The organism is Ruegeria sp. D7, from assembly GCF_056534355.1.
Map to the genome: position 1 here is coordinate 449817 of NZ_JBQFPG010000001.1, position 55976 is coordinate 505792.

A 55976-nucleotide genomic window follows, 5' to 3' on the forward strand; every position below is an offset into this window, starting at 1 on the left:
TCGAGATCGTTCGCGACACTGCAAATGTGCCGCATATACTGGGCCAGTCCGACCCGGACGTGTTCTTTGGTCTGGGCTATGCCCATGCACAAGACAGGCTGTGGCAGATGACCATCCTGCGTCGGACCGCACAGGGCCGCTTGTCCGAAGTGTTCGGCCAGCGCACGGTAGCCATCGACAAATTACTTCGCCGTTTCGATCTTTACGGACTCGCCCATCGGTCAGTCGAGTTTCAGGACGACTATACCAAGGCCGCGCTTCGCGCTTATTCCGCAGGGATCAACGCCCGGCTTACCGAGATCAACGAACAGGCGCTTGGACGTGGCGCCCCCGAGATGTTCCTGTTCAACGCCCCCGTTCCCCCATGGCAGCCGGGCGACAGCGTAGCGATTATCAAGCTGATGAGCCTGCAGCTTTCCGGCCATCTTGCTGATGAAGTGTTGCGCGCACGCACATCGCTGATGCTGGATAATCCCGCACGGCTGGCCGACATTCTGCCCGACGTCCCCGGTCCCGGTATTGCCGCGCTGCCCGAGTATGCTGATCTGTTTCCAGACCTTCCGCGCTATGCCCAAGGCACCCCGATGCCCGACACGCCGCTGTCGCCTTTCCCGCAGCGCGGGCTGGCAGGTGCGTCAAACGCGTGGACCGCCGCGCCGTCCCGCTCGGCCAGCGGTGGCACGTTGCTGGCAAACGATCCGCATCTGGGCCTCACCGCCCCGGGTATCTGGTATCTGGCGCGGCTGGAACTGGCCAAAGGCGGCGTTATCGGTGCAACCGTTCCAGGCGTACCGGCAATCTCAGCCGGACGGAGTGAGCGCTTGGGCTGGGGCCTTACCTCCTCCTATCTGGACGATCAGGACGTTCACATCGAACAACTGAACCCCGAAAATCGCGAAGAATACCTTACCCCAGACGGCTACAAACGCTTTCAGACCCGCCCTTCGATTATCGAGATCAAAGACGCCGCCCCAATTACCCTGACCCTGCGCTGGACCGAGAATGGCCCGGTTCTGCCGGGCACGCATTATGATCTGGAAACCATCACACCACCGGGCCATGTCGCGTCTCTGTCGTGGAGCGCGCTAAGCCCCCGCGATACATCCATGAGCGCCTCTTTGGCGCTGATGAATGCCGATTCAGTTCGAGACGCCATCGACGCGGCCGAGGACTATATTGCCCCTTCGCAAAACTTGTCGCTTGTCGATAAAGACACGATCGGCATGAAACTGGTCGGCGCTATGCCCCGGCGCGATCTGAACAATCAAAGCCGAGGCCGTATTCCCACCCCCGGCTGGCTGGAACGGAACCGTTGGCAGGGCCGCCTGCCCTATTCAGACAATCCTGAATTCGTGGCCCCGGTCGGCGGAGTTCTGGGTAACACCAACAACAAGATTATCGACCGGCCCTTCCCGCGCCATGTGTCGTACGAGTGGGGCGACACCCAGCGGGTCAATCGCTGGGAACGCCTGATGCAATCGCGCGAGGTACATACGCGTGACAGTTTTATCGAAGCGCAGTTGGACACGGTTAGCTTTACAGCGCGATCACTGCTTCCTCTGATCGGCGCCGACCTCTGGTTTACCGGTGAGTCGGCACCCGATGGCACGCCCGAACGGCAGCGTCAGATCGCGCTGGATCTGCTGGCCAACTGGAACGGTGAGATGAACGAGCATCTGCCGGAACCCCTGATCTACGCCGCATGGTTGCGCGCGCTGCAAATCCGCCTGATCTCGGACGAACTTGGTCCGCTGGCTGCCGAATACAAGCATGTCGAGCCGCTGTTTATCGAACGGGTGTATCGCGATATCGACGGTGCCTCGGTCTGGTGCGACGTGGTTCAGAGCGCTCCCGTCGAAAACTGCACCGACATGGCACGACTGGCCCTGGATGACGCGATCATTTGGATTTCCGAACGCTATGGCCCCGCACTCGAATCTTTACGCTGGGGCGATGCGCATCAGGCCACCCAGGACCACCCTGCGCTGGGCCAGGTTCCGGTGCTGCGGTTTTTCGTCAACATTCGCCAATCCACCAGCGGTGGCGATAACACACTGCTGCGCGGGCGCACGTCAGGCGAAGGACCGGACCCGTTCCAGAATGTGCATGGCGCAGGTTATCGTGGCGTCTACGATTTTGCGGACCCCGATAGTTCGGTTTTCATCACCGCAACTGGCCAGTCAGGCCATTTCCTATCTCGCTATTATGACGATCAGGCCCAACTATGGCGGCGCGGAGAATACATCCCCATGTCGCTGGATATCGGGCTTGCCCGTGCAGCGGCGGTTGGTGTGACTGTCCTGAACCCGCGCTGATCTGATCGGCAAATCCCCGCCCCTTTTTGAACCTCGCGTGGCGCACCCCTTCGTTATCGCCTAAACTCGTCTGGCCGTCGCATTGCACGAAGGGGGAAAATGCATGGGCAGCTTTCGAGACACCTTAAACAATCTCGCACGCGATTATGCCATCGCCTGGAGCTCGGGCGATCCCGACTTGGTCGCCAGTTTTTTCGCCCCCGAAGGTCAGATCAGCATTAATCGCGGTGAGCCCCTGCGTGGCCATGCCGAAATCGCCGAAATGGCCCGCGGGTTCTATGCAGAATTCCCCGATCTTGAGGTGCGTTGCGATATGATGCGTTGGGCCGGAGGGCATGTCATTTTTGTCTGGACCCTCGAAGGCCATCACGCCGAGACCGGCAACCGTGTCGTTACACGCGGCTGGGAAGAGTGGGAGCTTTCAAAGGACAACAAGGTGCTATCATCGCTTGGGTGGTTCGATGCAGAGGATTACCAGCGCCAGATAGACGGTACCTAGAACGCCGCGAAGCGGGACGCCTGCTTGTCAGTCCAGAGCACCGTGATCTCGAACCCCTCTTCGGTCTGATCTTCAGACCTGACCACATCCTGACGATAGAGCCACGCGCGTTTGTCACCATCGGCAAAGCCCAGTTTCAGGATAGTCTCATGCCGCGCGCCCTGCAGGATCGTGGCGATTTCAGACAGCAGCGGATCAACACCTTCGCCCGTTACGGCCGATATGGCAAAGATCGCCGGATCACGCTCGGCCCGGGCAAGCGCGGCTTCGCGGTCTTCCGGGCTCAGCAGATCGATCTTGTTCCAAACCTCCAACCGGGGGCGACTGTCCTCAACACCCAAAGAGTTCAGGATCGCCTCAACATCCCGTGCCTGTGCCTCGGTTTCTTCGTGGCTGATATCGCGGACATGCACGACCAGATCAGCCCCCAGAACCTCTTCCAGCGTGGCGCGGAAGGCCGCAACCAGTTCCGTGGGCAGGTTCGAGATGAAACCCACGGTATCGGACAGGATCACCTCGGGGCCATCCGGCAGCTCAACCCGTCGCATAGTTGGGTCCAACGTGGCGAACAGCATGTCTTTTGCCATCACCTCGGCCCCGGTTAGGCTGTTGAACAGCGTGGATTTCCCGGCGTTTGTATAGCCAACAAGTGCAACAATCGGGTATGGAACCTTCGCGCGCGCTGCGCGGTGTAGGGTGCGGGTCTTCACCACTTTTTGCAATTGTCGGCGCAGGCGGACCAGTTGTTCATCAATAGCACGCCGGTCGGCCTCGATCTGAGTTTCACCGGGACCACCCACAAACCCAAGGCCACCGCGCTGACGTTCCAGGTGAGTCCAGGCCCGAACCAGTCGCGTACGCTGATAGCTAAGCGCGGCCATCTCAACTTGCAGCACACCTTCACGGGTACGCGCACGGTCGCTGAATATTTCCAGAATCAAACCGGTCCGGTCGAGGATTTTGACCTTCCACGCCTTTTCCAGATTGCGCTGCTGAACCGGAGTTACTGGCCCGTCGATCAGAACCAGCTCGATCTCATTGTCGTGGACGCGTTCGGCCAGTTCCTCGATCTTGCCGCTGCCGAACAGAAAACCAGCCTGCGCGCGCGGTAGGCGCACTATTTCGGAACCGACCACATCCAGATCGGGCAAAGCGGCAGCTAGTGCCACCGCCTCTTCCAGCGCTGGTTCGGGGACACGGCGCTGTTCATCTGATTTGATTTCGGGATGCAGCACCCAAGCCCGGGTGCGCGCCCTCTCATGTTCCATCAAGAGGCGTCTTCGCCCTCATAAAGGTTGATCGGCTGTGACGGCATGATGGTCGAAATCGCATGCTTGTACACCAACTGCGACTGTCCGTCGCGGCGCAGCAGCACGCAGAAGTTGTCGAACCAGGTGATTACACCCTGCAATTTCACACCGTTGATCAGGAATATTGTGACCGGGACCTTTGCTTTCCGTACATTGTTCAGGAACGCGTCCTGCAGATTCTGTCTGTCCGAAGCCATATTTTGTTATCTCGCCATTGTTCTTGCTACGCGCTGCGGACCAACGCGCTCCCTCCGGCAGAGTATGGAGTGCCGCGCACAGATATTCCAGATGAAAAATCAGGCAGTAACACCAGGTGCCTGACGCAGGGTCAATCGCGCCACAGCGTTGGCGTAATCAGTGCCACGATCGCCAGAGTTTCCAACCGCCCGATCACCATCGCCGCGCAGACCGTCAACTTGGCCCCGCTGGAAAGATCAATCAGACGTATGGGCACATCCGTTGCCAATTCTATCAACGGCCCCGTGGTGCTGAGAGCGGCAACGCTGAGCAACATGGCCTGTTCAAAACCTACGCCCATGACGGCCAGCAACAAATCGAACAAGGCCAACGTCAGGGCGAACATCATCAGGAAGATCCAGGCGATGAAGGCACCGTCGCTTTGAATGCGGCGGTTGCCGCCACCCTCTCCGCTGACCGAAGAAGGATAGATCAGTCGGTCAATCTCGCGCTTGCCATTCAGATAGAGCGCAAAAACCCGCAACAGCTTTACCCCACCCGCAGTCGTCGCCACGCCTCCTCCGACAAGGGCTAGCCCCATCAGGATCAGGCCCGGTGTGCTCAAGCCCGACAATTGCTGCGCGTCGTTCCAGTTGGCGCTTTCAAATCCGGCCGTGGTCAGAAACGACATCGCCGTAAACATGAACCCCCAAAAAACGCCAAGTGCTTGCCGCACTTCGACGGCAATGTTCAGTTCGGCCGTTCCAGCCAAAAACCGGATGAACAGCAGCACAGCGACCGCCAGCACGATGAAGATGCCAATCCGAAATTCTGGGTCTTTGTCCAGCCGCGAATACCCTGAGGTCGCCGTATCGGTCGAAAAGGTCAGCCGCGACAGGGCAAAGAACAGGAACAAGAACAGGATCGCCTCGCCAGTGATTCCTGCGGTCGATCCTTCCAATCCGCCGACAGGTGATATGCCGGACGTCGCAATCACTGACATCGCGTGGCTCACGGCAGTAAGCCCTTGCTCACCTGCGATCAACAGCAGGATCCAGATCACAGCTGTCAAACCCGCATAGACGGGTGCCAATGTGCGCGACACGCGGATCAGATGGCCGCGTGGATCGGACTTCTCGCTCTGTGCCACGCCCGAGACGGGACGCCCCGGTTGCCCCCGGGCTGTGACTTCGAAACCGCCCAACGACAAGGGCGCCAGAATCGCGGCCGCCGAGATCCACATCAGCAATCCGCCCATCCAACCGACCAACGCGCGCCATAAGTGCAACGGCGCCGAAAGGCGTGCGGGATCGGGGAACAGATCAGCGCCGGTTGTGGTCAGCGCGCTGACCATATCGAAATAGGCGTTCAGGAAGCTGGTTGTCCCCAGCGCATCATGAAACGGAATAGCAAGAAATATCGGCAGTACGGTAAAGGCGGCCAGCAGAACCGCCAATTGACCAAGCGTTCCCCGCCGTGGTCGTCGGTTCGACATGGCCAGAGCTATGATCGACACCGCAAAAACACCCAGCAATCCGGAATAGAAGAATGACCGTGAGGTGGCGTGATCATCCAGCGCCAGCGCATAAACTGCGGGTATCCACATTGCCAGCGACACGATACCCCAGATCATCAGCAGCAGCGGCAATCGCCGCAATACTCCGATCCGTTGCTGTCCGCGTGCTTGCAACATCAGAAGAAATCGATTGAAACCTGCATCAGACGCTCAACCTCGGGCACGTCTTTGGCCATTGCAAAGATCGCCACCACGTCTTTCTCGTCGATGCGCAGGCTGCCGGTCGGGCGCAGAACCTCGTCACCTTTGCGTACTGCGCCGACCAGAACGCCTTCTGGGAAATCGATGTCGCGCAGTTTTTGTCCAGCCATGGGCGAGGTTGATAGCACTTCGGCCTCGATTACCTCGGCCTCGGCATCACCAATGGAATACACCTGACGCACGCGCCCGTGCCGAATGTGACGCAGGATCGAACTGACAGTGGTGGCGCGCGGGTTGATATATGCGTCAATCCCCAGCGGCCCCATCAAAGCGACCATGCTGGGGTCGTTGATCAGGGCGATGGCCAGTGGACAACCCTCTCCCTTGGCGCGTACCGCGGCCAGCATGTTGGTGCGATCGTCATCCGTGACCGCCAACATCGCGTCGGCGCGCTCAATCCCTGCTTCGCTCAGCAAAGATGAATCTAGGCCGTCGCCGTTCAGAACAATGGTCCGCTCCAATGCTTCGGCGGCGATTTCGGCGCATTTGCGGTCACGCTCGATAATCTTGGCACGCACCCGGCTTTCGCGCTCTTCTAGTGTGCGGGCCACTTCCAACCCGACATTACCGCCGCCGACGATCACCACACGATCTTGCTTACGCTGGGCCTTGCCGAACACCTCCATCGTACGTTCAACGTCCTTGACGCTGGTAAAGACGTAGCATTCGTCGCCTACAAACAGCTGGTCCTCGGATTCCGGTGCAAACAGCGTCCCTTCGCGGCGCACACCAACCACAATCGAGCTGAGCGTGGAAAACAGGTCGGTCAATTGTCGCAGCGGTGTGTTGACGATTGGGCAGTCTTCCTCGACTCGAATGCCCAGCAGCTGAGCCTTTCCATCCATGAATATCTCAGTATCGAAAGCAGAAGGCGCCGAAAGACGGCGCATCGCTGCGGCGGCAACTTCGCGTTCCGGGCTGATCACTACATCAATGGGCAGATGATCGCGGCGGTAGAGATCGGAATGGATTGCTTCAAGATAGGATTTCGACCGCAAACGCGCGATCTTGCGCTGGATCGAAAAAACCGAATGCGCCATCTGGCAGGTGACCATATTCACCTCATCCGAATGGGTCGCGGCGATGATCATGTCGGCGTCGCGGGCACCTGCACGATCCAGCACATCCGGATAACTGGCGAACCCCGCGATCCCCTGCACGTCCAGCGTCTCGGTCGCGCGACGTACCAGATCGGGATTGTTGTCGACCACCGTCACATCGTTCAGTTCGCCCGAAAGGTGACGCGCAATCTGCCAGCCGACTTGACCGGCACCGCATATGATGACCTTCATGCTCTTGGCCTTTCTGCCTGAAATCTTTGAATGACAGATGCCCCCAAAGCGGTCAATTGAATTGTCATGCCTCCTAAGCTGCGCCAAAGTAAGCATATGAAAACCATTCTGCCTGCTCTGATTTGCCTGCTGACGCTGTCCGCCTGTGGTCCGCTTTCTTTGTATTATCGCGAAGGTGAGAGCGTCTCGCGGATGCAGACCGAGACCACGAACTGCCAGGTGCAGGCGCTAAAGGACGCCCCTGTCGCCAATCAGGTCCGGCAGAGCCCGCCAGTCTATTGGCCCGGGCGCACCTATTGCGATGGCCGAGGACGCTGCTATCGCAACCCCGGATGGTGGGAGCCTGGGCGGGTCTATACCGTCGACGTGAATCAGGGGCTGAGAAACAAGGTCGAGGCGCAGTGCATGGCCCAAAAGGGCTATCGCCCGGTCAGCCTTCCGCCTTGCAAACAAGGTGTCAAATCGCGGGTCACGCCCACGCGCACCACGACGCTCCCACCGCTGAACAGCGCGTCCTGTTTCGTGAAATTCGACGACGGGTCATTTCAGATCATCACTCCGGGACAAGCCGGTTGATTTGCGACGCCGCGCCAGCAGCAGATGCGCTATGATCGCGATGCTATAGAACGCGGCGACGGCTACAAACATGCCAGCCTCATCGACGCCCAGCAATATCGCCAGCAATACCGGGGTTCCAAGCAGGTTTCCGGCATTGCCCATCTGCGCCATCGCACCATAACTCAGAGCTTGGGCTTCGGTGGTACCGTTTAACTCTGGCACTGCGGCGAAGCTGCCGCCCTGTACAAGCCCGAGCACGGCAAACAAGGCGATACATCCGAACGTAAGGGGCGCCCCCAGAAACAATGCGATGATCGTCGCGATCCCCAGCATAAAGCCCAGATTGACGACGCTGACGCAGGACAGGACGGTCAACAGCAAGGGCACCAGCAGCCATGACAGTACAATCCCTGCCAGGGGCATAAGTGCCGCAATCGATGCGCCCTGCCCTTCGGGTAAACGCCCCGGCAGGATCGCTAACAGCGAAACAAATGTCAGCGTGTAAAAGAACCAGCCAATTGCCGGGGCCGAAATAAAGGGTGAGCGGTAGGTCCTGATATGCACATCAAGGAAGGCGAAGAGTCCCCACCCGGTACTCTCCGTCTGGCCCATGTCGGTTTTCAGATTGCTAAGCGCGATCAGCGCGGCGATCAGCAGCATCAGACCCCCGTGCATGGCAAAGTATGTGGGCAGTCCCAAACGATCGACGATGGGCAGCCCAACCCAAGCGTTTAATGCGAATGCAACGCCAAAGAATGTACTCCACAGCACCATGGAATTATACCTCGCCCGACCGGATGTGATCTGAGCAATCAGCGTCGGTGCCGCCACCACAATCGCAAGATGGGACAGCCCCTCGATCACCCGGCTGAGCAGCATCAGTTGAAAAACCGGCAAGCTTGCTTGCAGCAAAGATAACGCGCCGCCGAGCACAAGCCCTAATAGCAATAGACGATTTGGCCCAATACGCGCTGTGATCGCTCCGGATATCGCGCCCAAGGCAGCCCCCATTAGACTGATAATGGACAGCAACCAGCCGATCACGGCAGCATTGTCCGGGTACAACAGCCCCACATCAGAAAATGGTACGGCAATCTTTGCAAATTGGGTTGCCGCACCGAGGCCAGCAAACCAGATCAGCATGACCTGCAAAAATGTGCGAAAAGAGTCACTCATGCAGCCGGTCTATCGCGCCTAACCTGTCAGCGGAACACATAAATTATGCGGTGACTTCGCGCCGCCCGCTGACCAGACGGACCGGAGTACCATCACCCAGATACAACCGCTCCCACACGATTTGCCCGGCGCTGATCCTGATTTGATCGTGCACAGCCTCGGAAGTCAGAAACGCTTTGGGTGAAGGCGAATGCAAATCCCACCAGCCATCTTTCTGCAGTTCTGCTTCGGCTTGCCTGATCTCATCCGTTGCAAATTGCCAAAGCGAAACGCCCAGCAAGGCGCGCTGTGAGGTCTTCCAATCCCGCGCCCGGCTGCCCGAATAAGCAAGGCAGGTATGGCTGGCCTCTTCGACAAGGTGCAAGCACTCTGCCGAATGAACGACCAGACGTTTCAGCGCAGAATCCTGCACCCGAACCGGCCCCAACGCCGCAAAAACGGACTGTTGAATATGCGGCGATGGCGTTTGACCCCCGTTTTCCCACCGGGAAATCGTGGTTTGGTCGACTTCAATCAGATCTGCGAGGGCGGATTGCTTAAGTCCAACCGACCGCCGCAACCGCTTCAACCGTTTACCAAAGGCGGGAAAACCGATGGAAACGGCTGCGGTCTTTTTATTCGGCGCAGCAATCACTCGGCTGGTTCGGGCTCGTCAATTTGAGCCACCCGCGCACCGGATTTGTTCGAGGTCACGACGCCCAGCGACTTGAGCTTGCGGTGCAAGGCGCTGCGCTCCATGCCGACAAAACTGGCCGTGCGGCTTATGTTGCCACCAAACCGATTGATCTGGGTCAGCAAATATTCACGCTCGAACGCTTCGCGCGCCTCACGCAGCGGCAGCGTCGCCAGTGCGCCAGACAGTACCACGCGCCCGGACTCGTCGGATTTCTCTTCTTCGTTGGGCAACTCGCGGGCCTCGATCGGGCCAGTGCTGTCGCCTAGGATCAGCACCCGCTCGATCAGGTTCTTCAGCTGACGCACATTGCCCGGCCATGTCATCGTTTGTAGCAAAGCAATAGCCTCATCCGACAGCTCGCGCATCGGCAGACCCTGTGTATCGTTGCACATCTCGATGAAGTGTTGCGCCAGAACCGGGATGTCCTCTCGCCGTTCCTCCAGCGAGGGAACCGCAATCGGCACCACATTCAGCCGGTGATACAGTTCTTCGCGGAACCGTTCGGCGGCGATCTCTTCTTCCAGATCGCGGTTGGTCGAGGAGATGACCCGCAGATCAACCCGCACCTTGTCAGAGCCACCAACACGCTGGAATTGCTGATCAACCAACACGCGAAGAATCTTGGACTGCGTCCCCAGCGGCATGTCAGCGACTTCGTCGAAGTAGACAACGCCGCCATGCGCCTCTTCCAGCAGGCCTGACTCGATTCCGCGCTCAGACGATTCTCGTCCGAAAAGAACCTCTTCAACCCTCTCAGGTTCAATCCCCGCACAATTGACCGTCACAAATGGGGCATTCGCCCGGTTGGAATGGGCATGGATATAGCGCGCGGCAATTTCCTTGCCCGACCCAGCCGGCCCGCTGAGCATAACCCGGCCATTCGACTTTGTTACCTTGTCCAACTGCCCCTGCATCGCTCGGAACGACGCAGAATTGCCAATCATGTCTGAACAGCTGACTTCCTGCCGTTTCAGCGAGGCATTCTCGCGACGCAGGCGCGAGGTTTCCATCGCGCGACGGATCACAACCATCAACTGGTCAATATTAAAGGGCTTTTCGATAAAGTCGTATGCCCCCTGTTTGATCGCGGCCACCGCAATTTCGATATTACCGTGGCCCGAAATGATCACCACCGGCACATCCGGGTTGTCCCGTTTTACAGCTTTCAGGATATCGATCCCGTCCATACGGCTGTCTTTCAGCCAGATATCCAGGATTAACAATCCCGGAGGTTCAGCATTGATCGACGACATGCACTCGTCCGAGTTTGCCGCCAACCGGGTGGAATAGCCTTCGTCCTCCAGAATGTCGGACACCAATTCGCGAATATCGCGTTCGTCATCTACGATCAGAATGTCGCTCATCTTTGGCCTGCTTTCAGTTTGTTTGTTTTAATCGCCTGTTTTTCCGGCGCATTTGTCGGGCCGCCTGAGGCCCCGGGTAGACGAATGACAGCCATTGCGCCGAAATGGTCCTGTCCGTCGAATGTGGGCGCGTCTTCCAATGTCAGCGCTCCGCCATGTTCTTCGATGATCTTCTTTACGATGGGCAGGCCAAGGCCTGTGCCTTCGTCACGCGTAGTCACATAAGGTTCGAACAGCCGTGCCCTGTCCTCGGGCAGACCGATGCCATTGTCCGCAATGGTGATCTGCGTTCCTGCATCGTCAGTGGAGACTACGACTTTGATCTGAGGTTTCAGATTGTCCGGTGCGCCTTTTTCTTTCAGCGTTTCAATAGCCTCGCCCGCGTTCTTGATCAGGTTCGTCAACGCTTGGCTCAACATGGTCGAATCCACATCCGCCAAAATGGGCTGTTCAGGTAAATCCGCATCGATCTGAACATCAGGCTGACCCGCCTGCTGCAACAGAACCGCCTCACGCACTAGCGTCACGATATTCTCTTCGCGCCGTTCCGGTTCGGGCATGCGTGCGAATTTCGAGAACTCATCAACAATCCGCCGCAGATCATTGGTCTGCCTCACGATCACGTCGGTCATCGATTCCAGGCTATCGCAATCGTCCTCGTCCAGCTTGCGCGAGAATTTGCGCTTGATCCGCTCGGCGCTCAGTTGGATCGGTGTCAGCGGATTCTTGATCTCATGCGCAATGCGACGGGCCACATCGCCCCAGGCCGCCATGCGCTGCGCGCTTACCAGATCGGTCACGTCATCAAAGGCCACAACGTAGCCTTCCAGCCTTCCATCCTCGCCACGCCGCGTCGCCATGCGTACCAGTAAGTTCTCCAACCGGCCTTTGCGGGTTACCTTGATCTCCCCCTGGACCGCCTCTTGCCCGCTGTCCTTAAGGGCTTCGAACAAAGGCAAAAATTCGGGAACAGCGATACCGATAGCCAGGTTCTGCTCTCCACCAGACCAGCCCAGAAGACGTTCCGCGGATCGGTTCACGAAGGTCACACAGCCCTCTGAATCAACGCCAACGACACCGGATGTCACCGAGCTTAGAACTGAATCAAATAGCCGCCTTCGACGTTCGATATGGCGAGTGTTTTCCAACAGCGTGTCGCGCTGCCCCTTCAACTGACGAGTCATCTGGTTGAAGTAGCGGCCCAGCATCGCGATTTCGTCATCGCTGGCCTCTTCGATGACCTGAACACTCAGATCACCAGCACCAACGCGCTGCGCCGCCGTTGTCAGCCGTCCAACAGGGCGAGAAAGACGTTCGGCGAACCACATGCCCAGCGACATCGCGGCCAGAATCAGGATCACAGCAAAGCCGAGATAAAGAAGGCCGAATTCGAACAGGACCCTGCCCCGCTCACTTTCCAATTGGCTGTAGAACTGTGCTGTCTCTTTGGTTTCATCAAGCAGGGTCAGAAGCTGCCCATCAACCTCGCGACTGACATAAAGATACCGGTCAAGATAGGCATGCAAAGGAACAAGCGCGCGGAATTCGCTGTTCTCCCAATCGGCAATGATGGCCACGCCCTGATCATTGGCCTCGATCATCTCTTCGGGAGTTGGTGCCTCGTAGTCGAACAGGTAGGACCGATCACCGCGCGATCGGATTTCGGCGCTGCCATCGATCACATAGGCCTCGCGCAAACCGCGTTGTATCTGGGCCTGCCCCTGGGCCAGAACCTCTCGCAATTCGGCGTCTGAGACAAAATAATCCAACGATCGCGCGTTATCGAGGAAACGCGCCAGAACAACCGCATCCTGCGTCAGGCCCTCGCGGTGTTCCTGTTCGTAAGCTTCGGCCGCAGTCAGTGACGACCCAACCACCTGCCGCACACGGTCCGAGAACCAACCTTCAAGGCCGATATTCACCGTCAGCCCGGCGAAAATCGCCACCGTGACCGTCGGTACCAGAGCCAACAGCGTGAAAGCGCCGATCAGGCGCAGGTGAAGACGGGAGCCCGCAGATTTTGCGCGACGCGCGGCGATCAGACTGAACAATTGGCCCAACACCAGCGCAGCTACGACCAGCACGTAGACCAGATCAGCCAACAAAATCAGCCGCAGTGTCGGTGCCGCCGCGCCAAGATCAAAAGGGCCAATGACGAGATAGGTTGCAAGCGCCAGAACCGGGCCCAGCATAACCAATCCCAATGTACTGAAATTGCGCATCCTCCGGGACTTGCGCCACCGGTTGATCGATAGGATCGGCCCGTTCTGTGCCCGGGTTGCCACCGTCTGCCCTCATTCTGATGTGCCGCTTGCGCGGCTTACCGCCATATATCGTGGTCGTTCTCGGGGTCGAACCCGAATGCCACTGTTTGTGTGGCGATATTACATCAGTTTGCGACGGCGTGTCACCTGAATATCGAGGTCAGTAATCTTTTTCCGCAGCGTATTCCGGTTAATCCCCAGGAGATCAGCACATTTTGCCTGATTTCCACCAGTCGCATCCAGCGCGATTTCGATTAACGGTGCCTCGACCTCGCGTAGAATACGTTGATAGAGGCCGGGAGGCGGCAGGATGTTTCCGTGCAGATCAAAATACCGGCGCAGGTGACGACCAACCGAAGATGACAGCTTCTCACGCTCGCCATCACCCAGAACTGGTTCGGCCTCGGGCTGGCTACCCAGCACCATCTCTACTTCGGTGCGCGAGATTTCATCAGAACGGCTGGTTAGACCAAGACGCCGGATCGCATTTTCAAGCTGTCGGACATTGCCGGGCCAGGAATACCGGCGCACCAACTCGACCGCTTCGGGGCTGAGGCGACGCTGCGCGCCGCTTTCCCGCTCCTCCCGCGCCAGAAAGTGATCGGTCAGCAAGGTGATATCATCAACCCGCTCGCGCAACGCAGGCACGTGGATCGTCGCACCGCAGAGACGGTAATAGAGATCTTGTCGTACGCGACCACTTTCCATCGCGTCGGTCAGATCTGATTGACTTGTGGCCATGAAACGCGGCACGTGATCGCCCGGCGTGTCCATCATGCGCACGATACGGGCCTGAATCTCATCATCAATATCGGCAATTTCATCGATCAGCAGCGTACCACCACGTACGCGCGCCATAACCCGTGCCGGGCCTTCCAAATCGCTCAGATCGGCAGCAGTCACGGTGACAAAGGGCAGTGTCCTTCGGTCAGAGAAATCGTGAATAGCGCGTGCTATCAGAGATTTACCCGTCCCACTTTCACCAGAAATCATCACAGACAGATCCGTGTTCATCACCCGAGCGACCAGACGATAAAGCGCCTGCATCACCGGGGTGCGCCCGACAAGCGGCAGTTCATCAGGTCGGTCTTCGCTGGCCATCACCGGCTCAGCCTGTACCCGCTGCTTTTGATCCAGCGCCCTCGCGGTGCGCTTCATCAGATCGGGCAAATCGAAAGGCTTTGGCAGATAATCGTAAGCTTCCGCCTCAGCCGCCTGAATGGCTGTCATGATGGTGTTCTGGGCCGAGATCACGATGACCGGCAAACCGGGACGGTCCTGCGCGATCTTTGGCAGCATCTCCAACCCGTTTCCATCCGGCATTACCACATCCGAGATCACAACGTCGCCCTTGCCTTCGGCCACCCAGCGCATCAGCGTGGTCAGCGAAGATGTCGCGTGAACCTTGCACCCCGCCCGCGTCAGGGCCTGTGTCAGAACCGTGCGGATCGTGCGGTCGTCATCGGCAACCAGAACTGTGCCATCCATCAGATGCTCTCCTTTTCATACGCGTCGTTCGGTGCACGCCGCAGGGACAGTCGAAAACTAGTGCGTCCGGGCACAGATTCAGCCGAAATCCAGCCGTCGTGGTCGGAAACGATCTTGCTGACCAGCGCCAGCCCAAGCCCGGTGCCGTTCTCCTTGCCTGACACGAAGGGGTCGAAAATATCACTGCGAATATTTTCCGGCAGGCCCGGCCCATCATCAATAATCTCGATCTGCAGAGGCAGCGAATGACCCGAACCGTCACTGCGCCGCAGTCGGAATGAATGCTCAAAATAGGTACGCAGCCGGATTGTACCGTTGCCATCAGCAGCTTCAGAAGCGTTTTTGAGCAAGTTCAGAACCACCTGCAGGAACTGATCCGGGTCCCCATAGGCCAAGGGCAGCGAGGGGTCGTAATCCTCGATAATCGTCATATGCGCGCCAAAACCCAACAGCGCTGACCGGCGCGCACGATCCAGTACATCGTGGATATTGACCGGTTTGAAATCGGGTTGAGACAGGTTGCCGAACTGTTCTACTTGCTCCAACAACTTCACAATGCGGCGGCTTTCCTCAACGATAAGGTCAGTGAGCTCAAGATCTTGCTGCGAAATATTCATGCTGAGCAATTGCGCCGCACCGGTGATCCCTGCCAAAGGGTTCTTGATCTCATGCGCCAGCATCTCGGCCATGCCAATCGCAGACTGCGCTGCCGATTTCACAGTGTTGCCACGGGTCATCCGACCGGCCAGTTCGCGCGGCGAGATGATCATGATCATTGAACCGGGATGCCCCATCAGCGGCGCGATTTGCAGCGCACATTGCAGCGGCGCGCGATTGCCCGACCCAACGTCCACATCGTTCACGAACAGCGGTGTACCTTGTTGACGCGCGCGCAGAAACGCCGCTTCCAACGGCGCGTCAACCGCGAGTTGATCCCAGACCGGGTGTCCAATCACTGCCTTGCGGGAGGCGTTCAGAAACCCCTCACCCGAGGAGTTGACGTCCGATATCCGATCTTCGGCATCGATAATGAACGCCGGAACCGGAAGCGAGGTCCAGATGCTCTGGTCCGAGGTCATGCTGCTGCCTCCGCCGTGCCACTCAGCGCATCTGTTATAAGACGTAACACCTCATCGGTGTCGCGGGATGTCAGGACAGCCCGCCGCAAGGTGGCGGGTGTTCCGGCCTCATCCATGTACCAACCGAGATGTTTGCGTGCGACGCGCAGGCCCAGATCGGTACCGTAAAACTCCAGCATCGCCAGATAGTGGCCACGCACCATCTCGATCAGTTCAGTGCCCGTGGGAATGGTTGGAGAAGCAGCGCCATAGAGATCATGGCAAATCTGCGCCAGCAGCCAGGGCTTGCCCTGCGCCCCCCGACCTACCATGACGCCATCGGCCCCGGACTGATTCAGCGCGATTTGCGCGGCCTCGGTATCGACGATGTCACCGTTTGCGATGACTGGGATCGAGACGGCTTCTTTCACCGCCCGGATCGCCCGCCAATCTGCCCGGCCTTTATAGAATTGACAGCGCGTACGCCCATGGATGGTCACCATCCGGATGCCTGCGTCCTGCGCACGCCGCGCCACATCCGGCGCGTTCAGCAGATTGTCATCCCAGCCTAGCCGCGTTTTCAGCGTAACAGGCAAATCAACTGCACCCACAACGGCCTCGATCAGCGTCAGTGCATGGTCCGGAGTTTTCAACAAAGCCGAACCGGAATAGCCGTTGGTTACCTTCTTGGCTGGGCAACCCATATTGATATCGATCACGCGCGCGCCCCGGTCAGCGACTTGCCGGGCGGCCTCGGCCATCCAATGCGCCTCGCGTCCGGCCAGTTGCACAGCGGTGTTTTCCAGATCCGCCGACAGCTCGGCCCGTTCACGTACGCCTGGTTTGGCCTGCACCATCTCTTGGCTGGCAACCATTTCGCTGACAACCATGCCCGCGCCGAAGCGCATCACAAGGTCCCTAAAAGGCCGGTCGGTGATTCCGGCCATTGGCGCCAACAGCACCGGAGGGGTCAGATCCTTTTCAGCAAGACGCAGGGCCAATGTGCTTAATCCTTGAGCAGTTGCGCATTTGATATCGAAATTGCGGCATATGAACAATAAAACGGGAGCATTCAAGCCCGTAAAATCATCATATGCTTATTTTTTAAGCAAATTGACGCGGGTGATTGCCTCTGCATTCACCGACCCCTAAACAATGCCCCAATCAGGAGGCCTTTCAGATGACCACAGCCGCCATCATCGTCGCCGCCGGGCGCGGCCTGCGCGCCGGAGGCGGAGTGCGCAAACAGTGGCGTGCGTTGAGCGGGAGGCGCGTGGCCGATTGGGCGATTGACCGCTTCGAAGGGTTGGTTGATCACGTCGTTTTGGTGCTGGCCGAAGAGGACACAGCCGTTTGGGAAGAATTCAGCGCGACAAACCTGATCCTTGCACCCGGCGGTGCAGACCGCGCCGGATCAGTGCGCAACGGGTTGCAGGCTTTGGAAGCGTACAGCGTTGAAAAGGTTTTGATTCACGATGTTGCCCGCCCCTGCGTCAGCGCTCGGATAATCGGCGATGTTCTGAAAGCACTCGACACGCATGCGGCAGCTGCTCCAGGCTTGGCCGTCACGGATGCGCTCTGGACAGGCGACGGTTCAGTGGTCACAGGAACGCAGGATCGATCCGGCCTTTACGCTGCGCAGACACCGCAGGGATTTCATTATGGCACAATCACCGCCGCCCATTCAGCCCATCCCGGAGGTGCAGCGGATGATGTAGAAGTCGCGCGCGCTGCGGGAATCGAAGTCGCGATTATTCCGGGCGATGCGGATAACCTGAAAATCACACGGCCCGAGGATTTCGCACGGGCCGAACGTACAATGGGTATGAATATGGATGTAAGGCTGGGCAACGGCTACGACGTGCACCGCTTTGGTGACGGAGATCACGTGATCCTCTGCGGTGTGAAGGTGCCGCACAATCGTGGGCTCCAAGGTCACTCCGATGCAGATGTGGGGATGCACGCGGTCACCGACGCGATCTATGGCGCCCTGGCGCGGGGTGATATCGGACAGCATTTTCCGCCCTCCGATCCGCAGTGGAAAGGTGCAGCGAGTGAAATTTTCCTGCGCCACGCAGTCGAATTGGCTGGGCAGTTGGGCTATGAGATCTCGAATGTCGACTGCACACTGGTCTGCGAATTTCCCAAGATCGGCCCTCATGCCGATACCATGCGTGCCGAAATGGCACGGATCATGGGCTTGCGCACCGATCAGGTCTCGGTCAAGGCCACCACATCCGAACGGCTGGGCTTTACCGGTCGCAGCGAAGGCATTGCCTCGCTCGCAACTGCCTGTCTGGTGAAGTCATGACAGCGGCTCGTCTAATCGGAACCGTCTGCGGCGTCGGTTACCTCCGCCCTGCCCCCGGCACCTGGGGATCGCTGGCTGCTTTGCCGCTGGCATGGGTTCTGCATACGCTGGGTGGCTTCCCCTTGCTGGTCATCTCAACACTCGCGGTTTTCTTCGGGGGCCTGTGGGCTACGCAAGTGATGACAGCTGGACAAGATGACCACGACCCGTCCGAAATTGTCATTGATGAAGTCGCGGGCCAGTTCATCGCGATATGGGCGATTTCCTACCCGTCTTGGGCGCATGGGATCGACATCACAGCGCTCTGGCCCGGCTGGATCGCGGGTTTTCTCTTGTTCCGCCTCTTCGACATTACCAAACCCGGTCCCATTGGCTGGGCCGACCGGCGTGGAGATCCGATGGGTGTCATGCTGGATGATGTGATCGCTGGCGTCTTTGCGGCCATCGGTGTGGTCGTCCTCGCCGGTATCTCACATGGAGTCATGGGTCAATGATCGTTGTCGACCTGCTGGATCGCGCCAAGGCGCAGGGCATGATGATCACCACTGCTGAAAGCTGTACCGGCGGTATGGTCGCCGCTGCACTGACTGACATCCCTGGCAGCTCTGCCGTGGTTGAGCGCGGCTTTGTCACCTACACCAACACCGCAAAGCAAGAGATGCTGGGCGTGCGCGCCGATACGCTTGAGACATATGGAGCAGTTTCAGAAGAAGTCGCCCGGGAAATGGCCAATGGCGCCCTGCAGAATTCGCGGGCACAGTTGGCGGTCTCGATCACCGGCATCGCGGGCCCCGGCGGGTCCGAACACAAACCCGAAGGCCGCGTATGCTTTGGCCTCGCGGCACAGGGTCAACCGACCCGAACCGAGACCGTGGAATTCGGAGCGCAGGGACGGGATAACGTACGTCGCGTTGCGCGGGACCACGCTTTGACCCTTTTGAGCGACGCTCTTGCTGATCTGGCTCGGACCTAAGAAAACCTGCACCCTTCATCGCATCAATTCGAATACTGGGCGTTGAATACAGTTACTGCGCGGCAGCCTACACATTTGTGACGGCAATGGTGGTTGCGCTTCTTACCTCGCCTCGCATACACGTCGAAACCGAGATTGAAGGCACAGTCTTGCCGATTGCGGAAAGCGAGCCTGAGAAATGAGCAGTCAAGCCCACCTTGGCTGCTCTGCCCGCAAGGGCATCAAGCGGACCTCTTGGGGGTCCGCTTTTCTTTTAGCGTGCCCTCTCGACTCTGGGCCGGGGGTCAGGCTATCAGCCTGCGACACCCTTTCAGCCCAGAGGTTTGCGCCATGATCCCCAGTTCCTTCCCCGACAGCACCGAAATCGCCCGCCTGACCGCGCGGATGCTGCTGGAGATCAAGGCCGTACACTTTAATTCCCGCGAACCTTTCACGCTGGCCAGCGGTCTACCAAGCCCGACCTATATCGATTGCCGCAAGCTGATCTCGTACCCACGCATCCGCTCGACCCTGATGGACTTCCTGACGGTAACCGTGATGCGCGACGCGGGGTTCGAAGCGTTTGACAATATCGCCGGTGGCGAGACAGCAGGTATTCCCTTCGCTGCAATGGTCGCCGAGCGCATGGCACTGCCAATGACCTACGTGCGGAAGAAACCCAAAGGCTACGGCCGGAACGCCCGCATCGAAGGCGCGATGAGCGAGGGTGAGCGGGTGCTGCTGGTCGAAGACCTGACAACCGATGGAGGCTCAAAACTGTCCTTTGTCGACGCGATCCGCGAAACCGGTGCGACCTGTGGGCATACGGCTGTGATCTTCTATTATGGTATTTTCCCCGAAACCGAGAAAACGCTGGGCGATCACGGCGTAAAATTGCACTCGCTTTGTACTTGGTGGGATGTTTTGGCGGAAGCCAAAGCGCAAAAGGCCTTTGACGAAGAGACGCTTGATGGCGTCGAGGCCTTCCTGAACGACCCGCGCGGTTGGCAGGACGCACATAAAAGCTGACGTTGCGCAAACTGTTTTCAGAATGGAAACACTGACCGCTGCGTCGATCGCTTCATCCACAAGATGTTGACGCAACCCTGCCTCATCCTTCAATATGATGGGGCAGAGAGATATGCACAGCATATCCCCAGAAAACATACAATTTGCGCCGACTCACAGGGCCGCGCTATGGCCTCTGTCCAGGGGACAAAGAGAACAGCAATGAACGAGATCAGCAGTATCGAGCAGGCCGCCGCACAGATTCAGAACCCAGAAACAATGCCGCACTCCATCGAGGCCGAGCAGCAGCTTCTGGGTGCTATTCTGACGAATAACGATCTGTATGATCGGGTCGCATCGATTATTGGGGCCGAGCATTTCTATGATCCGGTTCATGCGCGCATCTACGAAGTCGCGTCGACCCGTATCGCTAAAAATGCGCTGGCTTCACCCGTCACGCTGAAGTCTTTCATGGCCGAGGATGAGGGCCTGAAGGAACTGGGTGGTCCGGCCTATCTGGTCAAGCTTGCCGGTGCATCGATCAGTGCCTTTGCGGTGCATGACTACGCCCAAATGATCTATGACCTCGCCATTCGGCGCGAGCTGATCCGGCTGGGCCGGGACATTTCAGACAAGGCTGCGAGGGTCGATGTCAGCAGCGAGCCCAAAGAACAAATCGTCGAGGCCGAGCAACAGCTTTATCAGTTATCCGAGCAGGGCCAGACCGAACAGGGTTTTCAATCCTTCCTCAAGGCGGTCACAGAAGCCGTCAACGTCACCAACGAGGCGTACCAACGCGGTGGCGGCATGGCGGGGATTTCCACCGGTCTGGCCGATCTCGACAAGCAATTGGGTGGCCTGCACCCGTCCGACCTGATCATTTTGGCCGGGCGTCCGTCGATGGGTAAGACATCGCTGGCAACAAACGTCGCATTTAACGTGGCCAGGGCCTACAAGCGCGGCACCAAGCCGGACGGCTCTGAAGGTGCGATCGACGGCGGTGTGGTTGGGTTCTTTTCACTCGAAATGAGCGCCGAACAGCTTGCGGGTCGGGTTCTGGCCGAGGCTTCCGAGATCTCCAGTCACAAAATCCGCCAGGGCGACATGACCGAGTCCGAGTTCCGCCGCTTCGTTGACGCCGCGAAAGAACTGGAAGCCTGCCCGCTATTCATCGATGACACCCCCGCCCTGCCGATCTCGCAACTCGCTGCCCGTGCACGGCGGCTGAAGCGGACGCACGGGCTGGATTTGCTGGTGATCGACTACCTTCAGCTCTGCCGCGGAATGGCCGACAACCGCGTCAACGAAATCGCCGAGATTTCGATGGGCATGAAAGCCATCGCCAAGGAACTCAACATCCCGGTCATCGCATTGTCACAGCTCAGCCGACAGGTAGAAAGCCGTGACGACAAACGCCCGCAGCTGTCTGACCTGCGGGAATCGGGCTCGATCGAACAGGATGCCGACGTTGTGATGTTCGTGTTCCGCGAGGAATACTACAAGGAACGCGAAAAACCCGGCGATCACGAGTTGGAAAAGATGGAAGAGTGGAAACAGGCCATGGAGCGCCTGCATGGCAAAGCCGAGGTCATCGTCGGCAAGCAGCGCCACGGCCCCATCGGCACGGTCGAGCTGTCGTTCGAAGCTCAGTTCACCCGATTTGGCAATCTGGTCAAACCTTGGCAACAGGACAGCCAGATCGAGGGCTACTGATCCCTTGACCTACCCGAGCCGATGTGTACGGATCGGGCCATGCAAGCTTGTCTCAATCCCCTACCCCGGCGCGTGATTCTGGCGCGTCATTTCGGGCATCGCCGCAAACGCTTTGCGGGATAGACCGGGGGCATTTTTGCCCCTGCAATCTTCCCAATATAAGCGAGAGAGACATGACTGAATTCACAGAGATCCCCGTTATTCGTCTGGGTGCACGCCCTGATGAGGAAATCGCGGCCGAGTTTCGTTCGGCCTACGGCACGACCGGTTTTGGCTATATCGAAGATCACGGGATCGACCCGCAGCTGATGCGCGATGTGTTCGAAGCCTCAAAACGGTTTCACGCACTGCCGCTGGATCAAAAGCTGGCAATCGCAGTCGACCACACGCATCGCGGATACATCGCCATCAACACATCGACAGATGTGAACTCAACACTGGCCGATGTAAAAAAACCCAACCAATCCGCCAGCTTCATGATGATGCGCGAGGATGCTGGTGTTGATCCCGATATCTACCTCTCGGGTCCAAACCGATGGCCTGATCTACCGGTTTTTCGCGACACCCTGGAAACCTACGTTAAGGCTATGTCGGCCCTCGGACGCAGATTGATGCATATCGCGCTGATCGCTTGCGAGGCGCAGGATTTCTCGGTCCTTTCCGCGTTTGATGAGCCTACATTCTGGCTGCGTCTGCTTCACTATCCTCCGCAAGCAAAGACCAGCCCCGATGATCTGTTCGGCTCGGCCCCGCACACTGATTTCGGATGCCTAACGCTGCTCGCTCAAGATCAGGTGGGCGGCTTGCAGGTCAAAACACCGTCAGGGCATTGGGTTGACGTTCCGTCCCGTCCCGACGCCTTTGTCGTCAATGTCGGGGATATGCTGCACCGGATGTCAAACGGTCGCTTGCTATCGACGCCGCATCGGGTCATCAACCGTTCTGGCCGTGAACGATATAGCGTTCCGTTCTTCTTTGATCCTCATGTCAGCACAATCATCGAACCCCTACCCGGGACCGGCCAACCTCAGTTTAGCCCCTTATTATTTGCGGATTTCCTGCGTTCCGAGCTGGAAGCGGCCTATGAGGCGCATAAACCCGCCAAGAATTAAGGTACTCCCCCTTGACCTGGGCCAATCCTATGTGATGAACGGCGTTTATGAGTACCGCACATCTGACGATAAATCTGCACGCGCTCGCCCAGAACTGGCAGGCGCTTGACGCAAAGACCCAGGTTGAGACCGGCGCAGTGGTTAAAGCTGACGCTTACGGGTTAGGTGCCGGTCCAGTAGCCTCTGCGCTGGCTGAGGAAGGCGTTGCAAAATTCTTCGTCGCCGTTGCCGAGGAAGGCGTGGCCGTGCGTGAGGCTGTGGGCCCCGGCCCGCTGGTTGCGGTGTTTTCCGGACATATGGAGGGTGACACGGATCTGCTGCGCCAGCATGATCTGACGCCGTTGATCAACTCGCCCGAACAATTCAAGCGTCATCGTCAGGCCCTGCCCGATCATGGCTTTGGTATCCAGCTCGACAGCGGTATGAATCGCCTTGGGCTTGAGCCTGCGGACTGGGCCGAACTGCGGCACGAAGCCCTTGCCCTGAACCCGTTGGTGATAATGTCGCATTTGGCCTGCGGGGATGAGCCTGAACACCCAATGAACCGCCAACAGTTGAACACGTTCAAACAGATGACCGATGGCGTCGACGCGCCGCGCTCGCTTGCGGCGACGGGTGGTACTCTGATGGGGCCGGAATTCCACTTTGACTTTTGCCGCCCAGGGATTGGCCTGTACGGCGGGATGCCCTTTGCCGGGGCCAAGCCGGTCGTCACCGTCGATATGCCGGTGATTCAAGTGCGCGACGTCGCCGTGGGCGAGACCGTCGGCTACGGCAACAGCTGGAGCGCGCGCCGCCCGTCGAAGATTGCGACCGTTGCGGCCGGTTATGCCGATGGGCTGCATCGCGCCATTGGGGGCGGCATCGATACATTCGCTGGTGATCAGCCCTGCCCAGTGGTAGGACGTATCTCGATGGACCTGATCACCGTGGATGTGACTGACTTGCCGTATAAACCTGATCGCCTGCGTATCCTGAACGGGCACCAAACCGTCGATGATCTGGCCGAAGCCGCTGGCACCATCGGCTATGAAATTCTGACCTCGCTCGGCAGTCGCTTTTCGCGGGGCTACGTGGAATGAATCCCGTTTCATTGCTGGGTGAGCTGGGGCGTTCTATCCTGACCATGCTCGCCGCGTTTGGCCGCGTCGCGCTGTTCGCGCTCGACGCGGTTTCGCACATTTTTCGACCACCGTTTTATCCGCGCGAGTTCGGCATCGCCCTGCTGAATATCGGCTGGTTGTCCCTGCCCGTGGTCGGCCTGACCGCCATCTTCACCGGCGGCGCGTTGGCGCTGCAGATCTACGCAGGCGGCGCGCGTTTCAACGCCGAAGCCGTTGTGCCCCAGATCGTCGCCATAGGCATGGTGCGAGAGCTTGGCCCGGTGCTGGTTGGCCTGATGATCGCCGCCCGCGTGACGTCTTCGATCGCCGCCGAGATTGCGACGATGAAAGTGACCGAGCAGATCGACGCTCTGGTCACATTGTCCACCCATCCGATGAAATACCTCACCGCCCCACGCGTGCTGGCCGCCCTGATCACGGTTCCAGCGCTGGTCGGGGTCGGAGATATCATCGGCATTGCAGGCGGCTACACCGTCGCGACGCAAAATCTGGGCTTCAACCCGGCAGCCTATCTGAAAAACACCGTCGATTTCCTTGAAGCGCGGGATATCGTTTCGTCACTCGTCAAAGGTGCCGCCTTCGGTGTGATCGCCGCCATCATGGGCTGCTATTACGGCATGTCATCGGGCCGCGGCGCGCAGGGCGTGGGCCGCGCCACCAAGGGCTCGGTCGAGGCTGCTGCTGTGCTGATCCTCGCCGCCAATTTCGTTCTTACAGGGGTGTTCTTCTCGCTATGATCCGGATGGAGAACGTACATAAGGCCTTTGACGACAACCACGTCCTGCAAGGCATGAACCTTGAGATCCCCAAGGGCACCTCGATGGTCATCATCGGCGGTTCTGGAACTGGCAAATCCGTGGCGTTGAAATGTATCCTCGGCCTGATCAAACCCGACGGCGGCATGATCTACGTCGACGGCAAAGACGCCGCGAAAGGCGACCGCGATGCGTTTCTGGCCCGCTTTGGAATGCTGTTTCAGGGCGCGGCGCTGTTCGACTCGCTGCCCGTCTGGCAAAACGTCGCCTTCCGCCTGCTGCGCGGCTCGTTGAAACGCCCCGCTGATGAAGCCCGCGAAATCGCCATCGAGAAACTGCGCCGCGTGGGCCTGAAATCCAACGTTGCTGACCGGTTCCCGGCCGAGCTGTCGGGCGGCATGCAAAAACGCGTCGGCCTCGCCCGCGCCATCGCCGCCGAGCCCGAGATCATCTTTTTCGATGAGCCTACCACCGGCCTCGACCCCATCATGTCCGGCGTCATCAACGACCTGATCCGCGAAATCGTGACCGAGATGGGCGCCACCGCGATGACCATCACCCACGACATGAGCTCGGTCCGCGCGATTGCCGACAACGTCGCCATGCTGCACGGAGGCGTGATCCAGTGGACCGGCCCGGTCAGCCAGATGGACGCCTCAGGTGATCCCTATGTGGAGCAGTTCATCAGCGGGAGTGCCGAGGGGCCGATTGAGGCGGTGCGTTAAGCTCTCTCCGCCTCACGTTCCTGCTTTAACTGATCATACGCGCGCTTAGCGTAGTCATAGCGCAATAGATATTGCCCTGCGCTTATCACAAAGTCGGGGGTTTGAATGCGTATTGCATCAAACACTTGGCGAAGATGTGTTCCGGAAACCGGGATGTAGCTGGGATCTTCACCAGAAAACCTGTTGAATAGACGGCCACCAAACCATACCGCTCTTCTTCGTGCGCGATCCGTTTCGTAAAGTCGGAAATGCAAAACACCAAAGAGCTGCTCTCGGTCAAACGGCAACCTGTCTGCTGCCGCACTCGCAGCTGAAAAGACAGCATTTAAGCCGTCAGTTCCCGCAGCAACGGTTCCTTTACTAAATGCGGATGGGCCGTTTACGATCTTTATTATTGGGTCAGGCACTGCAATCTAAAGCTGATTAATTTAGGACTTACTTAAACTTACACTCAACTCAAGCGACCGCAACTCAGAACTTGCCGCAGATACCTCCACTCATTAAGTATTCAACTGCCTTATCAAAATTCTTGTTCATGACCCTCCGCCTCGCCACCCTATCCCTCCTGATCCTCTACCCCATCGCGTGGTTCGCCCCGCTGATGCGCGCCGGTCTCCTCCCGATCTTCGGCCTCAGTGAAATCAGCGTCATCACCGGGATCCAGTCCTTGTGGAAGTCCGACATCTTCCTCGCGTTGATCGTTACCGTCTTCGCCCTCTTCGCGCCCTACGTCAAAACCATCGGCACCGCGCTGATCCAATGGAACCTGCTGGACCCGCGCGTCCAGCCCGCGCTCAACATCCTCGGCAAGCTGGCGATGGCCGATATCTTCCTCATCGCGCTCTACATCACGCTGGCCAAAGGCATCTCATACGCCACCATCGAAACCGCATGGGGTCTCTACCTGTTCACCGGCTGCATTCTGGCCTCACTTGCACTGGGCCATATTACAGAGATGACATTTGGATCACGAAAACCTCAGACCTAATTGATTGAAAACAGATTTCTGAGTATCATCTTTATATTTCGAGCAGTAAATTTTGTAGTTTTCGGGTCCGTAGCGGATCACTTCGCGTCTGTCTAACCTTCCGCTTCGGCCCGGTTTTTGTACCGGTTGAAGAAGGAGAACGACGATCATGGCCGCCCTCCACACAATAACATTGCAATTTCAGAATACCTTATTAAGGCTCACTTTTTTCCTGATCTGCGCCGCAGCATTGTTCGCGGTGACGACCACCATTTTATCCGCGATTGGAATCCTGCCCTGGCTCTCGTTGCAGGCCGGTCTCAGCAACGGTGCAACAATTGACGCAGGCATCTATATCCAGATCGGATTAACCGCCCTGATCCTGATGCTGGTCTTCTATCTGCCATCGAACGCCCGCATGATGGCGCTTGAAAACACCCATCGTAAGTTCACAATGAATATGCAGGACGTGGCCGGGGCCTATCAGGTCGCCCATGCCGCCGACCGCAGCGGCGCCTTTGCGCTGGCCTCCGAATTCGACGCGGTGAAAGAGCGCATGGCCTTCCTGCGCGATCACCCCGATTTGCAGGGGCTCGAACCGCAGGTGCTGGAACTGGCTGCTCAGATGAGCCAGATCAGCCAGGAACTGGCCGAGACCTATGGGGACACAAAGGTCGAACGCGCCCGCGCCTTCCTGCGGCAACGTCAGGAAGAGGTCGAACAATTCCAGCAGCGCATCGAGGAAGCCCAAATCATCCAGCACGAGCTGCGCCAATGGACCCGAGACATCGAGATCGAGGAATCCATCGCCAAATCGCAACTCGCGCGCCTCAGGGATGAGCTGTTCGATCTGCTTCCGGAACTGTCGGCGCAATTGCAATCCCCCACGGACGATCAAACACCAGGCAGCGTGGTTGCGATGACCCCGCCGCGTGCTGCGGAATAGGCGCGTCTAGCGCCCGCAGCGGACGATGGCCCGAAGGGCCTGAGGACGTGGCGCGCCACCGGCGGTGAGGAAAGCCCGCAAGGGCTTGAAGAACCGCCCTTCCTCGGGCACCAAGGGCGACATGGCAAAGACACAATCCTTCACCTGCTCCGCCTGCGGTGCCTCACATACACGATGGTCAGGCCGCTGCGACGGCTGCGGCGAGTGGAACACCATCGTTCAGGAAGCCCCGCTCTCGGCTGGACCAGCCAAGAAATCCCTCGGCGGCAAACGCGGCCAGTCAATCGCGCTCACCGACCTCTCGACCGAAGAAACACCCCCGCCCCGCACCCTCTGCGGTGTTGAAGAATTGGACCGTGTCCTCGGCGGCGGCCTTGTCCCTGCATCGGCGCTGCTGGTGGGCGGTGACCCCGGCATTGGCAAATCGACCCTCTTACTGCAAGCTGCAGCACGTTTTGCCCGCAAAGGTGTCAAAACCATCTACGTCTCGGGCGAGGAGGCCAGCGCACAGGTTAGGATGCGCGCGCGCCGGTTAGGTCTGGAAGAGTCGCCGGTGCAATTGGCCGCTGAAACCAACCTTCGGGACATCCTCACGACGCTAGAGGCAGAAAAACCCGGCCTCGCCATCATCGACTCGATCCAGACGATGTGGGCCGACAATGTCGACAGCGCGCCGGGCTCGGTGTCGCAGGTGCGCGCCGCAGCGCACGAGCTGACGACATTTGCAAAACGCCACGGCGTATCGATCATCATGGTTGGCCACGTCACCAAAGAAGGCCAGATCGCTGGCCCCCGTGTAGTCGAACATATGGTCGACACCGTGCTTTACTTCGAAGGCGAACGCGGGCACCAGTTCCGCATCCTGCGCGCCGTTAAGAACCGCTTTGGCCCAGCGGATGAGATCGGCGTCTTCGAAATGACCGGCAAAGGGCTGGCGCAAGTCACCAACCCTTCGGCCCTGTTCCTATCGGAACGCGGTAAGCCCAGCCCAGGTTCCGCCGTATTCGCAGGTATCGAAGGCACCCGCCCCGTGCTGGTCGAATTGCAAGCACTGGTGGCGCCGTCCCCCCATTCCCAGCCCCGCCGCACGGTTGTGGGATGGGATAGCGGGCGGCTCGCCATGATCCTTGCAGTACTCGAAGCCCGCTGCGGCATCCCCTTTGCCGGGCTCGATGTCTACCTGAACGTCGCCGGAGGGCTGAAAGTCAGCGAACCTGCTGCCGACCTCGCCGTTGCTGCTGCACTGCTCAGCGCTCGTGAAGACACCGCCCTGCCTGCCGATACGGTCGTTTTCGGAGAAATCTCGCTATCCGGGGCACTTAGACCAGCCCCGCAGACCGAAAACAGGTTGAAAGAAGCGCAAAAACTTGGTTTCACAGCGGCAATTGCTCCGGCAGGTGGCAAAACTGGCACTGTGGCAGGTCTGACACTCACCCGACCCTCTGATTTGGTGGGGTTTGTTGGCGAAACCTTCGGAGCAGGGTAAAGTCGCGCCTTGAGGGGCAGAAAACGAACAGGCGAGGGCCATGGAAGGTTTTACAATAATTGACGGGGTTGTGGCCCTGATCATCGTGCTGTCGGGCTTGCTGGCCTATTCGCGCGGTTTCATGCGCGAGGTTTTGGCCATCGCAGGCTGGGTCGCCGCGGCAGTTCTAGCATTCATCTTCGCACCGCAGGCCGTACCACTGGTCAAAGAGGTCCCGGTGGTTGGAGAATTCCTGCGTGATAGCTGCGAGCTTTCGGTCATTACCGGCTTTGCCGCCGTCTTCGCCATTGCGCTGATCGTGGTCAGCATCTTCACACCGCTCTTTTCGTCTTTGGTGCAGCGTTCCGCGCTTGGCGGGCTGGATCAGGCGCTTGGCTTCTTCTTCGGCATCGCCCGCGGCATCCTGTTGGTTGCCATCGCGTTCTTTGTCTACGACACGGTGATGACCGGCCAGTCTTATACCATGGTTGATGAAAGCCGCTCTGCCAAAGTGTTCGAACAGTTCAGCGGACAGATCGAAGAACAAAACCCCGAGGCGGCGCTGGGTTGGGTTACCGCCCAGTACGAAGAGCTGGTCGCAAGCTGCACCGCCGACAACGCCTCTGAGGGCTAATCAAACCAAATTCCAACGAGAAGCCCGGTTTCAGCCGGGCTTTTTTGCGTTTGGTTCGGAAAAATCAGATAAACCCTTCGCCACCACAAATATTGCAACGGATGGTCTTCAGGCCAAAGCATCCGTCACATCGGCTTGAGATCGGCTTGCCATACTGGTCTCGGCTCTTGATCACTTCACCGGTTCCCTTGCAGATCTCGCAGGGTGCGCGCCCTGCCCCACGACATCGGTGGCAACGCCGCTTGACAGGTTTGTCCTTCGGTGTGTTTTGCTTGTGTTGCCACATTGCGTCTGCTCCACCAGGTATTGCCGGACTGCATGCAAAAAACCTTCGTAATGATATGACAGCATAGGTCTGTACATTTGTCATCCTAAACCCGCGGCGTGTACAATTCGCACCTGCGTCAAATCGCGAATGTGATCCTTTGATGACACACGCATCGTTTGGCATTATGTGGAGGCCATACCGACATGGAATCGGAGCTGCCGACCTTGCTGTATCTGTTTTCTTATGCGCTAGCCGCTTTCGTGCTTGTGCCTGAGTCCCGTGCAAACGGACCAAAACACACCATTCAGATACCCGTCCGCACCCGATCCGACCTGAACGCCATCCTAAGCAAGTCATAGAAATTGGAGCCCGTGTATGTGTGGGATTTTGGGGATCGCAAGCCGGACACATGATGTCTTTGCGGAAATCTATGACGGCTTGCTGATGCTTCAGCACCGAGGTCAGGACGCCTCGGGGATCGTCACCTACAACGGCGAGTTCTTCCGTGAGAAGAAAGCAAATGGTCTCGTCAAAGACGTGTTCAATGCCAGTGACGCCGAAACCCTGTTGGGAAAGGTCGGCATGGGCCATGTCCGCTATCCAACCGCTGGCTCGCTCAGCGCGGCCGAGGCGCAACCATTTTTCGTGAACGCGCCTTATGGCATCTATCTGGTTCACAACGGCAACATCACCAATACCGAAGAACAGCGCGAAAAGGTAACTGCCAAATACAGCCGTCACCTGCGCACAACTTCGGATTCAGAGGTCCTTCTGAACGTACTGGCCGACAAGGTCGCTGATGCGATCAAGGTCAATGGTAATGCTGATCCGATCCGCAACCTGTTTGCCGGTGTCAAAATGACGATGGAGCGGGTTCAGGGGGCGTATTCCGTGATCTGTCTGGTCGCGGGTGTCGGTATGCTCGCCTTCCGTGACCCCTATGGAATCCGCCCGCTTTCAGTCGCCAAGCGCGATGCGCCAGCTGCTGGCGATGACTATGCCTTTGCGTCCGAAGATGTGGCATTCGGCATCAACGGTTTTGACAAGCTGCGCGACCTAGGTCCCGGCGAGGCGATCCTTATCGACCTCGACGGCAATATGCACGAGTTCCAGGCCGTTGAAGGTAAACTGACACCCTGCATCTTCGAGTATGTCTATCTGGCCCGACCAGATTCGCTGCTGGATGGGGTGTCGGTTTACAAAACCCAGATGCGCATGGGGCAGACGCTGGCCAAGCAAATTCAGGACTCGGGACTTAAGATCGACCGGATCATCCCTGTGCCAGATAGCGCCCGCCCTGTCGCGCTTGAGGCCGCAAAGATCACAGGCATTCCCTATCGCGAGGGGCTCGTGAAGAACCGGTATGTCGGTCGCACCTTCATCATGCCGGGCCAGGAAGAACGGCAGAAATCCGTGCGTCGCAAACTGAACGCGGTGCCTTTGGAGTTTGACGGTCATAACGTACTGCTGATCGACGATTCGATCGTGCGCGGCAATACAATCAAAAAGATCGTCCAGATGTGCCGTGAGGCCGGGGCAAAAAAGGTCTATATCGCCAGCGCCTCGCCCCCGGTGAAATACCCCAATGTCTATGGCATCGATATGCCCACCCGACACGAGCTTGTCGCGAATGGCAAAGAGATCGAGGAGATTCGCGAAGAACTGGGTGCGGATGCGCTGTTCTACCAACATCTCGACGATCTGATCTGGGCTGCCAAGGAAGGCAACCCCGAGATCGAAGCCTTTGACTGTTCCTGCTTTGACGGCAACTACGTCACCGGCGTCGATGAGGAATATCTGGGCAGCCTAGAAAACAGCAGTCGGGTCAGCAAAAAGCGTGAAGATATGCAGGTGGTCGGCAGTTCGTGGAACGCGGCGAAACTGGCCTCGGGGTGATCGGGCGAATCGCTTTGTCCTGAGGCGTCGGCCAAGAGACTTGCGCTAGCGGCCATAGGTCAGAATCCGCCGACAACCTATTGCTGAACAGGCTGCATTTGCAAAGGGTTCGGTATGCGGCATTCGAACCGCTCCGAACCGAGTGCTGTCGGCCTTTTGGTCCGGCAAAGCCCGTGTTACCCGGATGCCGAAAACCACTCACAAAACGGGGTCCGGGCGCGCAGCTCGGCCACAGATCATGGCAAACGCAACGGTGAAAAGCGCCGCCACACAGGCGGGGGCGCTCAAGAAAAACGCGGTCTCGGTATTGGGTATTTTTGGACCCAAGGCGGACCTGCAAGCCCTGGTCCGCATGTCGTCGGGGCGCATTAAGAAAGTGAAACCCGGCAGTCGTGTCGGCCCGGGTAAGGTCGTCGCCATTGATGAAAATGGTGTTGTGCTGCGACAAAGCGGCCAGAACCGCCGGATCGACATCCCCGGCAGCTGATCCTGACTTGACGCCCTGCGCGTGCAGGTTCAAACCCCCCTCATGACCGATCAGACCAAAATCGCCCTTATCACCGGGGCTTCTCGCGGGTTGGGCGCGGCGCTGGCCGAAGCGCTGGCCCCCGACTATCACATCGTCGCTGTCGCTCGCACTCAGGGCGGGCTGGAAGAGCTGGATGACCGCATCCAGGCAAAGGGTGGCTCGACGACTCTGGCCCCCATGGACATCACCGATCCCAATGCGATGGCGACCCTGTGCCGGGGCATTCACGATCGCTGGGGCAAGATCGATTTGTGGTTGCATACTGCAATCCACACCTCAGCCCTGACGCCAGTGCATTTCGTTGATCCGAAGGAATGGAACAAGGCAGTCAGCATCAATGCAAACGCCACCTCGGTTCTGATCCCGTATGTCTCGCCTTTGTTGGGCGAAACTGGCCATGCCGTGTTCTTCGATGACCCGAAGGCAGGCGAGAAGTTCTATGGCATCTACGGCGCCACCAAAGCGGCACAGATGGCGCTGGCTCGCAGTTGGGCGACCGAGACCGCGCGGACAGGACCGCGCGTGTCGATTGTTGAGCCTGCACCGATGCCGACCGCCGTACGTGCGCGTTTCCATCCCGGTGAGGATCGGGATGCATTAACCAGCACTGCGGATGAGGCGGCGCGGATTATAGCACTGTTGTGAGAATGGCCCTGACGGGCCATGCCTCCGGCGGAGGTATTTCTGGCCAGATGAAGCGCGCGGACTAACCGATATGGACGCCGTTTCGCCCGGCGAGGTCGACGAAGAATTGCCAGGCGACGCGGCCCGAGCGTGCCCCCCGGGTGGCTTGCCACTCGATGGCTTCGGCGCGCAGAGTTTCGGGATCAACCTTGACGCCATGAGCGGCGCAGTAGCGATCGATCATCGCTAGATATTCGTCCTGATCGCAGGGGTGGAACCCCAGCCACAGGCCGAAACGGTCAGAGAGTGAGACCTTCTCCTCGACCGCCTCGGACGGATTAATGGCGCTGGAGCGTTCGTTTTCGATCATGTCGCGCGGCATCAGGTGGCGGCGGTTTGATGTGGCGTAGAACACAACGTTTTCCGGGCGACCTTCGATACCGCCATCCAGCACGGCCTTGAGCGATTTGTAATGCTGGTCATCGTGGCTGAACGACAAATCATCGCAAAACAGGATGAACCTGTGCGGCGCGGCACGCAGGTGGTTCAGCAAACGCGCGACCGAGCCCATATCCTCGCGCTGCAATTCGACCAGTTTCAGGTCAGGATGCTCATCCTGCAACGTACCGTGCACCGCTTTGACGAGGCTGGATTTCCCCATTCCGCGCGCGCCCCACAAGAGCGCGTTATTAGCCTTGTAACCCGCAGCAAAGCGGCGCGTGTTGTCCAGCAACGTATCGCGGGAGCGGTTGATCCCCACCAATAGATCAAGGTCGACCCGATTGACCTGTGTGACGGGTTCCAGCCGGTCAGGCTCGACATGCCAGACGAAAGCCGGGGCCGCGTTGAAATCAGGTGCCGCCAGCGGCGCGGGCGCCATGCGTTCCAACGCGTCCGCAATGCGATTCAGGGCTTGGTCGTCCATCGGCTCCTCCGGGATGTTCTGGCGGAGTTCAACCATGTTCCGATCAACACAACAAGAGTAACAATTGAAAAAGGCGCGCCTACCTTGGGCGCGCCTTTAGAGCTATTGGAACAGGTTACTTGTTCTCTTCGTAATCCTGCATCACGTCTGCGTCGGCTTCGGCCTCTTCATCGTCGTAGTATCCATCGGCGCGCAACTGTTCTTCGCGCTTCTTCTCGACACGGGCGACCAGGAATATTGAAATTTCATAGAGCCCGTAAACTACGACAAAGAGGATGATCTGGGTGATCACGTCCGGCGGTGTGACAATCGCAGCCAACACTAGAATGCCTACCACCGCATATTTACGCACTGCCCCCAGACCTTCGGCACTGACAAGTCCGGCCTTACCCATCAGTGTCAGCAATACGGGCAATTGAAAGCACAGGCCAAAGGCCACGATGAACTTGATGGTCAGGTTGAGATATTCCTGCGCCGAACCCTGAAACACCACGCTCAAAGGTGCGGTTGCGCCTTCTGCTACAGCTTCCCCTTCCGCTCCAAATTGCTGGAAACCGAGGAAGAAGTCATAGGCCAATGGCGTGACCACATAAAAAGCGAAGCTTGCGCCCAGCAGGAACATGAAGGGAGAGGCCAGCATGAAGGGCAGAAACGCGTTCTTTTCCGATTTATACAGGCCCGGCGCCACGAACCTCCACATCTGCATCCCGATATAGGGAAAGGCCAGAATGAACCCGCCCAGCAGCGAAACTTTGATCGCTACAAAGAACCCTTCCTGCGGCGAGATGAAGATCAGCCCGCAATCCTGTCCACGCTCGGTCAGCACCTCACATAGCGGTTGCGTGAGGAAGTTGAACAGTGGCGTGGCCACGGTGAAACAGATGATCATGCCGATCAGAAACGCGACAACGCAGTGGATCAGCCGCGTACGTAGCTCGGCCAGGTGCTCGATCAGGGGTGCCGAGCTGTCCTCGATCTCGTCGGTCTTGGTCATGTCTTGCTTTCGGTTTTCAGCGCTGCTTCGGCCTCCTCCGCCTTGGCCAGCGCATCCGCGGCTTCCTTGGCCTTGCGCTCAGCGGCAGCGCGGGCCGTTGTGGCTTGGATCTTCTTGGCTTGCTCTGCTCGCTCGGTGGCCAGCTTGCCGGTCTCGCTGTCAGGGTCGAACTTGGTTGGGTCGATGGATTTGGCCACGTCGCGCGCGGCTTCGTTGATCCCGTCCATCGCTGTACTAACCGGGTTGGTCGCCGCGTTCAGGCCCTTCTTGATCTCATTGACGCCTGCTTCGTCCGCAGCCTCGTTCATTGCAGTGCTGAATTCGCGCGCCATGCCGCGCGCCTTGCCGACGAACCGTCCGACATTGCGGAACAGCACAGGCAGGTCCTTTGGCCCCACCACGATCAACGCGACGATGCCGATGACCAGAAGCTCGGTCCAGCCCAGATCAAACATCTAGGCTCAGACCTTGTCTTTGTCAGTCTCAGGCGTGACGTCTTTGGCCAGCTCAGACGCGTCTTGTTCCAGCTCTTCCGAACCTTCCTTGATGCCTTTTTTGAACGAGGTAATGCCTTTACCCACTTCACCCATCAGCGAACTGATCTTGCCGCGTCCAAACAGGACGAGAACCACAACAGCAATCAGCAGGATACCCGGAAGGCCAATATTGTTGAGCATGACTTGTCTCCTTCTACGTCGGCGCAGCGCGCCGTGAATATGTCTGGCCCCGTGTCTACGCCCGTACGGGCATCAGCAAAAGTGCGACAGATCAAATCCGCGCGCAAAATTGAACGGATCATGCGTTTTTTGCGGACTCGCATTTCTCAACTGACAGGTTTATGTCAGTTGATATCACCTAGAAGGACGATATCGAAACCTGGTCTACGGAGAACCACATGACCCATGTCGCAGAAATCGTCACCTTTACCCTTGCCGACGGCACAAAGCCCGAACAGTTCGTCAGGCTAAGCCAAGCCTCCGAAGCCTTCGTCCGCGCGGCTCCCGGCTTTACCCACCGCCAGCTAAGCCATGGCGAAGATGGCCGCTGGACCGACTATGTCGTCTGGACCGATATGAAATCCGCAAAGGACGCCGCTGCTGCATTCATGCAACAGGATTTTGCACCCGCTCTGATGGCGGCAATCAACCCCGACAGCGCCCAGATGCGTCACGAGACCGTGCTATGGAACATGACCGCCTAAGGGCGGCTCAGACGGCGTGTCATGCGCCGCACTGACCGCCTGTTCGACATCATACAGATCCTGCGCGATGGTAACTTGCACCGCGCGCAGGACATCGCGGACCGACTTGAGGTGTCGGTCCGTACGATCTATCGCGATATGGACACGTTGGTGGCCTCGGGCGTACCTGTAGAAGGCGAACGCGGCGTAGGTTACATGGTACGCGAGCAGATCACTTTGCCCCCGCTGAACCTGACACCCGCCGAGCTTGAGGCTCTGAACCTCGGCATGGCGATCGTTGCCGAGGCCGCCGATCCCGATCTTAAATCCGCCGCAGAATCTCTAGCCGAGAAAATCGACGCCGTCCTGCCCACGCAGGTCATTGCCGAGGCCGACAGCTGGAAATTCGCGGTCTATCCCTTCGCTGATGTCGTACGCGGAATGGCACATATGGCCCCGATCCGCGCCGCGATCAAATCGCGCCAGAAATTGCAGCTCAGCTACCGTCGCATTGACGGCGCGCTGACCGAACGCACCATCCGACCGCTACATATGGAATACTGGGGCCGTGTCTGGACACTGACTGCCTGGTGCGAGCTGCGCAACGACTTCCGCGTCTTCCGCATCGACCTGATAGAAAACGTCACGCCTCTACCTGAACTCTTTACCGACGAACCGGGTAAAAGGCTCAGCGACTACGATCCCAATGCGTGATCCGTCCTTCATCTGGCCCCAAATACCTCCGCCGGAGGCATGGCCCGGAACGGGCCATTTCGGTCACTTAAGGTAAGGCTCGGGATCAACCGACTCGAACCCTTTGCGCACTTCGAAGTGCACATATGCATTGTCGCCCCCGCGAAGCGAGGCGATCTTCTGTCCCCGTCGCACCCGATCACCTTTCTTGATGGTGATATTGTCGACATTGGCATAAACAGTCAGCAAGTCATTGTTGTGTTTCACAACGATGATCGGAACCTGATCCGCATCCGCGGTGATCGCGGCGACCGTGCCTGCCTCGGCCGCACTGACCGACGCGCCTGGCGCTGCGGCGATATCTATCCCCTCATTCTTACCCTTCTTATAGGTCCGAATGATGGTGCCGCTCACCGGGCTTGCCAGCGCCGAGCTTCCCGAATTGGTCGGGGCCTCGGCTGTAATATCCGGCGCAGGCGTTGCCGCGGCAACTTTCTCATCCGGCAATGGCTGCGTCGCGCTCGGCGGCGTAGGAGTTGGTGAGCCTTCGCCCGGTTGGGTTACCGCAGTTGCCGTGGCGGCCGGCGCCGCTGCCCGAGGTGCCGGTTGATTCTTGACCGGGATCAACAGGTACTGGTCTTCGCGCACCATAAAGTCTGGTCCCAAACCGTTCCATTCTGCCAGAGACTCCACAGGCACCTGATAGAGCCGCGAAATTGTATAGGCTGTCTCACCCCGCTTGACCTTGTGCCGGATCGGCTCAGGCCCCGTAGCAACCGGTGCCGGAGCCGCAGCAGGTTGCGCGGGCTCCAATGTCGATGTCTGTACAGATCCTGTGTCCGGTGCCTCGTCAATCGCGGTTCCGGCAATGGTCGCAATATCAACATTGCTCGTCCCACCGACCGAGCGCGGCAAGGCCAGAACTTCACCGTCACGCAGGCTGTCATTTGGCTGCAATCCGTTAAACCGCGCCAATTCGGCCACCGGCATGCCGATCCGGGTGGCGACATCGCCAACTGTATCCCCACGGCGGGCTACCGCGACCTGATAGTTCGGATAGGTGATCACGCCACGCGCATCCGGCGTCGGGCGGTTGGCGGTCGCTGCAAGGGCGGCATCTGCAGTGGAGAACCCGCCGACATTGCCGCGCAGGTCATAGTCATATGGCCCTTCACACCCGGCCAAAATTGCCAGCGCGGCAACACCTGTCGCATAGCGGCGCATTGCTGATTTGGAAACTGCTCTCATTTTACTGTCCTCAACACCTGCCCCTGTTCTCCGGGGTTCTGGCGCCTCTAATATACCTTTACGCTCCGTCTTTTCCCAGCCCCTCAAGCAAGGGCACAAAACGGACCGGCAACAATTCGTCATAGTCCAGACCGGTTTCAGTGCGCGTGACCCGGATTAGGGTCTGCACCGCGTCCGACTGGCCCACGGGTAACACCATGATACCGCCGATTTTCAACTGCGCCAAGAGCGGCCCCGGAGGATCTTCGGCGGCCGCGGTCACAATGATACGGTCGAACGGGGCCTGCTCGGACAGTCCAAATGATCCATCCGACAGCATCGCGGTCACATTCGTCAGCCCCAGCTCACGGAACAGTTCTCCCGTTTCGCGCACCAGCCTCTTGTGCCGCTCAACCGTGTAGACCCGGCGCGCCAGCTTGGACAGGATCGCCGCCTGATAGCCCGAGCCGGTGCCGACCTCTAGAACCGTATCACGCGGACGCACCTGCAGCGCCTGCGTCATCAGCCCCACAACCGAAGGCTGGCTGATGGTCTGTCCACAGGCAATAGGCAGCGGAGTGTCCTCATAGGCCCGGTCCGCGAACAGGCCTTTGACAAACCGCCCCCGGTCAACCTGCTCCATCGCTGCCAGTACACGTGCATCCGTCACCCCGCGCGAGCGCAGGGCAAACAGGAACTGCATTATGGTTTCTGCGCTTGGTCCAGTCATTCGATGACCTTTAGCGCCTCGAGCGTGTCATATGCTGTCAGATCAGCGCGCATCGGAGTGACCGAGATATATCCTTCCAGATTGACCGCCGCATCCGTGCCCGGAGCAGTCGGGTTATGTTGATACCCGCCCTTAATCCAAAGGAACCGGCGACCCGAGGGCGAGCTGTGCGGCTCGACAGAGAAATGTGTATCGCGTCGGTACCCCTGCGGGGCCACGCGCGTACCCAGCACCTCATCTGCGGGAACCGGAGGGAAATTCACATTATAGAACAGACGATAGTCGCCCTGCTGCTCGGGTGTCGCATCAAGAATGCGGCGCACCAGATCGGCCCCAAATTTGGCAGCCGCCTCAAACGGATCGTCCAGCCCCAGATTGCGCGGCCCGAAATACTGAGACAAGGCAATCGCGGGCACACCTTGCAACGCCGCCTCCATCGCGCCGCCGATTGTACCCGAATACAGCGTGTTTTCAGCCGAGTTGTTGCCCCGGTTCACCCCTGACAACACCAGATCGGGCGGGGCGTCCTTCATAACGTCGTGCAAACCGGCCAACACGCAATCCGCCGGAGACCCTTCGGCGGCATAGCGACGCTCACCCAGTTTGGCGACCATCATTGGGTGGGTATAGCTAATGCAATGGCCCACGCCTGACTGCTCAAAGGCAGGCGCGACGACCCAGACCTCGCCATCGGGACCGGCCAGTTCAGCCGCGATCGCTTCAAGCACAATCAGTCCCGGCGCATTGATGCCGTCATCATTGGTCAGAAGAATTCGCATGCCCGGTCCACCCCTCGTTTTGCCCTTGATAGACCCGCCTCAGCGCTGCGACAAGCAATGCACAAGCGCAATCTGAGGCTTTCACGCACCACTTGGATGAAAATGCAGGATTTGAGCGTCAGGCCGGGAATACAAAACACCGGTCGCGGCGAATGGTCAGCCACATGACACGGCCCTCTTTGGGCACAAAGACGTTCGGAACCGTCGCCTTCAGGATCGAGCCATCATAGTCCATGCGAAACTCGACAAGGCTTTCATTTCCCAAAAACCGAGCACGCTCAACCACGCCTCGGGCGGCAATGCCGTCTGTCGGCGTCGGCGCAGGCCCTTTGCCATTGCGGTCGAAGTCCAGCTTGACGTGCTGGGGTCGAAACACGATTTCAACATCGGTCGCGTCCGGCACACCGGGCGCAAGAAAACGGCCAAACGGAGTATGCGCCAACGCACCATTAACTTGGGCCTTCAACACATTGATATCACTAAAAAACGAAACTGCTGCCTTGTCTGCAGGCCGGGTATAGACATTGTATGGCGCCCCCTGCTGCACAATCTTGCCGCGCCGCATCAGCGCGATTTCATCAGCCATTCGCATCGCCTCGTCTGGCTCATGCGTGACCAATAGAACAGCAGCGTCCTCTTCTTTGAGGACTGCGAGCGTTTCGTCCCGAATGCCGTCGCGCAGACGGTTATCGAGGCCCGAGAACGGCTCATCCATCAGCATGATCCGCGGACGTGGGGCCAACGCACGCGCCAGAGCAACCCGCTGCTGCTCACCCCCAGATAACTGATGCGGAAATCCATCGATGAACCGCATCAGATCGACCTTGGTCAGCAGTTCCTCGACCCGCGCGCGTTTCTGCTCCTTGTTGCCTTTCAGGCCGAACGCGACGTTATCCGCCACGCTGAGATGCGGAAACAGCGCAAAATCCTGAAACATCAGCCCAATCTCGCGCCGTTCGGGCGGTACTCGGAACACCGTGTCACAGATGAGCTTGCCATCTACATAAATCTCGCCTGAGGTCTGCATTTCGACCCCCGCGATCATCCGCAAGGTGGTCGACTTTCCGCAGCCCGAAGGCCCCAGCAGGCAAGTCACCTGCCCCGCGTGCACGGTCAACGATACATCATCCACGACCGTCCGCCCGCCAAAGCGCGCAATCAGATTGCGGATTTCCAATCGAGGAGGAGTTGTCGTCACTGTCACCGATGGACCCCATTGCCTTTCCCGATCAATTCCATCGGGCTTAGGCGGGGATAACAACCCCGCCCATCAGGCGCAAGGGATCAGCAGCACCCGGTCGAGGCAGCTTCGCCCTGTACAACAAACGGGCTATCCCCGCCGCAGCCTTCGAAAATCCCGTAATGGGTCGAGAAATCGCCGATAAACTCGAAATGTCGTGCAAAACGGGTGTCTTGCAGCATCATCCACGTGTTGCCACAGACCGGGAATACTTTGCCGGCCTCGATCGTATGGTGGTCATCCAGCACAAATTCATGCGGCGCATGCGGCACTGTGCCCTTGTAGATCACAGCCTGACCGTAATCCTCGCATGCAGGTTCCAACTCCGGCAGCTTGAACAGACGGTAGGTGGCCGAAATAAAGCTCAGCGGTGCGACCCGTTCTTCCAGAATTGGGTTCTCGATGGTCAAAGGCCGATGCGTCAACCGACGGGGATCGCTGAACCCGACCGCACGCGACATCGACAGAAAATCGTTCCAATAGAGCGCACCCGACAGGCATTCGCCATACAGGATCTCATCCTCGGCCATCGCCTTGGGCACCCGGCGATCGGCGTAGACGTCCGAGAAATACATCTCTCCGCCCTCTTTTAGCAGCCGATGCGTACCACGCAGCACAGCAGCCTTGTCGGTCGCCAGATTGATCACGCAGTTTGAGACGATGATATCGAACGATCCCGGTTCGAGGTCCAGCTCATCCAGCTTTTCGATATAGCCGTGGTGAAACTCGACATTGCTGGCCGAATGTCCGAATGCCTTCGCGTGATGGTCCTGATGCGCGCGCGCCACGTCGAGCTGCTCAGGCGTCATGTCAACGCCGACAACACGGCCCTTTTCACCGACCATCGCGGATAAAGCATACACATCGCGCCCCGCACCACAGCCCAGATCCAGGATACGCATTCCCTCCAGATCCAACGGAGCAATCAGCCCGCATCCATAGTAACGTGTCAGCACATCATCATGAATTTGCGACAGAATTTTCTTGAAGTGATCCGGCATATCATCCGGAGTACAGCAGGCATTTGTTTGCAAATCCGCGCTGCCTTGCAACACCTCACCATAGTAGTTCTGCACAGCCTCGTGCTTCATCGGGGCAATCCTTTTGTCACTGGTCTTTTGCAGCTAGTGCAGCAATCCACACCACGCAATCCACCAGCGCCCGATCTGACGAAACCGTGACAGGGCTCAGGCGAGCAGGTCGAAATCCACGCCTGCGTGCACGCGGCCGTTCACTTGAATCTCTAACCGATGCGGCCCAGGAACCAACTTGAATGTTGTTGCATTGCCCTTCAGCTTGTGCCGCTTTCTAAGTGTCAACTGACCACCTGTAAGCTCGGCCTGTTTCAACTTGTGAACCTTGGGTGAGATCTTTCCGCCAGGTCGTTGGAAATGAACGATATAGTCGACCAAGACTGGCTGATCTTCTGCGCCGCTTAGGCGGATTTCAAACTCCAGCGCTTCACCAATCCGGGCCGGACCGTTTACCTGAATCTCAACCGCAATATCTGCATCGGGATCGTATCCAAGCACCTTCATCGCCTTGGGATGCCCAGATTTCACAAGGCCTCGTAGTGCATGAGATGTCATCCAGTTCAGTTCGTCCTTGTCCTGCCGCCCTGTCTCGCCCCAGCTACGCAGACGTTCCAGCACCAGATCGGGGTCTTTCTTGGTGATATCATTCAGATGATTGGCGACCGAGCGCGTCACATAGCGCGTCCGATCCCCGTGCAACCGGTCCAATAACGGCAATGGGTCTGACATTGCCAAGCCAACGGCCTGCCCCCACGGTAAACGCGGCCGCGTGCCCTCGCTGACCAGACGACGCACGTGATAGCTGGGATGCGTGCACCAAGCCTGCATCCGCGCCATGACCAGTTCGGAGTGGTGATTGAGGAACGGGCGGATCGCCCATTCCATCGAAAATCTCTGGGTCAGCTCTTCGAATACATCCAGCGCCAAAGCGGGATGATCCAGGCCGATCGTACAAACCCAATCACCCAAGGGCGCAAAGATAAAGTCTCCGAAGTCATCATCACTTTTGGCGGGGTCCAGCGGAGGTGGCAGCGCCCGCAGAATGACCGGTGCCACTGCCGGCAAATCGCCGGGCACCGATTCTTGCAGACACTCTGCAATCCACGCCATACGCTCTTTCAATTCAAGCTCGGGCAAACGCGACATCACTTTCGCCGCGAATGCTTCTTCCTTGAAATCGGAATCAACCTTGGCGAACAAGCCCGCAAGAAAGCTTACCTTTTCCGCGTTGAACAACTGATCTTTCAGAGAAAAGTTCTGTGCCATACCTACATCGTCAGATTGGTGCCACCACCGTCCAGCAAAATGTTCTGCCCGACAATGAACCCGGCGTGTTGCGAGCATAGAAACGCGCAGGTCGCCCCAAACTCTTCCCTCGTGCCATAGCGTCTCGCTGGGATGGTTGCAGCGCGTTCAGCCCGTGCCTCGGCCATCGAAATACCTTTCTGCTCTGACACCCCGCCATCCAGCGCGTTCGCGCGGTCTGTGGCGTGGATACCTGGCAGCAGATTATTGATCGTCACGCCATGTGGTGCCACCTGGCGCGATGTGCCCGCAACATAGCCGGTTAATCCAGTTCGCGCCGCATTCGACAGGCCCAGCACCGCAATCGGTGCGCGTACCGACTGCGAGGTGATATTCACCACGCGACCCCAGCCCTTATCCATCATGCCCGGCAGCAGAGCCTTCATGAAAGCAATGGGTGTCAGCATATTGGCATCCAGCGCTTTGATGAAATCATCACGCTCCCAGTCCGACCACATGCCGGGCGGAGGGCCACCCGCGTTTGTGACAAGGATATCAGCACCCTGCGCAGCGCTTATCACCTCGGCCTGACCCTCTGGTGTGGTAACATCACAAGCCACTGTCTGCACGGCAACGCCATATAATGATCGCAAACGCGTGGCTTCGGCCTCCAACGTTTCGGCTCCGCGCGCGTTCATCACAAGATCGACGCCGGCTTCGGCCAACGCCTCAGCACAGCCCAATCCCAAGCCTTTGCTGCTGGCACAAACCAGCGCGCGTTTTCCGCGAATTCCCATGTCCATTCTGGCCCTCCCTATCTTCGGCACACATCTAACATCGGCCCGGCAAAGAAGGCCAGAATGGGATCTTGCGGATTAATAAAAGAACTCTTCACGCACGATCTTGCCATCGGCGACGTGATAAACACCGACCTCACGCATATCAAAGCTCTCACCGGTTTCTTTCACCTTGCCCTGCACTTCAAAGATCACGGCAAAGCGGTCGTCACCATGCGGGTACGGGCCACTGACGGACGCGCCCGATACTTCATGAGCGCCTTCCCACCATTCGTGCTTGCCACGAATGGCTTCCAATCCGTGCGTCTCGCGCCCCATGCCCGCAAAATCCTGTCCCTCAACAGAAACAGCATCCGAGGCATAAAGCTTCTCGAGGTTTTCCTTGGCCCGGTTCTCGCGGCATCCAGCAACCAGTTCGTCTGCGATTTCTTTCAAATTCATTGGTCCACTCCATATTTTGTTCACTATATGTTCTTATTGCCATAGCCACATGATTCGAACCAGCCCCTTTGTCTTGCCTCGGCAGGATTCCCCGCCTATACGCGCGAATATGCTTGATACCTCGAACCAACCCACCCTGCCGCCCGAGATCGCTCGTCGCCGGACCTTCGCTATCATCTCGCACCCGGATGCGGGCAAGACAACGCTGACGGAAAAGTTTCTGCTGTACGGCGGCGCGATCCAGATGGCTGGACAGGTACGGGCCAAGGGTGAGGCACGGCGGACGCGGTCGGACTTTATGCAGATGGAGAAAGATCGCGGTATCTCGGTCTCAGCCTCGGCCATGTCATTCGACTACGGGAACTTCCGGTTCAATCTTGTGGACACACCCGGCCACTCGGATTTCTCCGAAGACACCTATCGCACCCTGACAGCCGTAGACGCCGCCGTCATGGTCATTGACGGTGCGAAAGGTGTGGAAAGCCAGACGCAGAAACTGTTCGAGGTCTGCCGCCTGCGCGATCTGCCGATCCTGACCTTCTGTAACAAGATGGACCGCGAAAGCCGGGATACGTTCGAGATCATCGACGAAATTCAGGAAATGCTGGCGATCGACGTCACGCCAGCCGCGTGGCCTATCGGTGTGGGTCGCGATTTCATCGGCTGCTACGACATGCTGCGCGACCGGCTTGAGCTGATGGACCGCGCCGACCGCAACAAGGTGGCCGAAAGCATCCAAATCAATGGTCTGGATGACCCTAAGCTGGCCGAGCATGTGCCCGCTGAATTGCTCGACAAGCTGCTGGAAGAGGTTGAGATGGCACGCGAATTGCTGCCCAAGCTCGACCCTCAGGCGGTGCTTGAGGGGCACATGACCCCGATCTGGTTTGGTTCGGCCATCAACTCGTTTGGCGTCAAGGAACTGATGGAGGGTATCGGCGCCTATGGTCCGCAGCCGCAGGTTCAGTCGGCTGAGCCCCGTCAGATCGCGCCCGATGAAAAGAAGGTCGCCGGTTTCGTGTTCAAGGTGCAGGCCAATATGGACCCCAAACACCGCGACCGGGTGGCATTTGTCCGCATGGCCTCGGGCCATTTCAAACGCGGCATGAAGCTAACGCATGTGCGATCGAAGAAACCGATGGCAATATCGAACCCCGTGCTGTTCCTCGCCTCTGATCGTGAACTGGCCGAGGAAGCCTGGGCCGGTGATATCATCGGCATTCCCAACCACGGTCAGTTGCGCATCGGTGACACGCTGACCGAAGGCGAGGCGATCCGGGTGACCGGCATCCCCTCCTTCGCACCGGAATTGCTGCAAACGGTGCGCGCGGGTGACCCATTGAAGGCCAAGCATCTGGAAAAGGCCCTGATGCAGTTTGCCGAGGAAGGTGCCGCGAAGGTTTTCAAACCCTCAATCGGGTCAGGATTCATCGTAGGCGTCGTCGGTGCGCTGCAATTCGAGGTGCTCGCCAGCCGGATTGAGATGGAATACGGCCTGCCTGTGCGGTTTGAGGCGTCTCAGTTCACCTCGGCCCGTTGGGTCAGTGGCAACAAGGTTGAGATCGACAAATTCGTCAACGCCAACAAGCAGCATATTGCCCATGATCACGATGGAGATATCGTCTATCTGACGCGGCTGCAGTGGGACATCGACCGGGTCGTCCGCGATTATCCCGAGCTGAGCCTGACCGCGACGAAGGAAATGATGACCTGACGGACTCTGCGGGCAATCCAGAAGTGACCACATGGGGGATTGTGTCCACGATCCGCGCCCCACGTGAGGATATTCTGCGCTTTGCCGCCCATCACCTCGATATCGGCGCGGACCGGATTCACATCTTTCTGGACGAGCCGGTCCAGGGGGACATCTCAGCCCTGCGCGAGCATCCCCGGATCCGGGTGCGTACCTGCGATGCGGCGTTCTGGAAGCGTCGCAGGCGTGAGAGGCCGGACAAACATCAGGTTCGCCAATCCTCGAATGCGAATTTGATCTACAACAGGACTGATCTGGACTGGGTCGCACATATCGATGTCGATGAGTTTTTGTGGCCAATGTCCCCGATCCCCGACCTGCTGCGCGACATTCCCGATGACATCCCCGCCGTCCGCGTCCGCCCGATTGAGGCGCTGGCGGGTGGCCAGGACCTCTACAAAGCGTTCATTCCCGAAGGTCAGAATCGACAAGCGCTGGTCGAAGCGCTCTATCCCAATTTCGGCACTTACGTTCTGGCCGGTTTCATGAGCCACATTCAGGGCAAACTGTTCGTACGCGGCGGTTTGAAAAAACTGAGCGACCGTATCCACAACCTCTATCAGCACGGTGAGTTTCTGCCAGTCAGAACCGAGCTTCCTCAGATCGATCTGTGTCATCGCCACGCCCCGGATTGGGAGCATTGGCTGGCGCATTATCGTTTCCGCCTCGAACGCGGCTCGTACCAGGCCAGCCCGGATCGCCCGCGAAAGATCGGTGCGCTAGACAGGTACGAATTGATCACCCTTCTGGAGACCGAATACGGGCTCGATGGCCTGCGGGAATTTTACGATGAAATCAGCGCTGCTGACCCGGAAGTGCTGGAACGGCTTGAGGATAACGACATGATCCGTCACCGGCCGCTTGATCTGGACCAAAAAGTCGCGAAACACTTTCCCGGAACCATCTGAATTGTTGCGGAAATCCTTGTTACCGGCAGATTTGCCACGGATTAAACCGACTTCATTTGACCCTGCCCCACGTTTTTGTTATGCCCGCGCCACAGCCGAAACGCGCATGGGGCGCATGGCCATCCGGGCCCGGCATTTTCAGACGCGCGGGCCAGGTCTAGTGTCCGCTTGAACCGGACATACATGACAAAGTTTAACGAACTGAACCTGAACCCGAAGGTCCTCAAAGCAATTGAGGAAGCCGGATACGAAACTCCGACCCCGATCCAGGAAGGCGCAATTCCAGCCGCGCTGGAAGGGCGCGATGTTCTGGGGATCGCCCAAACCGGCACCGGCAAAACCGCCAGCTTCACCCTGCCGATGATCACATTGCTGGCCCGTGGGCGCGCCCGCGCACGTATGCCACGCTCGCTGGTCTTGTGCCCGACGCGGGAACTGGCAGCGCAGGTGGCCGAGAATTTCGATACCTACGCCAAGCACCTCAAGCTGACCAAAGCACTGTTAATCGGTGGCGTTTCCTTCAAGGAACAGGATGCTCTGATTGACCGCGGTGTTGACGTGCTGATTGCCACTCCGGGCCGTCTGCTGGATCATTTCGAACGCGGGAAGCTGCTTCTGACAGGCGTTCAGATCATGGTGGTGGACGAAGCTGACCGGATGCTCGACATGGGCTTCATTCCTGACATCGAGCGCATCTTCTCGCTGACGCCATTCACCCGCCAGACGCTGTTCTTCTCGGCCACCATGGCGCCCGAGATCGAACGGATCACCGATACTTTCCTGTCGGCCCCCACCCGGGTCGAAGTTGCGCGTCAGGCCACCGCTTCGGAAACCATCGAACAAGGCGTAGTGATGTTCAAAGGTGGTCGCCGGGATCGTGAGGCCAGCCAGAAACGCAAAACCCTGCGCGCATTGATCGATGCCGAGGGTGACAAATGCACCAACGCCATCATCTTCTGCAATCGCAAGACCGATGTAGATATCTGCGCCAAGTCGCTGAAGAAATACGGCTATAACGCCGCCGCGATCCATGGCGATCTGGATCAGTCGCAGCGGATGAAAACACTGGACGGATTCCGCGATGGATCACTGCGGCTGCTGGTGGCTTCGGACGTTGCTGCGCGGGGTCTGGATATCCCCTCGGTCAGCCACGTGTTCAACTTCGATGTTCCCGGCCATGCCGAAGATTATGTCCACCGCATCGGCCGCACGGGCCGTGCCGGACGCGAAGGCAAGGCAATCACGATCTGCTCGGGCCGCGATGAAAAGGCGCTGGCCGCGATCGAGAGCCTGATCCAGAAGGACATTCCGCGCATCGACAAACCGGTCAAGGCCGATGAGCCCAAGCCCGAGGCGCCAAAGCCAGAGAAGAAGGCCAAAGCGTCGGACAACAAAAAGAGCGAGAGCCGCAAAGAGCGAGAGCCCAAAACCCGTGGTCGTGGGCGTCGCGACGATGGCGGGCCAGCAGTTGTAGGCATGGGGGATCACCTCCCCAGCTTTATCGCTCTCAGCTTTGATGAGCGTCGCGCTGGCTAGATTGTCAGCACAAGCGCCAGTATCGACAAGCCAAGCAACGTCATCCCGGCGATCTCGCGCCGGGTGATGGTTTCACGGAAAAACAGCAGCGATGCGAACAGGCTGAGGATCAGTTCGATCTGACCCAAGGCCTTTACATAGGCTGCGTTCTGCAACGTGAAGGCGAAGAACCAGCAAAACGAACCACAGAGGCTGGTCAGGCCGACAAAAACACCGGTCCGGCGAGTCTCCCACACCGCGCGCAGCTCGGCCCTGTCTCGCCAAAGCAGCCACAGCCACATGCTGAGAAACTGAAACGTTACCACGACGGCAAGTGTCACAAGTGCCCGGAACCACGCATCGATGTCGCCCAATTGCAAAGAGGCGCCGCGATAGCTGACCGAGGAGAATGCGAATAACACGCCTGACCCCAGTCCAAGACGCGAGGCTTTGTTTGTCAGATGTTGCCACCAAGCGCCGCTGCCTCCGGGCGTTTTTGACAATAACAGGACGGCCAGCAACCCAAGCAGAATTGCCCCCAGCGCCCCGGTAGAGACCTGATCGCCGAGGACAAGGAACCCCACAATAGCGGTTTGAATCACCTCAGTTTTCTTAAACGTAATCCCTACCGCAAAGTTGCGCTGCTTGAACAATGCCACAACGCAGATCGTGGCCAATATCTGTGTGGTCCCACCGATGACAGCAAATATCCAGAACTTCGCCGTCAGCGCTGGCAGTTCGTACCCTGTCGCGGCCAAAGCAATGAAAAGCCCCAGCAAGGCCAATGGCATGGAATAGGCGAATCGTGCAAATGTCGCCCCGGCAGCCGAAAGCTTCACGCTGCTCAGGGATTTCTGCAGCATGAACCGCACCGTCTGGAACGATGCGGCCGCGATGGTGACGGGAATCCATAAACTCATGGCTTCCCTTCTGTCGTTAAATCAAGGCTTTGGCCAGAGCGGATGCGCCACTGGATCCTTGGCGCGCCAGAAATACTCTCGGAATATCTGCCCGTACGAACGGTAGACATAAGCCTCGTTACAGGCCAAGTATCTTTCCTTGCCCGTGCGGTAGAGTGCAGGCAATCGGTACCAAGGTGCTGATGGGTTCATATGATGAACGACGTGCAAGTTATTGTTCAAAAACAGAAATGCAAGGATGCCACGGTCTTCTACGATCACTGTGCGCGCGCGCGATTTCTCATGCGCGCGGTGTTCCAGGAATGTGCGAATCTTGACCAAACCCAACCCGATATATGCTGAAAGGGCGAAGGCCCAGATCGGCATTTGCGAAAGCGCGACGATCCAAAGAGTCGCGACAACGCCGGGCATGTGCAGCGCCCATGCCAACAAAATCGCCCGATCTCCGCGAAGTGCACCACGCAGTTCATCTCGCGAGAACGCAACCTGCCCAATTGCAGGCCCCAGTACCATCCGCCCCAGCAGAGTGTTGTTCACTTGATACATCCGCCTCTGCCAACCGGACAGAGACGCCCAGACCTGTGGGTCAAGATAGTTGGTCTCAGGGTCATCGTAGGGATCGGTTAGGTTCGCGTCACAGTGATGCGCCAGATGCAGGTCCCGAAACCGATTGTAGGGAATGAACAAAGTCAGCGGCATCGCCATCAGCGCCTCATTCAGCCACTTCTGGCGAAAGGGATGCCCGTGCAAAGCCTCATGGGTCAGCGAGGAATGCAGCGCAGCCACCAGCCCCATGAACGGGATCGCAACCCAAAGCGATATGCCTGCCAACCAGAAAATCGCACCAAGCCAAGCGGAATAACACGCGATAATCAGGGCAAATGTCGCCCATTCGGGAGATTTGGGTGTGACCGGCTCAGCCATTGCGGCCCCACGAAATTCCGGCCCAGATACGCTCGTAAATCACATACATGGTCAAACCAATGGCCGTATTGACCAGTGCAACCATCCCTCCAAGTGCTGCTGAACCCGTGGCGATCAAACCAACCAGCGTCATCATCGCCAGCCCCATCGCATTCCACACCAGCGCCTTCACGACCGACCTGCGTCGCGTTTCCATTCCAGACCCCATTCTTATTTTTGTAACACCAGCGTTACAGACAGACCCAAGGGTCGTGAATTCTGAATATGATTAACAATTCTCACCAAAGGTGATATTAATCACCACATGATTGATAAAATCGACAAACGGGATCGCGCCCTGCATTTTCGCCAGCGCCTGGCCCGAGCGATGCAAGAGCGCAACGTCAGCCAAAGCGCCCTGGCACGCAGCATCGGGGTTGACCGATCTACCGTTTCGCAATTGCTGACCGGGGCGGGGGCACGCCTTCCGAATGCTCATGTTGTCGGCAGCTGCGCCTCGGCGCTTGGGGTTTCCGCCGATTGGCTTCTTGGGCTTTCCAACCGACCCGAAAGCGCGGCAGAACTATTGGCCAGTTCCCTCACCCTAACCGAGGCCGCCCGGGCATTGGTTGATGAGCGCATTTTTGAATGGCATCAAGAGGCCGCCGGCTACAAGATACGCTACGTTCCGGCTACCCTGCCCGACATGCTCAAGACCCGCGCCGTGCTTGAATGGGAATACGCTCCGCATCTGGGCCGTACTGCAGATCAAGCCATTGGCGCCTCGGCAGACCGGCTGGCATGGATGCGCAGCGCCCAGTCCGACTATGAGATTGCCATGCCGTTGTACGAGCTTCACAGCTTTGCCTATGCCACCGGTTACTACGAGGGACTACCGCTTCAGGTCCGGTTGGATCAGATCGATCACCTGCTGTCGGTGTGCGAGCAGCTTTATCCACGTCTGCGCATCTATCTATTTGATGCAAAACGTCTTTACTCTGCCCCCGTCACGATATTCGGCCCACTTCTTTGCGTGTTCTATGCCGGAAGCCACTACATGGCTTTCCGAGACCGCGACCGGATTGAGGTCTTTACGCTCCATTTCGACCGGCTGGTTCGAGAGGCGGATATGACCGCGCGTGATTTTCCGGACCATCTGCAGCAATTGCGCTCAGAAATCTCTCAGACATGACCTGGGCTGAAAGCTGTAGTATAGTCACTTGGCGCGAAACTACAGACATTCCGATCTGAGATGGAGGATGACGGGAATGGACGCACTCAAAACCGCTGAATACGCACGTGCCCTTTATACGGCCCATGGCGATCGGGCCGAAGCCGAAGCTGCGCAGAAAATGCGCGAATGCGAAGCCGCCGGAAATCAGCAGGAGGCGCAGGACTGGCAAGCCGTCCGCAGCGCCATCCGCCAGATTCGGGGGCCAAATCAGGGCTGATTCACAGTTTCGGGTCAGGATTGACCGTATGGCCATCCACCGCGATTACCTGACCCGACACCAGCCTCGCTGCATCTGAAGCCAGGAATACAGCCATGTTCGCAATGTCCTGCGCCTCTACAAAGCGGCCCATGGACGTGCCCGAGGCATAGCCGTGGTAAACCTGATCCCGGGTCATGCCCTTGGCATCGGCCTCGCGCTGCAGCACGCCCTCCATTCGTGGACCTTCGACCGAACCCGGGCAGATCACATTGCAGCGGATACCGTGCGGCCCAAGCTCCATCGCCAGCGTTTTGCCTAATCCCACCATGCCCCACTTGGCCGCCGCATACGGCGCGCGGTTGGGGTATCCGTACTGGCCTGCAGTCGATGAAGTGATCAAGATCGCGCCGCTGCGTTGCTGTTTCATCAGAGGTGCGGCGTATTTAGAGCACAAAAATGACCCCTCTAGATTGATGGAAAGGCATGACCTCCAATCCGTCAAGGAAACGTCCTCAACTGCTGCGGTGGGACCCGCTATCCCCGCATTCGCACAGAGCACATCAAGCCCGTCCCATTCGGTCTCAAGGTCGGTAAACGCAGCCGCGACAGCATCCTCATCCGACACATCAAGCTGGCTTTGCTTCCAATGCGCCGGGCAATCCGCCAACGCATCCGCATCAACATCCGCAACCCAGACCTGAGCCCCGGCAGCATCAAACGCTTCAGCCATGGCCCTGCCGACGCCAGAGGCGCCTGCGGTAATCAAGACCCGGCTGCTCATGCGGGCTTGCGGATCGCCGCGCCCGCGCCTTCGGGATAAGGCAACCCGGCCTGCGCCTCGGCAACCCGTGCCATCGCGGCCTCGATCTCGGGTGAAGGTGGGCTGGGGCGTCGGGTCTCAAGGCTGACATGCAGAAGAAAGCTTTCGCCTGTGGCCAACAGCGTTTCACCCTCGTACATGCTGTGGAAGACATGCAGCTTCTTGCCCTGCCCTAACAGCATCTGCGTACGGCATTCGATCCGCGACCCCGCATGGGTCTCCTGCATGTAACGGATGTGATTTTCGGCAGTGAAATAGCTGCCGCCTGTCGCGATATACTCCATATCGCAGCCAATGATTTCCATGAAACGATCCGTGGCCGCTGCAAAGGCCTCCAGATATTTAGCTTCATTCATGTGGCCATTGTAGTCGGTCCAATCCAGCGGAACGGCGCGCGACAGCGTGAGGATCGGCTGGCTCAGATCCGCCTCGTCCAGCGTCGGCAGCGCTCCGGGCTTCAAGGCCGCATCATGCTGGTTCAATACCGCCCCTGCACCATAGTTCTGGGCCTTCAGCGCCCGCATCATACCAACGAGGTTATTGTCCCGGATACGCTCCAACTCGCGGATCGAGTACTTGCCAGACTGCGCATCCGACTGATCCGCAATCATGTCGACCAACTCATCGGTGAACTCAGGCACATCCATCAGTTTGGTCCAGGGCCATTTCAGCGCTGGGCCGAACTGAGCCATGAAATGCCGCATCCCGGCCTCTCCACCGGCCACGCGATAGGTTTCGAACAGTCCCATCTGGGCCCAACGGATACCAAAACCCATGCGGATGGATTCATCGATCTCTTCGGTCGTTGCGATGCCGTCTTTCACCAGCCAAAGCGCCTCGCGCCACACCGCCTCGAGGAACCGGTCAGCAATATGCGCGTCGATTTCCTTCCTGATGTGCAGCGGGAAGAACCCCACTGAGGTCAAAAGATCTTTGGCCCGCGCGATCAAGTCAGGTGAATTCTTGTCGGTCGGAACCAGTTCGATCAGTGGTAACAGGTAGACCGGGTTGAACGGGTGGGTCACCACGATCTGCTCGGGTCGCATCGCGCCTTCTTGTAACTCCGAGGGCTTGAACCCGCTGGTCGAGGACCCGATGATTGCATCTGGATCACAAGCCCCCTGCAAGCTCTTGTAAACCTTCAGCTTCAGATCGAGCCTTTCCGGTACGCTCTCCTGAATCCAGATCGCACCCTGAACTGCCTCACCGAGATCGTCATGAAAGCTCAGCGTCCCTTCGGGCGGCAGAGGTACATCGCTCAACCCCGGCAAAGAACGGCGCGCGTTATCTAACACCTCACCGATCTTCCTCTCGGCTTCAGGGTCGGGATCGTATACTCGAACATCCCATCCGTTCAGCAGGAACCGGGCAGCCCACCCGCCACCAATCACACCGCCTCCGATGATTGCTGCTGTTTTTGCTTGCTGTTCTTTGCCCACGATCCGCCTCTTCATCTGGCCAAAAATATCTCGGGGGTTTGGGGGCTGGCCCCCAATCCGCGACTACTTCGCAACCGGAGCCCGCTTAGTAAGCCCCAACTTTTCACGTACTTCCTGCGGCCCGATCACCCGCGCGCCCATGTTTTCGATGATGCTGCCTGCACGCTCGACCAACTGCCAGTTTTCGGCCAGAACACCCTTTTCCAGCCACAGGTTGTCCTCCAGCCCGACGCGCACATTGCCGCCCGCCAGAACCGAGGCCGCGACATACGCCATCTCATTGCGCCCCAGCGAAAACGCGCTGAACGTCCAGTCATCCGGCACATTGTTCACCATCGCCATAAAGGTGTTGAGATCATCCGGAGCCCCCCACGGCACCCCCATACATAGCTGGACCAGAGCGTTCGGTTCCAGAACACCCTCTTTCACCAGCTGCTTGGCGAACCACAGATGGCCGGTGTCGAAGGCCTCGATCTCGGGCTTCACACCCAGATCGGTCATCATCTGCCCCATCGCCCGCAAGGCGCCGGGCGTATTGGTCATCACATAGTCGGCCTCGGCAAAGTTCATCGTGCCACAATCCAGAGTACAGATTTCAGGCAAGCACTCCGCTACATGTGCAACACGTTCAGTGGCACCAACCAGATCGGTTCCAGCCTCAGCCAGCGGCAGAGGGTTCTCGACACTTCCAAACACCATATCTCCGCCCATGCCCGCCGTCAGGTTCAGAACCGCGTCTACTTCGGCATCGCGAATGCGGTCCGTGACTTCACGGTACAGCGCCAGATCGCGTGAAGGCGCACCGGTCGCGGGGTCGCGCACATGGCAGTGCACCACGGCCGCACCGGCTTTCGCTGCAGCAATTGCACTATCGGCAATCTGCTTCGGCGAACGCGGCACATGTGGGCTGCGATCCTGTGTCCCGCCCGAGCCGGTGACGGCACAGGTGATAAAGACTTCGCGGTTCATTTCCAAAGGCATGGCGTTATCCCCAGCTTATACCCGGTTTTACCGTGGGTTTCCCCAGGCTTCTCCCCGGATTCCGATTTGCGTCAACGCCAACTCTGACGCAGCCTTGAGGGAACCACTTAGCAAAATGCGAATCAGACTTGATGAAATCCGCAAAAAACATACTGCAGCCCGAACATCGCGCCCTGAAAACGGCGGTGCTGGTGCTGGACGAATGCAACACACTCAGCTTCGCGGCCGCCGTCGATCCGATGCGTGCTGCCAACCGACTGGCGGATCGGCCCGCTTTTGATTGGGACTACGTCACGGCAACCGCAGAACCCGCGTTGCTGACCAGCGCTCTGAATGTGCAGGGCATTCCCCTGGCCCGGTTGCAGGGCTGCGATCTGTTGATCGTCGTTGCCGGATTCCAATTGGCCCGTCACGCGACGCCCAGCCTGCTCGCCGGGCTCCGCAGGATCGCGGCCACCGGTGCAACAATCGCCGGGATCGATGGCGGCCCCTGGTTGCTGGCTGAGGCTGGATTGCTCGACGGTCACGCGGCGACGACCCATTGGGAGGATTTGGAGAACTTCGCTGCGCGCTTTCCCAATGTCGATGTGCGCCCTGACCGATTTACCGTCTCCGATACACGCCTAACCTCTGGCGGCGCCGTCCCGGCGATCGATATGATGCTCCATATTATTGCTGCACGTCATGGCGCGGGCTTTGCCGCCCGCGTGTCCGGGCTATTCCTCTATGAAGGTGCGTCTCAGCCCTCAAAACCACAAAGCCGCACCGGTGCGCCGCACCGTCACACCGCGCTCACAGCCAAAGCCAACTCATTGATGGAATCCTCACTGGACGACCCCCTATCCCTTGCGCACATCGCCGATAGACTCGGCACTAGTACGCGCACCCTGCAGCAGCAGTTCCGCCTGCGCCTGAATACAACTCCACAGGATCATTACCTGCAACTCAGACTGGCCGAGGCCCGCCGTCTGGTTACCGATACCGACCTGCCGCTGATGGACGTGGCGCTGGCCACCGGCTTCGCCTCGCAATCCAG

General features: G+C 58.4%; 58 protein-coding genes (2 of these 58 cut by a window edge). 28 read left to right on the forward strand and 30 right to left on the reverse strand.

Annotated features, from left to right (window positions below):
* Both ACRZ9U_RS02245 and ACRZ9U_RS02250 read left to right on the forward strand, forming a co-directional pair.
* On the forward strand, positions 1 to 2315 hold the 3' portion of the coding sequence (locus ACRZ9U_RS02245; protein WP_170406092.1) for a penicillin acylase family protein. 148 nt of this gene lie to the left of the window's left edge; 2315 of the gene's 2463 nt are visible here — the last part of the coding sequence; its start codon lies beyond the left edge, outside the window; the stop codon is at positions 2313 to 2315.
* A 103-nt stretch (positions 2316 to 2418) separates the two neighbouring features.
* A complete protein-coding gene (locus ACRZ9U_RS02250) occupies positions 2419 to 2814 on the forward strand; it encodes a nuclear transport factor 2 family protein (RefSeq protein WP_170406095.1) in 396 nt (131 codons plus the stop codon).
* On the opposite strand, the gene hflX is transcribed toward ACRZ9U_RS02250, so the two are convergent.
* The 4 genes from hflX to trkA all read right to left on the reverse strand — a co-directional run bounded on the left by hflX (position 2811) and on the right by trkA (position 7370).
* Complete coding sequence (gene hflX / locus ACRZ9U_RS02255; protein ID WP_170406099.1) at positions 2811 to 4082, reverse strand: GTPase HflX; 1272 nt, start codon at positions 4080 to 4082, stop codon at positions 2811 to 2813. The genes ACRZ9U_RS02250 and hflX overlap by 4 nt on opposite strands.
* Positions 4082 to 4321 carry an RNA chaperone Hfq gene (gene hfq, locus ACRZ9U_RS02260; RefSeq protein WP_005982826.1) on the reverse strand — a complete coding sequence of 80 codons (240 nt, stop codon included), beginning with the start codon at positions 4319 to 4321 and terminating at the stop codon, positions 4082 to 4084. Before hfq ends, hflX begins: the two co-directional genes overlap by 1 nt.
* A 131-nt stretch (positions 4322 to 4452) precedes the next feature.
* A complete protein-coding gene (locus ACRZ9U_RS02265) occupies positions 4453 to 5994 on the reverse strand; it encodes a TrkH family potassium uptake protein (RefSeq protein ID WP_170396867.1) in 1542 nt (513 codons plus the stop codon).
* A complete protein-coding gene (gene trkA, locus ACRZ9U_RS02270; protein WP_170396865.1) occupies positions 5994 to 7370 on the reverse strand; it encodes a Trk system potassium transporter TrkA in 1377 nt (458 codons plus the stop codon). The genes ACRZ9U_RS02265 and trkA overlap by 1 nt, the downstream gene beginning before the upstream one ends.
* Positions 7371 to 7466: 96 nt before the next feature.
* Between trkA and ACRZ9U_RS02275 the strand changes: the two genes are divergently transcribed.
* Complete coding sequence (locus tag ACRZ9U_RS02275) at positions 7467 to 7946, forward strand: hypothetical protein (RefSeq protein ID WP_170406102.1); 480 nt, start codon at positions 7467 to 7469, stop codon at positions 7944 to 7946.
* Here ACRZ9U_RS02275 and ACRZ9U_RS02280 read toward each other — a convergent pair.
* The 7 genes from ACRZ9U_RS02280 to dusB all read right to left on the reverse strand — a co-directional run bounded on the left by ACRZ9U_RS02280 (position 7911) and on the right by dusB (position 16955).
* Positions 7911 to 9104: an MFS transporter gene (locus tag ACRZ9U_RS02280; RefSeq protein ID WP_170406106.1), complete on the reverse strand. Its 1194-nt coding sequence runs from the start codon at positions 9102 to 9104 to the stop codon at positions 7911 to 7913. The two genes, ACRZ9U_RS02275 and ACRZ9U_RS02280, sit on opposite strands and share 36 nt — an antisense overlap.
* 43 nt (positions 9105 to 9147) lie before the next feature.
* Positions 9148 to 9738: a helix-turn-helix transcriptional regulator gene (locus ACRZ9U_RS02285; protein ID WP_480736069.1), complete on the reverse strand. Its 591-nt coding sequence runs from the start codon at positions 9736 to 9738 to the stop codon at positions 9148 to 9150.
* The gene (ntrX, locus tag ACRZ9U_RS02290; RefSeq protein ID WP_170396856.1) at positions 9735 to 11144 is read right to left on the reverse strand and encodes a nitrogen assimilation response regulator NtrX; all 1410 of its coding nucleotides are present in this window, start codon (positions 11142 to 11144) and stop codon (positions 9735 to 9737) included. Before ntrX ends, ACRZ9U_RS02285 begins: the two co-directional genes overlap by 4 nt.
* Complete coding sequence (locus ACRZ9U_RS02295) at positions 11141 to 13366, reverse strand: sensor histidine kinase NtrY-like (protein WP_480453723.1); 2226 nt, start codon at positions 13364 to 13366, stop codon at positions 11141 to 11143. The genes ntrX and ACRZ9U_RS02295 overlap by 4 nt, the downstream gene beginning before the upstream one ends.
* Before the next feature lie 162 nt (positions 13367 to 13528).
* On the reverse strand, positions 13529 to 14896 hold the full coding sequence (locus ACRZ9U_RS02300; protein ID WP_170396851.1) for a sigma-54-dependent transcriptional regulator: 1368 nt from the start codon (positions 14894 to 14896) through the stop codon (positions 13529 to 13531).
* Positions 14896 to 15975, reverse strand: coding sequence for an ATP-binding protein (locus ACRZ9U_RS02305; RefSeq protein ID WP_170406109.1), 1080 nt, complete (start codon positions 15973 to 15975; stop codon positions 14896 to 14898). The genes ACRZ9U_RS02300 and ACRZ9U_RS02305 overlap by 1 nt, the downstream gene beginning before the upstream one ends.
* Complete coding sequence (gene dusB, locus ACRZ9U_RS02310; protein ID WP_480886979.1) at positions 15972 to 16955, reverse strand: tRNA dihydrouridine synthase DusB; 984 nt, start codon at positions 16953 to 16955, stop codon at positions 15972 to 15974. The genes ACRZ9U_RS02305 and dusB overlap by 4 nt, the downstream gene beginning before the upstream one ends.
* A gap of 179 nt (positions 16956 to 17134) precedes the next feature.
* On the opposite strand from dusB, the gene ACRZ9U_RS02315 reads away from it, so the two are divergent.
* The 9 genes from ACRZ9U_RS02315 (at position 17135) to ACRZ9U_RS02355 (ending at position 25654) form a co-directional block, all read left to right on the forward strand.
* On the forward strand, positions 17135 to 18265 hold the full coding sequence (locus ACRZ9U_RS02315; RefSeq protein WP_170406115.1) for a bifunctional 2-C-methyl-D-erythritol 4-phosphate cytidylyltransferase/2-C-methyl-D-erythritol 2,4-cyclodiphosphate synthase: 1131 nt from the start codon (positions 17135 to 17137) through the stop codon (positions 18263 to 18265).
* Positions 18262 to 18759 carry a phosphatidylglycerophosphatase A family protein gene (locus ACRZ9U_RS02320; RefSeq protein WP_170406118.1) on the forward strand — a complete coding sequence of 166 codons (498 nt, stop codon included), beginning with the start codon at positions 18262 to 18264 and terminating at the stop codon, positions 18757 to 18759. Before ACRZ9U_RS02315 ends, ACRZ9U_RS02320 begins: the two co-directional genes overlap by 4 nt.
* A complete protein-coding gene (locus ACRZ9U_RS02325; RefSeq protein WP_170406121.1) occupies positions 18756 to 19238 on the forward strand; it encodes a CinA family protein in 483 nt (160 codons plus the stop codon). Before ACRZ9U_RS02320 ends, ACRZ9U_RS02325 begins: the two co-directional genes overlap by 4 nt.
* A 330-nt stretch (positions 19239 to 19568) precedes the next feature.
* The gene (locus ACRZ9U_RS02330) at positions 19569 to 20246 is read left to right on the forward strand and encodes an orotate phosphoribosyltransferase (RefSeq protein ID WP_170406124.1); all 678 of its coding nucleotides are present in this window, start codon (positions 19569 to 19571) and stop codon (positions 20244 to 20246) included.
* A gap of 201 nt (positions 20247 to 20447) precedes the next feature.
* The gene (locus ACRZ9U_RS02335) at positions 20448 to 21938 is read left to right on the forward strand and encodes a replicative DNA helicase (RefSeq protein WP_170406127.1); all 1491 of its coding nucleotides are present in this window, start codon (positions 20448 to 20450) and stop codon (positions 21936 to 21938) included.
* Between the two features lie 173 nt (positions 21939 to 22111).
* The gene (locus ACRZ9U_RS02340) at positions 22112 to 23050 is read left to right on the forward strand and encodes an isopenicillin N synthase family oxygenase (protein ID WP_170406130.1); all 939 of its coding nucleotides are present in this window, start codon (positions 22112 to 22114) and stop codon (positions 23048 to 23050) included.
* 47 nt (positions 23051 to 23097) lie between these two features.
* A complete protein-coding gene (gene alr / locus ACRZ9U_RS02345; RefSeq protein ID WP_170406133.1) occupies positions 23098 to 24132 on the forward strand; it encodes an alanine racemase in 1035 nt (344 codons plus the stop codon).
* Positions 24129 to 24911: an MlaE family ABC transporter permease gene (locus ACRZ9U_RS02350; protein ID WP_170396831.1), complete on the forward strand. Its 783-nt coding sequence runs from the start codon at positions 24129 to 24131 to the stop codon at positions 24909 to 24911. The genes alr and ACRZ9U_RS02350 overlap by 4 nt, the downstream gene beginning before the upstream one ends.
* On the forward strand, positions 24908 to 25654 hold the full coding sequence (locus tag ACRZ9U_RS02355; protein ID WP_170406135.1) for an ATP-binding cassette domain-containing protein: 747 nt from the start codon (positions 24908 to 24910) through the stop codon (positions 25652 to 25654). The genes ACRZ9U_RS02350 and ACRZ9U_RS02355 overlap by 4 nt, the downstream gene beginning before the upstream one ends.
* Here the strand turns inward: ACRZ9U_RS02355 and ACRZ9U_RS02360 are convergent.
* Positions 25651 to 26061 carry a hypothetical protein gene (locus tag ACRZ9U_RS02360; protein WP_170746921.1) on the reverse strand — a complete coding sequence of 137 codons (411 nt, stop codon included), beginning with the start codon at positions 26059 to 26061 and terminating at the stop codon, positions 25651 to 25653. The genes ACRZ9U_RS02355 and ACRZ9U_RS02360 overlap by 4 nt on opposite strands.
* Before the next feature lie 128 nt (positions 26062 to 26189).
* Between ACRZ9U_RS02360 and ACRZ9U_RS02365 the strand changes: the two genes are divergently transcribed.
* From ACRZ9U_RS02365 to ACRZ9U_RS02400, 8 genes are all read left to right on the forward strand, one after another.
* Entirely contained in the window at positions 26190 to 26642 is a 453-nt protein-coding gene (locus tag ACRZ9U_RS02365) for a paraquat-inducible protein A (RefSeq protein WP_170406138.1), read from the forward strand.
* A 148-nt stretch (positions 26643 to 26790) separates the two neighbouring features.
* Positions 26791 to 27567: a DNA repair protein gene (locus tag ACRZ9U_RS02370; RefSeq protein WP_170509585.1), complete on the forward strand. Its 777-nt coding sequence runs from the start codon at positions 26791 to 26793 to the stop codon at positions 27565 to 27567.
* A 121-nt stretch (positions 27568 to 27688) separates the two neighbouring features.
* Positions 27689 to 29053 (forward strand): DNA repair protein RadA, encoded by a 1365-nt coding sequence (gene radA, locus ACRZ9U_RS02375; RefSeq protein WP_170406458.1) that lies wholly within the window; start codon positions 27689 to 27691, stop codon positions 29051 to 29053.
* A 40-nt stretch (positions 29054 to 29093) separates the two neighbouring features.
* Positions 29094 to 29666: a CvpA family protein gene (locus ACRZ9U_RS02380; protein ID WP_170406144.1), complete on the forward strand. Its 573-nt coding sequence runs from the start codon at positions 29094 to 29096 to the stop codon at positions 29664 to 29666.
* 471 nt (positions 29667 to 30137) lie between these two features.
* Complete coding sequence (locus tag ACRZ9U_RS02385; protein WP_170396817.1) at positions 30138 to 30293, forward strand: hypothetical protein; 156 nt, start codon at positions 30138 to 30140, stop codon at positions 30291 to 30293.
* A gap of 16 nt (positions 30294 to 30309) precedes the next feature.
* Positions 30310 to 31830: an amidophosphoribosyltransferase gene (gene purF, locus ACRZ9U_RS02390; RefSeq protein ID WP_170406146.1), complete on the forward strand. Its 1521-nt coding sequence runs from the start codon at positions 30310 to 30312 to the stop codon at positions 31828 to 31830.
* A gap of 184 nt (positions 31831 to 32014) precedes the next feature.
* Entirely contained in the window at positions 32015 to 32317 is a 303-nt protein-coding gene (gene pilP, locus ACRZ9U_RS02395; RefSeq protein ID WP_170406150.1) for a type IV pilus biogenesis protein PilP, read from the forward strand.
* 42 nt (positions 32318 to 32359) lie between these two features.
* Positions 32360 to 33004, forward strand: a complete 645-nt coding sequence (locus ACRZ9U_RS02400; RefSeq protein ID WP_170406152.1) for an SDR family NAD(P)-dependent oxidoreductase — start codon at positions 32360 to 32362, stop codon at positions 33002 to 33004.
* Positions 33005 to 33065: 61 nt separating this feature from the next.
* On the opposite strand, the gene ACRZ9U_RS02405 is transcribed toward ACRZ9U_RS02400, so the two are convergent.
* From ACRZ9U_RS02405 to ACRZ9U_RS02420, 4 genes are all read right to left on the reverse strand, one after another.
* Positions 33066 to 33908: an ATP-binding protein gene (locus tag ACRZ9U_RS02405; RefSeq protein WP_170406155.1), complete on the reverse strand. Its 843-nt coding sequence runs from the start codon at positions 33906 to 33908 to the stop codon at positions 33066 to 33068.
* A gap of 115 nt (positions 33909 to 34023) precedes the next feature.
* Positions 34024 to 34902 carry a twin-arginine translocase subunit TatC gene (gene tatC / locus ACRZ9U_RS02410; protein WP_170396809.1) on the reverse strand — a complete coding sequence of 293 codons (879 nt, stop codon included), beginning with the start codon at positions 34900 to 34902 and terminating at the stop codon, positions 34024 to 34026.
* A complete protein-coding gene (gene tatB, locus ACRZ9U_RS02415) occupies positions 34899 to 35357 on the reverse strand; it encodes a Sec-independent protein translocase protein TatB (RefSeq protein WP_170396807.1) in 459 nt (152 codons plus the stop codon). Before tatB ends, tatC begins: the two co-directional genes overlap by 4 nt.
* A gap of 6 nt (positions 35358 to 35363) precedes the next feature.
* Positions 35364 to 35579 carry a twin-arginine translocase TatA/TatE family subunit gene (locus ACRZ9U_RS02420; protein ID WP_010440381.1) on the reverse strand — a complete coding sequence of 72 codons (216 nt, stop codon included), beginning with the start codon at positions 35577 to 35579 and terminating at the stop codon, positions 35364 to 35366.
* Between the two features lie 218 nt (positions 35580 to 35797).
* Between ACRZ9U_RS02420 and ACRZ9U_RS02425 the strand changes: the two genes are divergently transcribed.
* On the forward strand, positions 35798 to 36103 hold the full coding sequence (locus ACRZ9U_RS02425; RefSeq protein ID WP_170406158.1) for a hypothetical protein: 306 nt from the start codon (positions 35798 to 35800) through the stop codon (positions 36101 to 36103).
* A gap of 21 nt (positions 36104 to 36124) precedes the next feature.
* Positions 36125 to 36796, forward strand: a complete 672-nt coding sequence (locus ACRZ9U_RS02430; protein WP_170406161.1) for a helix-turn-helix transcriptional regulator — start codon at positions 36125 to 36127, stop codon at positions 36794 to 36796.
* A 63-nt stretch (positions 36797 to 36859) separates the two neighbouring features.
* Here ACRZ9U_RS02430 and ACRZ9U_RS02435 read toward each other — a convergent pair whose 3' ends face one another.
* The 8 genes from ACRZ9U_RS02435 to ACRZ9U_RS02470 all read right to left on the reverse strand — a co-directional run bounded on the left by ACRZ9U_RS02435 (position 36860) and on the right by ACRZ9U_RS02470 (position 44268).
* Positions 36860 to 38023 (reverse strand): peptidoglycan DD-metalloendopeptidase family protein, encoded by a 1164-nt coding sequence (locus tag ACRZ9U_RS02435; RefSeq protein WP_170406164.1) that lies wholly within the window; start codon positions 38021 to 38023, stop codon positions 36860 to 36862.
* A gap of 58 nt (positions 38024 to 38081) precedes the next feature.
* Entirely contained in the window at positions 38082 to 38732 is a 651-nt protein-coding gene (locus ACRZ9U_RS02440; protein ID WP_170406167.1) for a protein-L-isoaspartate(D-aspartate) O-methyltransferase, read from the reverse strand.
* Complete coding sequence (gene surE / locus ACRZ9U_RS02445) at positions 38729 to 39511, reverse strand: 5'/3'-nucleotidase SurE (RefSeq protein WP_170406170.1); 783 nt, start codon at positions 39509 to 39511, stop codon at positions 38729 to 38731. Before surE ends, ACRZ9U_RS02440 begins: the two co-directional genes overlap by 4 nt.
* A 118-nt stretch (positions 39512 to 39629) precedes the next feature.
* Positions 39630 to 40715 (reverse strand): ABC transporter ATP-binding protein, encoded by a 1086-nt coding sequence (locus ACRZ9U_RS02450; RefSeq protein WP_170406175.1) that lies wholly within the window; start codon positions 40713 to 40715, stop codon positions 39630 to 39632.
* An 80-nt stretch (positions 40716 to 40795) separates the two neighbouring features.
* Positions 40796 to 41842 (reverse strand): methyltransferase domain-containing protein, encoded by a 1047-nt coding sequence (locus ACRZ9U_RS02455; protein WP_170406181.1) that lies wholly within the window; start codon positions 41840 to 41842, stop codon positions 40796 to 40798.
* A 96-nt stretch (positions 41843 to 41938) separates the two neighbouring features.
* A complete protein-coding gene (locus ACRZ9U_RS02460; RefSeq protein ID WP_170406185.1) occupies positions 41939 to 43051 on the reverse strand; it encodes a hypothetical protein in 1113 nt (370 codons plus the stop codon).
* Between the two features lie 2 nt (positions 43052 to 43053).
* Positions 43054 to 43833: an SDR family oxidoreductase gene (locus tag ACRZ9U_RS02465; protein WP_170406190.1), complete on the reverse strand. Its 780-nt coding sequence runs from the start codon at positions 43831 to 43833 to the stop codon at positions 43054 to 43056.
* Positions 43834 to 43905: 72 nt separating this feature from the next.
* Complete coding sequence (locus tag ACRZ9U_RS02470; protein WP_170396787.1) at positions 43906 to 44268, reverse strand: SnoaL-like domain-containing protein; 363 nt, start codon at positions 44266 to 44268, stop codon at positions 43906 to 43908.
* A 109-nt stretch (positions 44269 to 44377) separates the two neighbouring features.
* On the opposite strand from ACRZ9U_RS02470, the gene ACRZ9U_RS02475 reads away from it, so the two are divergent.
* The 3 genes from ACRZ9U_RS02475 to ACRZ9U_RS02485 all read left to right on the forward strand — a co-directional run bounded on the left by ACRZ9U_RS02475 (position 44378) and on the right by ACRZ9U_RS02485 (position 48465).
* Positions 44378 to 45982 (forward strand): peptide chain release factor 3, encoded by a 1605-nt coding sequence (locus tag ACRZ9U_RS02475; RefSeq protein WP_170396785.1) that lies wholly within the window; start codon positions 44378 to 44380, stop codon positions 45980 to 45982.
* Between the two features lie 41 nt (positions 45983 to 46023).
* The gene (locus tag ACRZ9U_RS02480) at positions 46024 to 46929 is read left to right on the forward strand and encodes a glycosyltransferase family 2 protein (protein WP_170406195.1); all 906 of its coding nucleotides are present in this window, start codon (positions 46024 to 46026) and stop codon (positions 46927 to 46929) included.
* Positions 46930 to 47112: 183 nt separating this feature from the next.
* Positions 47113 to 48465 carry a DEAD/DEAH box helicase gene (locus ACRZ9U_RS02485; RefSeq protein ID WP_480901254.1) on the forward strand — a complete coding sequence of 451 codons (1353 nt, stop codon included), beginning with the start codon at positions 47113 to 47115 and terminating at the stop codon, positions 48463 to 48465.
* Here ACRZ9U_RS02485 and ACRZ9U_RS02490 read toward each other — a convergent pair.
* The 3 genes from ACRZ9U_RS02490 to ACRZ9U_RS02500 are packed head-to-tail and all read right to left on the reverse strand — an operon-like array spanning position 48462 to position 50484.
* Positions 48462 to 49364 (reverse strand): DMT family transporter, encoded by a 903-nt coding sequence (locus tag ACRZ9U_RS02490; protein WP_170406200.1) that lies wholly within the window; start codon positions 49362 to 49364, stop codon positions 48462 to 48464. The two genes, ACRZ9U_RS02485 and ACRZ9U_RS02490, sit on opposite strands and share 4 nt — an antisense overlap.
* A gap of 21 nt (positions 49365 to 49385) precedes the next feature.
* The gene (locus ACRZ9U_RS02495) at positions 49386 to 50288 is read right to left on the reverse strand and encodes a fatty acid desaturase (protein WP_170406205.1); all 903 of its coding nucleotides are present in this window, start codon (positions 50286 to 50288) and stop codon (positions 49386 to 49388) included.
* On the reverse strand, positions 50281 to 50484 hold the full coding sequence (locus ACRZ9U_RS02500) for a DUF2061 domain-containing protein (RefSeq protein WP_039535902.1): 204 nt from the start codon (positions 50482 to 50484) through the stop codon (positions 50281 to 50283). The genes ACRZ9U_RS02495 and ACRZ9U_RS02500 overlap by 8 nt, the downstream gene beginning before the upstream one ends.
* Positions 50485 to 50592: 108 nt before the next feature.
* Here ACRZ9U_RS02500 and ACRZ9U_RS02505 point away from each other — a divergent pair, with 108 nt between their 5' ends.
* Together ACRZ9U_RS02505 and ACRZ9U_RS02510 are read left to right on the forward strand one after the other, a co-directional pair.
* Entirely contained in the window at positions 50593 to 51459 is an 867-nt protein-coding gene (locus tag ACRZ9U_RS02505) for a helix-turn-helix domain-containing protein (RefSeq protein WP_170396773.1), read from the forward strand.
* 76 nt (positions 51460 to 51535) lie between these two features.
* Positions 51536 to 51718: a hypothetical protein gene (locus ACRZ9U_RS02510; RefSeq protein ID WP_170396771.1), complete on the forward strand. Its 183-nt coding sequence runs from the start codon at positions 51536 to 51538 to the stop codon at positions 51716 to 51718.
* Position 51719: 1 nt separating this feature from the next.
* Here the strand turns inward: ACRZ9U_RS02510 and ACRZ9U_RS02515 are convergent, their stop codons facing one another.
* The 3 genes from ACRZ9U_RS02515 to bcoG all read right to left on the reverse strand — a co-directional run bounded on the left by ACRZ9U_RS02515 (position 51720) and on the right by bcoG (position 54940).
* Complete coding sequence (locus ACRZ9U_RS02515; RefSeq protein WP_170406209.1) at positions 51720 to 52481, reverse strand: SDR family oxidoreductase; 762 nt, start codon at positions 52479 to 52481, stop codon at positions 51720 to 51722.
* Positions 52478 to 53959, reverse strand: a complete 1482-nt coding sequence (locus tag ACRZ9U_RS02520) for a carnitine 3-dehydrogenase (RefSeq protein ID WP_480886961.1) — start codon at positions 53957 to 53959, stop codon at positions 52478 to 52480. Before ACRZ9U_RS02520 ends, ACRZ9U_RS02515 begins: the two co-directional genes overlap by 4 nt.
* A gap of 63 nt (positions 53960 to 54022) precedes the next feature.
* The gene (bcoG, locus tag ACRZ9U_RS02525) at positions 54023 to 54940 is read right to left on the reverse strand and encodes a 3-dehydrocarnitine:acetyl-CoA trimethylamine transferase BcoG (RefSeq protein WP_170406214.1); all 918 of its coding nucleotides are present in this window, start codon (positions 54938 to 54940) and stop codon (positions 54023 to 54025) included.
* Positions 54941 to 55071: 131 nt separating this feature from the next.
* Here bcoG and ACRZ9U_RS02530 point away from each other — a divergent pair, with 131 nt between their 5' ends.
* Positions 55072 to 55976: the 5' portion of a GlxA family transcriptional regulator gene (locus tag ACRZ9U_RS02530; RefSeq protein WP_170406219.1), read on the forward strand. It continues 82 nt past the right edge of the window; 905 of the gene's 987 nt are visible here — the first part of the coding sequence; the start codon lies at positions 55072 to 55074; its stop codon lies off the right edge, out of view.

Coding starts and splice junctions, on each gene's coding strand:
- ACRZ9U_RS02250 (WP_170406095.1), top strand. CDS start 2,419: ATGGGCAGCTTTCGAGACACCTTAAACAATCTCGCACGCGATTATGCC.
- hflX (WP_170406099.1), bottom strand. CDS start 4,082: ATGGAACATGAGAGGGCGCGCACCCGGGCTTGGGTGCTGCATCCCGAA.
- hfq (WP_005982826.1), bottom strand. CDS start 4,321: ATGGCTTCGGACAGACAGAATCTGCAGGACGCGTTCCTGAACAATGTA.
- ACRZ9U_RS02265 (WP_170396867.1), bottom strand. CDS start 5,994: ATGTTGCAAGCACGCGGACAGCAACGGATCGGAGTATTGCGGCGATTG.
- trkA (WP_170396865.1), bottom strand. CDS start 7,370: ATGAAGGTCATCATATGCGGTGCCGGTCAAGTCGGCTGGCAGATTGCG.
- ACRZ9U_RS02275 (WP_170406102.1), top strand. CDS start 7,467: ATGAAAACCATTCTGCCTGCTCTGATTTGCCTGCTGACGCTGTCCGCC.
- ACRZ9U_RS02280 (WP_170406106.1), bottom strand. CDS start 9,104: ATGAGTGACTCTTTTCGCACATTTTTGCAGGTCATGCTGATCTGGTTT.
- ntrX (WP_170396856.1), bottom strand. CDS start 11,144: ATGAGCGACATTCTGATCGTAGATGACGAACGCGATATTCGCGAATTG.
- ACRZ9U_RS02295 (WP_480453723.1), bottom strand. CDS start 13,366: ATGCGCAATTTCAGTACATTGGGATTGGTTATGCTGGGCCCGGTTCTG.
- ACRZ9U_RS02300 (WP_170396851.1), bottom strand. CDS start 14,896: ATGGATGGCACAGTTCTGGTTGCCGATGACGACCGCACGATCCGCACG.
- ACRZ9U_RS02305 (WP_170406109.1), bottom strand. CDS start 15,975: ATGACCTCGGACCAGAGCATCTGGACCTCGCTTCCGGTTCCGGCGTTC.
- ACRZ9U_RS02315 (WP_170406115.1), top strand. CDS start 17,135: ATGACCACAGCCGCCATCATCGTCGCCGCCGGGCGCGGCCTGCGCGCC.
- ACRZ9U_RS02320 (WP_170406118.1), top strand. CDS start 18,262: ATGACAGCGGCTCGTCTAATCGGAACCGTCTGCGGCGTCGGTTACCTC.
- ACRZ9U_RS02325 (WP_170406121.1), top strand. CDS start 18,756: ATGATCGTTGTCGACCTGCTGGATCGCGCCAAGGCGCAGGGCATGATG.
- ACRZ9U_RS02330 (WP_170406124.1), top strand. CDS start 19,569: ATGATCCCCAGTTCCTTCCCCGACAGCACCGAAATCGCCCGCCTGACC.
- ACRZ9U_RS02335 (WP_170406127.1), top strand. CDS start 20,448: ATGAACGAGATCAGCAGTATCGAGCAGGCCGCCGCACAGATTCAGAAC.
- ACRZ9U_RS02340 (WP_170406130.1), top strand. CDS start 22,112: ATGACTGAATTCACAGAGATCCCCGTTATTCGTCTGGGTGCACGCCCT.
- alr (WP_170406133.1), top strand. CDS start 23,098: ATGAGTACCGCACATCTGACGATAAATCTGCACGCGCTCGCCCAGAAC.
- ACRZ9U_RS02350 (WP_170396831.1), top strand. CDS start 24,129: ATGAATCCCGTTTCATTGCTGGGTGAGCTGGGGCGTTCTATCCTGACC.
- ACRZ9U_RS02355 (WP_170406135.1), top strand. CDS start 24,908: ATGATCCGGATGGAGAACGTACATAAGGCCTTTGACGACAACCACGTC.
- ACRZ9U_RS02365 (WP_170406138.1), top strand. CDS start 26,190: ATGACCCTCCGCCTCGCCACCCTATCCCTCCTGATCCTCTACCCCATC.
- ACRZ9U_RS02370 (WP_170509585.1), top strand. CDS start 26,791: ATGGCCGCCCTCCACACAATAACATTGCAATTTCAGAATACCTTATTA.
- radA (WP_170406458.1), top strand. CDS start 27,689: ATGGCAAAGACACAATCCTTCACCTGCTCCGCCTGCGGTGCCTCACAT.
- ACRZ9U_RS02380 (WP_170406144.1), top strand. CDS start 29,094: ATGGAAGGTTTTACAATAATTGACGGGGTTGTGGCCCTGATCATCGTG.
- ACRZ9U_RS02385 (WP_170396817.1), top strand. CDS start 30,138: ATGGAATCGGAGCTGCCGACCTTGCTGTATCTGTTTTCTTATGCGCTA.
- purF (WP_170406146.1), top strand. CDS start 30,310: ATGTGTGGGATTTTGGGGATCGCAAGCCGGACACATGATGTCTTTGCG.
- pilP (WP_170406150.1), top strand. CDS start 32,015: ATGCCGAAAACCACTCACAAAACGGGGTCCGGGCGCGCAGCTCGGCCA.
- ACRZ9U_RS02400 (WP_170406152.1), top strand. CDS start 32,360: ATGACCGATCAGACCAAAATCGCCCTTATCACCGGGGCTTCTCGCGGG.
- ACRZ9U_RS02405 (WP_170406155.1), bottom strand. CDS start 33,908: ATGGACGACCAAGCCCTGAATCGCATTGCGGACGCGTTGGAACGCATG.
- tatC (WP_170396809.1), bottom strand. CDS start 34,902: ATGACCAAGACCGACGAGATCGAGGACAGCTCGGCACCCCTGATCGAG.
- tatB (WP_170396807.1), bottom strand. CDS start 35,357: ATGTTTGATCTGGGCTGGACCGAGCTTCTGGTCATCGGCATCGTCGCG.
- ACRZ9U_RS02420 (WP_010440381.1), bottom strand. CDS start 35,579: ATGCTCAACAATATTGGCCTTCCGGGTATCCTGCTGATTGCTGTTGTG.
- ACRZ9U_RS02425 (WP_170406158.1), top strand. CDS start 35,798: ATGACCCATGTCGCAGAAATCGTCACCTTTACCCTTGCCGACGGCACA.
- ACRZ9U_RS02430 (WP_170406161.1), top strand. CDS start 36,125: ATGCGCCGCACTGACCGCCTGTTCGACATCATACAGATCCTGCGCGAT.
- ACRZ9U_RS02435 (WP_170406164.1), bottom strand. CDS start 38,023: ATGAGAGCAGTTTCCAAATCAGCAATGCGCCGCTATGCGACAGGTGTT.
- ACRZ9U_RS02440 (WP_170406167.1), bottom strand. CDS start 38,732: ATGACTGGACCAAGCGCAGAAACCATAATGCAGTTCCTGTTTGCCCTG.
- surE (WP_170406170.1), bottom strand. CDS start 39,511: ATGCGAATTCTTCTGACCAATGATGACGGCATCAATGCGCCGGGACTG.
- ACRZ9U_RS02455 (WP_170406181.1), bottom strand. CDS start 41,842: ATGAAGCACGAGGCTGTGCAGAACTACTATGGTGAGGTGTTGCAAGGC.
- ACRZ9U_RS02460 (WP_170406185.1), bottom strand. CDS start 43,051: ATGGCACAGAACTTTTCTCTGAAAGATCAGTTGTTCAACGCGGAAAAG.
- ACRZ9U_RS02465 (WP_170406190.1), bottom strand. CDS start 43,833: ATGGACATGGGAATTCGCGGAAAACGCGCGCTGGTTTGTGCCAGCAGC.
- ACRZ9U_RS02470 (WP_170396787.1), bottom strand. CDS start 44,268: ATGAATTTGAAAGAAATCGCAGACGAACTGGTTGCTGGATGCCGCGAG.
- ACRZ9U_RS02475 (WP_170396785.1), top strand. CDS start 44,378: ATGCTTGATACCTCGAACCAACCCACCCTGCCGCCCGAGATCGCTCGT.
- ACRZ9U_RS02485 (WP_480901254.1), top strand. CDS start 47,113: ATGACAAAGTTTAACGAACTGAACCTGAACCCGAAGGTCCTCAAAGCA.
- ACRZ9U_RS02490 (WP_170406200.1), bottom strand. CDS start 49,364: ATGAGTTTATGGATTCCCGTCACCATCGCGGCCGCATCGTTCCAGACG.
- ACRZ9U_RS02495 (WP_170406205.1), bottom strand. CDS start 50,288: ATGGCTGAGCCGGTCACACCCAAATCTCCCGAATGGGCGACATTTGCC.
- ACRZ9U_RS02500 (WP_039535902.1), bottom strand. CDS start 50,484: ATGGAAACGCGACGCAGGTCGGTCGTGAAGGCGCTGGTGTGGAATGCG.
- ACRZ9U_RS02505 (WP_170396773.1), top strand. CDS start 50,593: ATGATTGATAAAATCGACAAACGGGATCGCGCCCTGCATTTTCGCCAG.
- ACRZ9U_RS02510 (WP_170396771.1), top strand. CDS start 51,536: ATGGACGCACTCAAAACCGCTGAATACGCACGTGCCCTTTATACGGCC.
- ACRZ9U_RS02515 (WP_170406209.1), bottom strand. CDS start 52,481: ATGAGCAGCCGGGTCTTGATTACCGCAGGCGCCTCTGGCGTCGGCAGG.
- bcoG (WP_170406214.1), bottom strand. CDS start 54,940: ATGCCTTTGGAAATGAACCGCGAAGTCTTTATCACCTGTGCCGTCACC.